Genomic DNA, 57,671 nt, shown 5'->3' on the forward strand with positions numbered 1-57,671 from the left:
CAGCGCTATATCCAACCTTTCGGCTCTCAGCCGATAGTGGTTGAGTTCCGCCAAAATGGATGGCTTTATGCCAATACTGCTAAGAAAAATAGCAGTAAATATTTAAAAAAAATTTATTATTAGTGAAGGGTATATTATATGAATAATAAGAATAAAAGTAAAGATCGTAGAGAAGAAATAGAGTTCAGAGCATTGGTAAGCAAAGGAAATGCTTTACTAGATCATGAAATAATAGAAACATTTCTGAGTGGAGCGCATGATGGGGTTGAAGCTAGCATTATTGCTGAAAGGCTAATGGATCGTTTTAAAGGAATAGGAAGGATTTCAAGTCTGGAAATAGATGACCTAAAAACTATAGAAGGGGTAACTAACTCTACAGTTATAGCAATTTTATGTCTTAAGGAAGCTTTAAAGAGGGTACCGAGAGAAGAGTTAAAGAAAGGCCCAGTAATAGGTGGTAACTTGGAAAAGCTCGTAGAATATTTAAAGGCATGTATAGGGCACTTAGAAAAGGAATGTACAATAATAATATATTTGGATCAAAAGTTCCATTTAATAGGGGAAACAGTGTATGTTGGTAGAAAGGATAGTGTACCTATTTGCATACATGAAGTGGCAAGAAAAGCAATAATAGAAAAAGCAAAATTAATGATAATGTCGCACAACCACCCATGCGGAAGTTTAAAGCCATCTGATGAGGATCTAGCTGTAACTAAAAAATTGGCTGAAGTCTGTAAGACTATAGAGATTAGGTTATATGACCACATTATCGTTACAAGTAAAAGCTATCTTAGTCTGAAGAAAGAAGGACTGTTATAGTCCGAAAAGAAGAGCTGCTCAAAGGTAATTTGAAGTAAAAATTCGTTATTGGGAAGTGCTGAGCAGTTTTTTGATGTCTCAAAAGTCGTTCTTTTGAATGCAGGAAAATATTTGCAAATATATTAATTACCCTTATAATTAATGAGAAAGCATATATCTAGTTAACAATAAAGTAATAAAGCTCGGTGTAAACTTAGAAAAATAGCGGAGGCTAATATGAGTAATATAATAATTGTACCTTTTAATGATAAAGAGGGAAATACTTACGAATTAAACATTGATCTTGATGTATTGTCGAAGGATAATAGCATATCTAAAGCTATTGTAGGCATCTTTAAGAAAAACCAGCAGTCTATCCCTGCAGGCGATGATCTGAGCAAATTACCGGAGATATTAGATGCTATTGCTGAAAAGAAAAACCTGTTGTCTGCCTTTTCAAGTAAAACGACTGATAAGAAGGCTAAGAACCTTGAAAGTAAAAAGCCTTCTCCTCAAGATGGTCGTGACAAACCAAGCAACTCGGAAAAAGGATTTAATGATCATTATAGCAGACAAGGTCGTTCAAGGAAATCAAATCCATTTATCTCACCGCTGCAAAAGATAGAGCCAAGTTGGGATGAAAATGAGAAGTTGAACCAGTTTAAAGATGCAGTAATAAAAGCAGAGAACATAAATGAAGTGGTTGAAGCCTTAAAACAAGCAATAGGTAAAGGAGTAAGGATGAATGCATATTATGATGGACAGCGTAGTTTTGCTGATATCGTGATGTGTAAAATACTTTCGAACCAATTCACAAAAGATGAGCAGAAAAAGATTGTGGGTGCATTAATGTGTGCGCCAAGAAGTGCGTAAGGAACAGTTGGTGAAAATCCAACACGGGTAAAGCTTAGCCGGCAACCTGGAACAAACCATTATGCTGCGTAAGGTAACGAGCGTAGTAAAGCTAATGGAATGGACAACATAGGGTGCAACGAAAGTGAAGGTATTGAGTCCCGTAATTCACGCGTCATGGGGGCTGACACTTTACATTTGGTGGAAGGCAACATGGGTAATAACGCTAAGGCAAGATATTACTCACCTCATCGGGATCGAAGGCCGCGTCATGTGTTGAGATGGACCTTACGTGAACTTGGGAGATCCTTTGTATTCCTGTAAGGGTACTCTGGAACAAGTCAATAAAGGCGAGGACTGGAGGAAGATGCAAAGGAAGTCGGACTAACTGATAGTACTCGGAGTGTGGGAAAGCCACATACAAGGGGAAGCGGTTAGCAATATAGTGACTGGTATAGGGATTGCTATACCAATACAACAGAGATTGGAGGAGTATGCAAGGAAAACTAAACCAGATAGCAGTAAGGGCTAAGCAAGATAAGCGAGTAAAATTTACATCATTAGTTCATTTGATTAATGAAGAGAATCTTGCAGAGTGTTATAAGGAACTAAAACGCAACAAGGCTTGTGGTATAGATCGTGTGACAGTGGAAGCTTATGGAGAAAATCTAGAAGAGAAACTTAAAACACTAGTGGATAGTATGAAGAGAAAACAATATCAACCGCTACCAGTGAAAAGGGTATACATACCCAAAGCCGGGAGCAAAGAGAAGCGCGGTCTCGGAATACCATCAACGGAAGATAAGTTGGTACAGGTAATGCTAAAGAAGATATTAGAAAATATTTATGAAGCAAACTTTATGGACAGCTCGTATGGATTTCGACCAGGAAGAAATTGTCATCAGGCGATAAACGCTCTAGATAAAGCAGTTATGCACAAACCAATTAACTATATTGTAGAAGTGGATATCAAGAAGTTCTTTGATAATGTTCAACATAAATGGCTAATGAATTGTCTAAGGGAACGAATAGCTGACCCAAATTTATTGTGGTTAATAAAACGATTTCTAAAGGCAGGAATAGTCGAAGTTGGATGTTATAAAGCAACCGATCAAGGCACACCACAAGGTGGTATAGTAAGCCCTGTATTAGCTAATATATACTTACACTATGTGCTGGACTTATGGTTTGAAAAGAAATTTAAGCCAAAAGCCAGAGGATATTTACAGCTAATAAGGTTTTGCGACGATTTTGTAGTTGGCTGCGAGAGGGAAGAAGACGCAAAAGAATTTCTAGAATTACTGAAACAAAGACTAAGTAAATTTGGGTTGGAAATAGCTGAAAATAAAACAAAAATAGTAAAGTTTGGTAAGAAAGAATGGTATCAAGCAGAAAGAGAGAAACGTAGGACGGCTAGCTTCAACTTTCTAGGATTTACACATTATTGTGGAAAAAGTCGTAATGGTAAACTTATGATGAAGCAGAAAACTTCAAAAATAAGCCTAGCCAGAAAGATTAAAGAAATCAAAGAATGGTTGAAGATGGTACGAAGTCGTATCTGTCTCAAAGATTGGTGGCAGAAACTTAAAGCCAAACTAACAGGACACTATAGCTACTTCGGAGTTAGCGGAAATTATCGGTGTTTGATTCAATTCTATCGACCGGTAACAAAGTTAGCATTTAAGTGGATAAACCGACGTAGTCAAAAGAAAAGTATGGATTGGGAACAATTTATACACTATTTAAAAGTAAATCCATTACCAAAACCAAAGGTATATGTTTCTTTATACACAGGAGCACTAGTGTGAACGCTGTATTGTGGAGCCGTGTGCGGGAAATCCGCAAGCACGGTTCTTTTGGGGAGACTATGGTTATGAGACCAAATCGCTGGTTTCAAGGTCATGAGTCTCTACCAGACGTCAAGCAAGTTTTTTCGTTTCTATAAATCTGGATTTCAGCGTTATGCGCTGGAATGACAACGTGAGGTAAATTTTTCAACATCCCAAAATTACAGAATTCAGTCTGTTTAATTAAGCATACGCGTCAAGTTAAGAGATTGTGAGCAAATTTAGAGAGGTTAAAGTGGATACTCTAGCCCTTCTACGTTTGTCTTTTAATGAAAATCGCGACCAAGTTATAGTGAGTTTTTTAAGAAATGCTTTTAAACTATTAATTTTGGTTAATACTAAAAATAACTCTCTAACCCGCCTTTTTAGCTCAATAAATGCCTTTGTTAAGCTAAGTTCTGTATTCTTTTTCACTTCTGTGCAACCAACTATGCCGTGAAATATAAGAATTGCGCACAATTTAGCATATAGTTCACATAATACTCTGCATGGCTTTCCTTTTAGCTTATCAAGCCTGATATGGCTTTTATACAATTTAAATAATAACTCAATTTGCCACCTTACTCTGTAAATCGTTAATACTTGCTCAGCACTAATTTTATTTTCTGGAACATTAGTTATAAATATTGACCAGTTCAACAATTTTTGATTTCTTTTAGAGGATGTATATCCCTGCGATCTTGCTAATCTATTAGCTTTCCTTCTTCTGGCCATAGACTGTTCTTCAGTTAGTTTCTGACATATAATTCTTACTCTAATTTTTGCTTCTTTTCCTAACAATACCTCGTTTTCTAAAAATCTCTAAACATTCTAATAACTCCATTTTTTGATTTGTTTCTACATCATATATGTTGGTATCGACGACTTATGAAATAAGCTCCTATTTCATTGATTTGTTTAAAAGAACTTGGCACAAAATAACCGAGATCAGATATTAGCAAATCATTGCTTAATATATTACTTAAATGTTTCCTATATCCCTGGTCTGATCTTACCCCCTCCGTTAAATTAAGTTGGTCTATTATCTGATTCATGTAGTCGAAAACTAATTGTAACTTTATTCCAGACTTAGTATTGCTTTCATAGCCACTGTAGCTAGTACCATAACCTTTATACATCTCTTCCATACTGTTAGGTAGAGTAATATAGCTACTGTCCAATAATTTAACACTATTAAATTGCTGTAAGATTTTGCAATCAACTTGCAAGATATTTTTAAAGAGAATCACAGATTCATTATACATCCTTTTCATAAATTCCACTGCTTCTTCAGTAAATCTAAAATCCAAACCTTGTTTTGTTATATCTATCGAGTCCTCGTTTAGTAATTGACACATTGTTTCTACGCTACAATTATCAACTCCTATATTACCCAAGACCATGGCTTTTACGAATGATGAACCTTTTAGCTTTCTCTTTCTTTTTATAAACCTTGTTGTAATTGAGATTTTCTCTGCTTTTTCATTAAAAAATTCTTTGAGCTTTTTTGATAAGCAAGTTATTTTATTCATTGGTTCTCTCACTAAAAGTATATCTGGGAGAACTTATACCTTATTATTCTATCTCTTTCATACCTTTATTTCCTTAACTTGACGCGTATGGTTTAATTAAGTGTGAACTGTTACACGAAAATTTTGTAAACAGATTAATATACCCTGTTTTTGCTATTCATCTAAAAATGGAACCATAGAGTACGTTGAGGAGCGTAAGCAAATTTTAATGCAAAAATTACTATCAAAAAATAGATTATGCAAGAGGTCTAATTATTCTGCCGCAATTTTGCTCTATCACACTTGCCACATTTAATATTCCAGCTTCATCATAATAATTTCCAATCACTTGCAAGGCAAGTGGTAAACCCTCATTGGAGAGCCCAACAGGAACAGAAATAGCAGGCAATCCTGCCAGACTTGCCGGCACAGTAAACACATCATTGATGCACATAATTAGCGGATCTGGCTTTTCATTTAAGCCAAAAGCTTCTGTTGGAGCAGATGGCACAAGTATGTAATCTATTTTTTCAAACGCTTTTATAAAATCATTTCTGATTAATGCCCTAATGCACTGCGCTTTTTCGTAATATTCATTATAATGACCTGAAGAAAGCGCATAAGCGCCAATTAAAATTCTTCTTTTCACCTCTTTACCAAAACCTTCTGCTCTTGTTAGTGAATACATTTCTTCAAGGGTATCAGCATCAACCCTTAATCCATAACGCACACCATCGTAACGAGCAAGATTGGATGAAGTTTCAGCAGAACAGATTAAATAATAGACTGGTATTGCATATTTAGTATGTGGCAGAGTAATGTCAACAACTTCAGCGCCATTTTCTTTTAAATAGGAAGCAACTCTTTCCCAATTATGAACTATTTCCTCTGAAATTCCATCCATCCTATATTCTTTTGGTATACCAATACACTTACCCTTGACATCACCATTTATAAAGCTAGAAAATTTAGGCACTGGCTTTTCGCTCGATATTGAATCTTTTGTATCATAGCCACAAATTGCTTCCAGCATTAATGCTGAATCAGAGACAGAACGAGTAATGACTCCTGCTTGATCCAGAGAACTCGCAAATGCAATCATACCAAAACGCGAGCATCTTCCATAAGTTGGCTTTATTCCAACTACTCCACAATAAGCTGCTGGTTGGCGTACAGATCCACCGGTGTCGCTCCCTAACGCTCCAGCGCATAAAAATCCAGCAACCGATGCTGCAGATCCACCAGATGATCCACCAGGAACAACTTTTTCCCCATCGCTTTTTCTAATCCACACATTTTCAACAGGGCCAAAATAGCTATTTGTGTTCGCAGAACCCATAGCAAATTCATCCATATTAAGCTTACCGAGCATGGCTGCTCCACTTTTTAAAAGCAAGTCAGACACCGTAGATTCGTAAGTCGGAACGAAATTTTCCAGCATTTTTGAGCATGCTGTTGTTTTTATTCCTTTTGTACAGAATAGATCTTTGATGCCAACTGGTACACCCATGAGCGGCGAGATTAAATCATCCTTTTGCCTAGAGAAATGTTCATCTGCAGCTTTAGCAGCTTTCATTGCTATCTCTGGGGTTTTTGTTATAAATGCATTTAATTTCTCATTTTCAACCGCACTGATGTGCGCCTCTACGAGTTCAACGGCAGAAAAACTCTTTTTTTTGAGCCCGTCATGCATTTGTGTAATACTTAACTTTCTTAGTTCATTCATCAATATTTAATTTTTAGCAAGACGTTAATTATAACATGGCACGATAAAAAATCCATACATTTATAGTTACAGCTAGAAATGTAGCTAAGGTAACTTAGATTCACCGACAATCGTCATCCCGCTACTTGTTAGCGGCTAAGAGATACCGCAGCGGTATGACGTAGAAGCTATACTTTTATACTCACCAACTCAGTATCCAATCCGGATTGTATCTTAAAAAGGTCAAAAGACTATAATAAGCAAAGGAGTGATACTGTGTCTGAGTGAAAATCGTTGAGATCCCAGTGTCTGCTGCTTGCATAGCATTTATTTACAAAAAAATAGTCATGCAAGAGACTTTGCTTGGATATTTGATATAATTTAGGTCTATTAAAGCAAAAAATACTAACATGAATGAAGTGATAACATTTGGTTGTCGTCTAAATTTTTACGAGAGCGAGTTAATCAAAGAAGCATTAAAAAAAGCAAAGAGAGAAAATGTTGTTGTGGTGCATAGCTGTGCAGTGACAAACGAAGCAGAACGTCAGGTAAAGCAAAAGATACGTAAGATTTACAAAAATGATCCAAATAAAGAAATTATCGTAGTTGGTTGTGCTGTTCAGTTGGATCCAGAAGTTTACAGTAGCATTCCTGGTGTAAGTAAAGTGCTCGGTAATCAAGATAAGCTAAAAGCTGAAAATTACTTACTAAATGACGATAAAATCTTGGTCAGTGATAACCAAGTAGAACCTGTTCTAATTAATGGATTTGAAGATAAGTCAAGGGCATTTATTGAAATTCAAAATGGTTGTAATCATAGCTGCACATTTTGTTCAATTACTGAGGCAAGAGGGAATAATCGATCTGTGCCAATAAACAGTATTATAGAGCAAATCAGGATCTTTGTAGAAAATGGATATCAAGAAGTAGTGTTTACAGGGGTTGATATTACTGACTTTGGTACAGATTTGTTGGGTAAGCCATCACTTGGTTCAATGATTAGGAGAGTTTTAAAGGATATACCAGAGTTGAAGAGGCTAAGACTTTCCTCTATCGATGTTGCTGAAGTTGACGACGAATTAATGGATTTAATAGCTAATGAGTCAAGACTTATGCCTCATTTACATTTGAGTCTACAATCTGGTAATAATTTAATACTAAAGAGAATGAAGCGTCGTCACAACAGAGAACAAGTGATAGAATTTTGTCATAAAATGAAGAGCTTGAGGCCTAATATAGCATTTGGCGCTGATATTATTGCTGGATTTCCAACAGAAACTGATGAAATGTTTCAGGATACAGTTGATTTACTGAAAAAAACAAATATAGTTTACCTACATGCTTTTCCATATTCAGAGCGGAAAAATACACCTGCTGCACGAATGCCACAAGTACCAGAGAATGTGCGTAAAGAACGAGTAAAAAATTTAAGAGAAGTAAATAAAGAAATTATGAGCAGTTTTTGTCAATCCTTGATCAACACTAAGCAAAGTGTTCTGGTTGAGCAAAATAATGTCGGTAGAGCAGAAAATTTTGCATTAATAAAGCTTGAATCAAAAGCTCAAGCCAAGAGTATTGTGAAAGTTAATGTTAAAGGAGTGGAAAATAATTATCTAATTGGAAATATTTTTTCTTAATTTTTGTACATTGAAGAAATATACGATATAGTAATTATACTGTAAATGATAATTGTGAATTCATTTATGATAACTAGAATATCTATTACTTTATTTTTGATTTTCATTTCATGTGTCTATTTTTTTATTACTTATATTAGTAATGATACACACATTGAGCAAGTACAACCCTTAAAATTAGAAACAGATAATAATGAAAGTGTAATACGTTCTGAAGAGGTTACTGAAAAAGAAATACTAATAAATGATTTAAAATATCAAGAACTTGAAAGTAGTCCTATTAAGCAACCTTCTATTCTCCAAGTAGCTAATCAGAAAAATATGTGGTCACGTATTGCAGATCAAGCTGAGCCTACAAAAGAAAAATCAAAAAAACTTGATTTTTATGTTAGCGCTAACGGTGGTAAGGTATACCATGATAATTCAGAAACATTTGTAAAGGGTATACAAGAAATAGGAAAAAGAGTCCTAACTTTAGTTGAAAGTCATTATGGTTTTATAATAAAAAATATAGTGGCAAATGAAATTAAAAGTATACAGCAATTTGATGGTAAAATTGATTTCCAGTGGCTTAACAGCATATCTTTAGGTTACTATGCTGGAGAAAATGGCCGAGTTGATTTTGAAACCATGTATTCTAGAGCCAATATTGAAAATAGTAATTCTCCTCTGGTATTTGATAAATCAGCAAGTATATTTGCGTTTTTGTTAAACTTCTATTATAATCCCAGCGTTCAGGATATACAATTTGCTCCGTACATCGGTCTTGGTATAGGGCCAACAGTTTTTAGATTAAAAAGGATTAGTGGGTCACCCCAAAATTCAATGCCACTTAATGTTCCTTGGTTTGCTTATCAAATAAAACTTGGTGTTGATTATTCAATAATCCCAGAAGTCAAAACCTTTCTCGGCTATCGTTACTTTAGCGTTCCGATACCTGTTGCAGATGACATATCTACTCACAATATTGAAATTGGTTTGATATTTAATTTTTAGTGATAATTTAATATATATATAAATTCTTATCTTTTCTATCTAACAAACCAAATGTTGGTACGATTGTTGCTTTTAAAAAAATGACAGTTTCTACTGTTCTAATATTATTCGCTAGCCTTTTTGACTTCTGGTGCAATAAGCTTTGCTTATCTTCTCTATGTTCTATAAGCCCGCCGATTACCATAATTTCACCGCTCTTAATTTTTAACATAGAGTTCATTTCTCTGATTTCAACAATTGGAATGTCGCTATTTAATTTCATTTTACTCTGCTGTGCGACGTACTCTATATCTGGATCTTTAACGTAGCCGTTAATTCTTGATAAAGTTGGATGTATATCCATGAATATTTCACTAGTATCAATGTTAATGCTTGGGTGGATTATTAGCACAATACCTATTGGAACGCTATTCATCTTGGTAATTAAGGTCTGATTAGAGTTTCTAGTATCTTTTTGTATATCGGAAGTAAAATAAATATGGTTTTTAGTAAATGAAATCATCGCTTGCTGATTATTTATAGCATGTACTCTGGGGCTTGAAATTACAGTTGAAGTGCCAAATTTGTCTAAATTTTTTACTAAATCTCCTAGATCATTCGCACCAAAGTTCATTGCTAGGTTAATAATGGAGTTATCTTGATTTATTATAGACTTAGTTCCATCGCGTAAGTCATTTAAGTTCATACCAGAAAGGTATTTGTCATCTAGCACAACTTCAACTATTTTTGCCTCTATCATTACTTGAGAAGACGCTAACTTCTTAACCTTATTAATATATTCTTCAACAGCTTTGTGGATATCTTTTCTAGCATTCAAAATAATAACACCAGCTTCTCTGTTGGATGAGAGGAATTCGCCATCATCCACCCCGTTAACATCCATTATTGCATTCAAGCCTTTTTCTAATGAATTCCATAAGTCACTACTGTATTGAGACTTCATAACATTGTTATAGTCCCTATCAACGTTACTTCCATCACTGTTAGTAATATTGTGATTAATGACGAAACTGCTTTGAGCAGAATGTTGAATATTGATGAAGTCTACGTAATAATTTTGCGCGTATGGCAAGTCCTGCTCAATTCTAATTACACCATTACTTATTGAGTAACGCAGTTTGGCGCTATTTGCTATACTCTGAATTACTTCGTTTATATCCTTATCTTTTAGCTTTAAAATAATATTACCTGATATTTTTGGGTCCATATCCAAGTTAACGTCAGAAAGTTTTCCTATCTCAATCAGCAAATCCTTTACTGATACTTCTTCACTAACATTAATAGAAATAAGCTGATTACTGATTGTGAGATCGGGAAACTCTATTGGTAAAGGCATAATTTCTGGTATTGCCGGTTCATTAATCTCCAAAGAGGTGTTATATTGTTGCAACGGATAATCGTGCTTATAATTGTCTATGTTAATAGGATATTGCTTGGTAGGTAGATGTGTGCAAGAAATAATGAAGAGGAGTATTAAGCATTTAAAAATAGCCATTAGAACAGCATACAAAATCTATACTAATAGATTTCTATAAAAATATTAAAAATGTATTTAATCTCATTTTCATCGAGCAGATAATTGTCGTGTATTAGCTTTGGCTATGTATTTTTTGTATACTCTTCTTGTACTTAAATGTAGACCAGCATAGCCCTAATTTTTTTATATATTTTACTTCTTTCTCTGTATTTAATAATAGGCTTGAAAATAAATGGTAAGCCTATAATTGTTAAGCTTAGAGCTAGGGTTGAAAGTATACAACAGGCTTTGTGTTTACTATGTAGCTCTTTCAGGTAAAGCATCAAAAATCTACAAAATTTTTTGTAATTTTCTTCGATGTTTTTTTTGCTATGAGCCTTGCTAATGAACATATCTATTGCGGTATGACCGTTATTGCACTTAATGTTAAGGTCTGCACCTTTTTCTGTTAACAACTGAGCTATATCAAAATAATCCTTTTGAACAGCAAGATGTAGAGGTGCAAAACCTTGTTGCTCACAAATGTTCATATTGGCTCTAACTTCCAATAACATTTTCACAATTTGTGTATGGCCTTTTTTAACTGCGAGTAGCAAGGGAGTTCTGTTACATTTAGTAACAGCATTAACGTTTACCTTAAGCTTCAATAAGAGCTTAACTGTTTTAGTGTTACCATTATGGCTAGCTTTATGCAGCCTAGCGTTACCATTAAAATCTTGATCGTTTGCTTCTATTCCCTTTGAAACAAGAAATGTTACCATTTTTCTATTATTATGCTCAATAGCGCAATCTAACGCATCAAAACCATGGTTGTTTTTTGTGCAAAAAAACTCTTTAAGTTTAATTTTATCGTTACTTGCTTGCTGTTTTTTTGCAATAAGTTTTACTATTTGCATTTTGTTGTTATACGCTGCTAGGAAAAGCGTAGTGTTATTTTCTGCATCTTTGGCTTCTATATTTGCACCTTTCTTTATCAGATATTCTATAATTTCTGCTCTGCTGTCATAATGTGCGGTGCATTGATAAATGGTTAAAAACAAAGGAGTACGAAAATTGTTATCTTCACATTCGAGATTTGCTCCGCTATCAATTAAAATTTGGACGCTTTTTTTAGAACCGTATAGTGAAGCTATATGAAGAGGAGTATAGCCCTCTTTGGCATCTTTTTCATTAATTTTTGCGCCTTTTGTTATCAAAAAATCTATTAATTCCGTGTCATCTTGTAGTGCAGCAAGGTGCAGTGGAGTGAATCCATTTTTATCCTTGGAATTAATTGTCAGTTGGTTAACAAAAAGTTTAGCAACTTTCTTGTGTCCATGCATAATGGCGTAATGCAGAGGGTTTCTATTTTCGTTGTCTACGACATTGAAATCAGCTTCGTGCTCTAGTAATGACTTTACTCCAACTAAATCGCCTTCTTTTGTGAACTTATGCAAGAGAGTGATTCCACTTGCATCTTTTGAGTTAATATCAAATCCATTTTCTACTAATTGGTTTATATCTTCCTCACGCGCCATATCACTTAAATCTCTAATTAAACTCTTTTCGCGTTAATAATACTCCTACTTGATTAAGTTTAAATGAATCTGTGAGAAATGGCTAGTGCATTCTTGCATAACAAACTTTTGGCAGCGCATTGGATGAAACGAAAAACTTACTTGACAAACTCCGCCAGCCCTCCTATCATGAAACTGAAGCTATTTATTTATCTTCGCAATCTCTGCAGTGGATTAATGACAAAAAACTTAATGTATTTGGCGTAAATCATGCTTAATTTTTTGCACTATATGCACCTCATGTCTTTATAAAACTTTTAGGTTTCTACCTATACAAGCCGAAACGCGCTTATAAAGTGTTTAAGACAGTAAAAGACGTCAAATAGACAAGGGAGAATTTGAATACTAGCTACCCTAGGGTTTCTTTGCCTTTTTTTTCATTTGGTAAATTTCTTAATATTTATAGCTAAACGACAACTGTCATTCCTGTAAAGGTCAAGTATCCCGCTACTTGTTAGCGGCTGAGATACCGCGAATGAATCGCGGTATGACGGTTAGCGGTGGCGTGACGATAAGCTCGTCATTCCGCTACGTGTTAGCGGCTAAGAGATATCGCGGTGGTATAGCTATAAATTGTTGATATCTTTTTTATATCACATTTTTAACTTACAATAGTTAGCCAGCGTTCCTTACATTAACCAAATCTTTCAAATTCTGCACTCACCACTACCTATAACTCACTTTCACGCAATATTGATCGTTCTTAAAAAGCAATCTAACATTTTTTATTCCTTGATTGCGAAGCTTTGATGCAGCTGATTTAGCAGCCTGAGCACTTTTAAAAAATGCAACATATCCCTTACTTTCTGCACTGTCTTGTTTCGGATGACGTTTCTGCATTTCTTTTTCATATTGCTTTCTGTAATGAGGAGTATTTTGTATCAATTGTTCTGACATCTTTCTTAGGTATTGAACTTTTACTTTTGCAAGCCCAGATTTATGAAATCCTAAGACTTGAGCTGCTTTTTCTGATAAGTCTATTATTCTGCCTTCAATAAAAGGCCCTCTATCGTTAACCCTTGTAACAAGCTTTCTTCCATTTTCTAAATTAGTGACAAGAACAAAGCAGGGTAAGGGCAAAGTCTTATGCGCTGCAGAGATCAAGTGACGGTTAAACGCTTCACCATTTGCTGTAAGTGTGCCATGATCTTCTATTCCATACCACGATGCTATCCCTATCTCTTCATAGTGTTTACAGTTTTTTGGATAATAAGTTATACCATTTATTGTGTAGCTGCTGCCAATTTTATAATGACCTGCAGTGCAGTTAAACCTGTTGCTAAAACTGCAACTACTCATCAAAACGAATATTAGACATAGGAAGGCTAGGTTTTTTATCATTGTATTCGGTAAGAGGGTTCGATACTATGAGGATTTTAAATTATACTATAATAAATTTAGTAATGAGTAAACATCTACTGCTAAATATTAACAAAACTCAAAAAGGAATAATACATATTATTGGTATAGGTGGAATTGGAATGAGCGCTATTGCTGAAATTCTCCATAATTCCAATTACAAAGTTCAAGGCAGTGATGCGCAGTCAAACAACAATGTAGATAGATTACAAAAGCTGGGTATAGAAGTTTACATTGGTCACAATGCTGATAATATAAGCCAAGCTCAAATAGTTGTATATTCTTCTGCGATAGAATCTGATAATGTGGAGTTAATTGCGGCAAAAAATAACAATAAAATCGTTTTGCATAGATCAGACATGCTTGCTGAACTTTTAAGAGATAAATATGTGATAGCGGTTTCAGGTTCAAGCGGAAAGACAACAACAACCGCTATGATTGCTTCCATTTTTGATCATTCTGGCATTGATGCGACTGTAACTGTAGGAGGGATATTAAATTCCTATAAGAGCAACTTCAAACTTGGAGGGAGTGACACTTTTCTGATCGAGGCTGATGAGTCTGATGGAACTATGCTAAAAATCCCTGCAAAGATTGCTGTCATAACAAGTATCAACAATGACCACATAGATTATTACGGCACATTTGATAATATCAAAAATGCATTTTCCCAATTCGTGAATAATGCAGGTTCTGCAGTTTTACCTGATTCTGTAGACATCGATTATGATGCGGGTAATTCTATAACGTTTGGGTTTGAGAATGGTAGCATAAGAGCCAGCAACATTAAACAGCATGCTAACAGCATAGAATTTGATGTGTTGAACAACTGGATTCCAGCATTACGTGCTGGAATGACAAAAGGAAAGTGTACAGAGATGTCATCCCAGTGTGTGACACTGGGATCCAGCCCTTTAAAAAACATAGTACTATCAAATGCAATTGGAATTCACAAAGTAAGCAACGCCCTAGCTGCAATATCAGTTGCGATAAAGCTCGGAATTAGCGATGCAGATATTAAAAAAGGCCTTTTGGAATTTCAAGGAGTAGCAAGAAGATTCTCTTTGATTGCCGATATTAAAGGTGTTAAGTTAATTGAGGATTATGCCCATCATCCAAATGAAATATATGCAACTTTAACGGCTGCACGTTCGATTACTAAAGGAAAAGTAATAGGAATTATCGAACCACTTCGTTTTGCCCGCATTCGTAATTTTTTTGATGAATTCATACGAATTTTCATGATGTTTGATTATGTCATCCTCACTCCTGTTCATCCCCCAGAAGACAAGCCTATTCCTGGTTGTGGGATTGATGATATACAAAAAGCTTTAATCAGTAATGGATTTAATAACACAAAAATTATGAATGATGCTTTGCTCATTTCACATTTTATTAGTGATTCGACAAGTCCAAGTGATATAGTATTATTTATTGGTGCTGGTAGTAATATAGCTAAATTGGCAAAGGAAACTGCAGCACTTATTGCGGAAGTTAAGGTTTAATGTAATGAATAAGATAATCAATAACGTATTTGCAAGAGAAATTTTAGATAGCAGGGGTTACCCCACTATTGAGGTAGAAATTGAGCTCTGTGATGGTGCAATAGGCAGGGCATCTGTACCTTCTGGAGCTTCAACCGGTAAATTAGAAGCCTTGGAACTCAGGGACCAAGATGAGAAAAGGTATTGTGGTAAGGGAGTGCTGAAAGCTGTTCAAGCTGTAAATGGGATAATAGCAGATGAAATCATTGGAATGAATGCAGCGGACCAAAATGCAATTGATAAAGCATTAATTGAACTGGATGGAACAAAAAACAAATCAAAACTTGGAGCAAATGCAACTTTGGGTGTGTCTCTTGCGGTTGCAAAAGCAGCAGCAAACAGTTTCAAAATACCGTTGTATAGATATTTGGGAGGAGAGCAGATGAGTGTTATGCCGGTTCCACTCATTAACATAATTAATGGTGGAGTACATGCAGACAATAAGCTCGATTTCCAAGAATTCATGATTCTTCCGGTCGGTGCTGAGACTTTCAGTGAAGCTATCAGAATATCTGCGGAGGTGTTCCACAACTTACGTAGCATTCTTAAGAAAAAAGGTTATAGCACAAACGTAGGAGATGAAGGCGGTTTTGCACCAAATATTGAAAGCACTGAAGAAGCACTTGATTTGATCATATACGCTATAGAATCAGCAGGTTATTCAGCGCAAAGTGATTTTGCACTAGGCCTTGATGTTGCTTCATCTACTTTTTATGAAGATGGAATTTACGAATTTGAAAGTAAGGGACTTACTTCAAAAGAATTGACTGAATACTATTGTGACCTTGTGGAAAAATATCCAATAATTTCTATAGAAGATGCAATGAGTGAAGACGACTATGAAGGCTGGAAATTGCTTACTGCAAAACTAGGGAATAAAATTCAATTGGTCGGGGATGATTTATTTGTTACAAATTGTGAACTAATACGTAAAGGAATAGAGGAAAAAATGGCAAATGCTGTACTGATCAAGCCAAATCAAATAGGGACGTTAACAGAAACGTTTAATGCAATTGAAATGGCAAAATCAAATGGCTATAAAGCTGTTATTTCTCATCGCTCAGGTGAAACAGAAGACACAACAATATCCCACATAGCAGTTGCATCAAATTGCGGGCAAATAAAAACCGGATCGCTATCGCGTTCTGATAGGCTTGCGAAGTATAACGAGCTAATCAGAATAGAAAGCACATTAGGAAAGGATGCTAAATATTATCGTGGGTTAGCATGGGTTTTATAGACGAAGTAAAATTGTGTTTAAAAGCCGGTGACGGTGGTGATGGCTGTGCAAGTTTTCGTCGAGAAAAGTTCGTTGAATTTGGTGGTCCAAATGGTGGTAATGGAGGAAAGGGTGGAAACATAGTTTTCATCAGCGACGCTAATCTCAACACTTTGCTTCATTTTCGTTATAGAAGACACATTAAAGCAGATAGTGGAAAAAATGGTGCAGGCAGGGATAGATCTGGCACAGCAGGGAAAGACGTTATACTTAAAGTTCCAGTCGGTGCACAAATAATTGATGAAGAAAGTGAAGAGATAATAGTAGACCTTGACAAGCCTGGTATGGAATTTCAAGTAGCACAGGGTGGAAAAGGTGGACTTGGAAATACTAATTTTAAATCTTCTACTAATAAGGCACCAAGACATTTTACTTACGGTCAGCCTGGCGAAGAAAAACATGTATTATTAAAACTAAAAGTTTTATCAGATGTTGGAATTATTGGCATGCCAAACGCAGGTAAATCAAAATTTTTGACTCGCTGCTCAAATTCCGATACAAAAGTAGGCGATTATCCATTTACCACCGTAAGACCCCACTTAGGTGTGACAAAAGTGGATGATAGCGAAGTTGTAATAGCAGATATTCCTGGAATAATTACTGATGCTCACCTTGGAGTTGGGCTCGGGCATAAATTTTTAAAGCACATAGAAAGGTGTAAAATTTTACTTCATTTAATCGATGTAACTCATGGTGACGTTGTTTCGGCTTATAGTTGTATCCATAATGAATTGGAACTTTACAATAGTGATCTTGTTGAAAAAGAAGAGATTGTAGTACTGAACAAATGCGACTTATTGAGGGAAGCAGAAATTCTGGAAAAGAAGAATCACCTAGCTAATTATCTCAATAAAGAAGTGCTGTGCTTATCAATTAATGGTGATTTACAGCCTATTTTAAGATTATTAAGTGAAAAATTGAAAAAGAGTAATTCTAAGGAAATCGATGTATATGATCCTTTTAAGATGTGAATTTCATTTATTTTATCATATAACTAGAATATATTTGTACGAACATTTGTTTTTGTTAAACACAACAAATCCCAGTGTCAGCTACTTGCATCTACCACACAACTGTACGAACATTGCAATTTGCAGGCAATTTGCGTGGCAGATGGTGTCATCCCAGTGCCCAGACACTGGGATCCAGCCTTTTCATAATCATCAAAACGTTGTATTTTAACATAAAACGGCTACTTTTATGCTTACCAACTTAATAAAATTTCTGGATCCAAGTGTCAAGCACTGTGATGACATCATAGGGGCGCTGGGATGACACCCTCCTGCTAGACAATGTTCGTACAGTTGTACATCTACCATGCAAGTTACCTGAAAATTGCAATGTTCGTACACTTGACTACTTGGATCTAGTATGATTTAATTAACCAAGAAGTAGGCATGAAAAAATTATGTAGTGAACCAGTTTGCATAACACCAGGAGGAAAATATGGATAGAAAGACGAGAATAGAATCAGACAGCTTAGGGGAAGTAAAAGTACCAAGTGAACATTACTGGGGAGCGCAGACTCAGCGTTCTTTAGAAAATTTTAAGATTGGCACAGAAAAAATGCCAGAGCCTCTGATTAAAGCATTAGCAATAGTAAAACTTGCAGCAGCACATGTTAACATGAAGCAGGGTAGCATAGATAATAAGGTAGGGGACGCAATCTGCGCAGCCGCAAAGGAAGTAATAGATGGCAAATTTAATAATGAATTTCCGCTTGTTGTTTGGCAAACCGGATCCGGAACGCAGACTAATATGAATATGAATGAAGTGATCAGCAATCGCGCAATAGAGATTTTAGGTGGTAATTTGGGTAGTAAATCTCCGATACATCCAAATGATCATGTGAATTATGGTCAGTCGTCAAATGACACCTTTCCAACAGCAATGCATATAGCAGCAGCAGACCAGATAAACCGCTTGCTTATTCCAAATCTTGAAAAATTGCATAAGGTGCTGGATAATAAGGTTCAGGAATTTAAAGATATAATAAAAGTAGGACGTACTCATCTGCAAGATGCAACGCCCCTAACACTAGGACAGGAGTTTTCTGGCTATGCAGCCCAGATTAAAAAGGGGATAGAGAGAGTAAAATCAACTTTAAGTGATATATATGAGCTTGCACAAGGTGGCACTGCGGTTGGCACGGGACTCAATACTAAAAAGGGTTTTGCTGAAGATTTTGCAAAGCAAGTTGCAGGAATTACTAACCTTCCATTTACTTCAGCAGGCAATAAATTTGAAGCGCTAGCAGCAAATGATGCTTTAGTTGAGCTCAGTGGAACACTCAATACAGTAGCAGTCAGTTTAATGAAAATTGCAAATGATATAAGGCTGCTTGGTTCTGGTCCAAGATGCGGAATTGGGGAAATAATGTTACCGGAAAATGAGCCTGGTTCTTCAATTATGCCAGGTAAAGTGAATCCAACTCAGTGTGAAGCGGTGACTATGGTATGCACTCAAGTTATGGGAAATCATGTTGCTGTAACCATTAGTGGTTCAAACGGTCATTTTGAATTGAATGTGTTTAAGCCAGTGATAATTTACAATGTTTTGCAGTCTATAAGACTTTTAGCTGACGCAAGTTTAAATTTTACAGAAAAATGTGTAGTTGGTATTAAAGCAAATGAAGAGAGGATAAAAGATTTACTGAATCAGTCGTTGATGTTGGTCACTATATTAAATACGCATATAGGGTACGACAATGCAGCAAAAATAGCGAAGCTTGCTTATAAAGAAAATATCACTCTAAAAGAAGCAGCAGCAAAACTTCAACTGCTCACTGAGGAAGAGTTTGAAAGGATAGTGAAACCAGAAGAAATGGTAAATTATTTGTAACCGCTCACACTTAATTCTTCAATCTCACTAATAGAAAGGCCAGTAAACTTGACAATAGTGTTAACATCAACATTATTATCTTGCTTTGTCTACCTTATTTTGCCGCTCCCCTGAACGGATACGGTTTAAGACATAAGATCCTTTTTCATAGCTATACTACGTTATCCAGCGTCTGGGCACTGGTTTCTTGGTACTTATTCCGCAATAATTTTTTTTTCCTTCAATAAACTTTGCAGTTCGCCTTTTTCGTACATCTCGCGAGTGATGTCGCAACCACCAATAAACTCTTCCTTTATATATAATTGTGGAATTGTTGGCCAATCAGAAAACTTTTTTATAGATTCACGTATTTCATCATTCTCCAACACGTTAATATACTTAAACTTCACGTTCAATTTTTTTAGGATTGACACGACGAGTCCAGAGAATCCGCATTGAGGAAAATCAGAAGTGCCTTTCATATACAATACCACATCATTTTCTGTTATATCTTTTTTTATTTGTTCAAAATTGCTCATAAATTCACCTTATTTTAAAGTATTAGTTTCCAGTTGCAAGGCGTGTATAGACTGACCTTCCAGAGCTTTATATACCATTTTATGCTGTTCTATTTTTGTCTTTCCAAGAAAACACTTGGAGTTTATTTTTAAATGATAATGGTCATCATCTCCAGCAAGATCATGAATCTTTATATCAGCGTCGGGGAACGATTGTTTGATGATCCTCTCTAATTCGTGAATTGCAATAGTCATTGATTTGCTTTAAATTACAATACTTTCATTATAAATCTAAAACGATTGAGCGCAATAAAAAGTTGCTATCATAAAAAATAGAAGCATACTATAATAATGGAATGACAAGTTATGCAGGGAGGCTTTGTGGTGGGCGAAAGATTTAAATTCACATATCTTTGGTTTTGCTAACTTTTTCATTTAGGTGCTTATCTTACGATGATAAAATAAATAACTTAGAGAATGTTTACATCAAAGCTAACTATTTTGGAGCATTCTTCAATGCAATAGGTTCTCTAGAAGGAAAAGAAGATGCAGGTGACAATATAACAGAGGGGTTTTTAGTTTTAATAAGAAGGAGCGAATTGAAGCTGGATACAGTCCTAAATATGTTCCAGGGTTTGCCGGTAGTGCTGCAATAGGGTATTTATTCAAAAATATGAGAGTTGAGTTTGAAGGCTTATATTCTCAGACTAACTTATATGATGAAGATTATTCAGATAAGAAAAAAGCAAGATATATTGAACTTCGTCGTCACAATGATGCGTCTACTGGAGCGGAATGCAATTCACCTTGGAGAAGTGGAAAGGTTGATATTCACATTCAAGAAAATTGTAGTGTTGAAGCAGAGTTCAGAGCTGCATTTAAGATGAAAAATGAAGGTTTTAATAACTTAGCTGGAATGGTCAATGTATATCGTGATTTTAATATAGCAAAAATGCCATTCACCCCATATGTTGGTATTGGTGCAGGTGTAACTAGGGTTAAATTTCTAGGAAAAACCAGATATGCCTTGGCTTACCAAGCAAAACTTGGTATCAATCACCAACTTACAGCACAAACTCAAGCATTTGCTGGTTTACGCTATTTTGGTATCCTTGATAACCAATTTAAAGATATTGTACCAGGAATAAAGATACTAGCTGGTGAAGGATATATTCCTGCCGGTGGAGGAAGTAAGGTTGATGAAACTGCACGTGTTGAATCAACAACTGCAACCATTACCAATAGGTTTGGTATATATGGCTTAGAGTTTGGGTTGGTTTATCACTTTTAACTTTATCCAATAAATTACATATGTGAAGATAGTAAATTCAGCGTGCTGAGAACATTAGAAAGACGAGATTTTAATTGATTTTCATATTTACTCCAATCTTGTATTGCCTTTCTTGCAATACCTGAATCAACTGCGGCTTTTGCAACAGCAGGAGCTACTATAGAAATTAATCTTGGGTCAAATGGAGTAGGTATTATATATTCACGTCCATAGCCCATTTTACGACCGCCATAGACTGCAGATATCTCACCTGGTACTGGCTCACGGGCAAGCTTTGCTATTGCATCTGCAGCTGCAATTTTCATTTCATCATTTATTGTTGTTGCATGTACATCAAGTGCCCCTCTAAATATATAAGGAAAACCCATTACGTTGTTGACTTGGTTGTTGTAATCTGACCTACCAGTTGCAATTATTGCATCTGGCCTCACAGATTTTGCAAACTCAGGCCTTACTTCTGGATCGGGATTGGCAAGAGCAAAAATAATCGGGTCTTTGCCCATACTCTTTAACATCTCTTCATTTAACACATCTTTTGCAGATAGTCCGATGAATACATCAGCGCCTTTTATTGTATCAAGTAGAGAACGTTCGGAAGTATCAATTGCATATTTTTCCTTCCACTCATTCATGTCCTCGTTTCTACCTTTGTATATTACTCCTTGCTTATCACACAGCACTATATTTTTAGCGCCCATGGACTTTAGTATTTCTAAACATGCAATACCGGCTGCTCCAGCACCATTCATAATGATCTTAACGTCCTCTAATTTCTTTCCGACAATATCAAGAGCATTTTCTATACCAGCTGCAACAACCACTGCAGTTCCATGCTGGTCATCATGGAACACTGGAATATCCATCAGTTCATTCAGACGTTTCTCTATTATAAAACAATCGGGAGATCTTATATCCTCTAAATTTATCCCCCCCCAACTTGGCCCAAGGTACCTTACTGCATTGATAAAATCTTCTATATTTTCTGTACCAACTTCTATATCAACTGCATCAATATCAGCAAAACGCTTAAATAAAACAGCTTTGCCTTCCATGACAGGTTTTGCAGCAAGAGGACCGATATTACCAAGTCCAAGCACTGCAGTGCCATTTGAAATGACAGCAACACAGTTGCTTTTTGCCGTATAATCATAAACAACCTCAGGATTTTTAGCTATTTCAAGGCACGGAGCTGCAACGCCAGGGGAATAAGCAAGTGACAAATCATACTGGGTAGATAAAGGTTTTGTTGGCATGATTGAAATTTTACCAGGTTTACCACCTCTACTGTGATAATTAAGTGCCTCTTGTTTTGTGGTACTATCTAAATCATCGTTCATCATTACATCCTTATATTTTAAGCTTGTATTTTTTAAGTATATGGAGTTTTTATAAATGTTCAATTGTAAACTATTAGCTTGTGAACTCTGGTGTACTTCTGTATAAGTTTACCTACTACGTAGAATGGTATTACATGCTTAAGAAAAACGTGCCTAATTTGCTTACAATTTCTCGTGCGCTTGCAGTACCAGCAATAATATTAAGTTTTTATATAGAAAATAAATATGCAGGCCTGATAACAATATCAATCTTTGTGTTTGCGTGCATTACGGATTTTTTTGATGGTTACTTGGCGCGTGCGTGGAAAGTCCAATCAAAATTTGGCAAGCTATTTGATCCAATTGCTGATAAATTAATAGTGGTTTCAACGATAATTATGCTAGTTTATAAGCAGAAGATAAATGATTTTACAATAGTACCATCGATTATCATCATCTGTAGGGAGATATTAGTCTCGGGTTTGCGGGAGTTTTTGATAGCTACAAATGTTAGTCTACCTGTAAGCAAAGCTGGAAAAATTAAAACATTTCTACAGATGGTTGCTGTAGTAGCGCTAATAATGAACGATTATTATATGATTCAATATACAGGTGCGATTTGTTTATGGGTTGCAGCTATTATAACTATGTGGTCAGGCTATAATTATATCCTAGCCGGCATCAAACAGATTGATTAAATCTCCTAGGAAATAGTTAATAGACAAGAGTAGTTAATATCTTAGTGATATTGACTCAGAAAGCAAAAAGGTGTATAATTGTATTAACTTACAACTAATTAGGTTAATATTATGAAAATACCTAGTTGTATGGTCCCAGAGAGTGATGGTATACTATCATCATCATTTAAGGAGTCATTATGGGACAGATATTACATGGGTGCGCCAAAACAACACAGACGATTCGTAGAGCAATACAAAATAGAAAAGAGAGCATAGCAAAACTCTCCAAGCATTATAACCTTAATCCAAAAACTATTATTAAGTGGAGAAAACGTTCATTTACGAAAGATGCTGATATGGGTCCAAAGCATCCAAGATCAACTGTTTTAACGCTAGAAGAGGAAGCTATAATAGTTACATTTCGCAAGTATACACTACTGCCACTAGATGATTGCCTTTACGCTCTGCAGTCTACAATTCCGCATTTGACTCGCTCTAGCTTGCATCGTTGTTTACAAAGACACAACATTAGCAGATTACCAGCTGTTGATGGAGAAGTTAAGTCAAAAAAGAAATTCAAACAATATCCTATCGGTTACTTTCATATTGATATTGCTGAAGTTAGAACTGAGGAGGGCAAATTACATTTGTTTGTTGCTATTGATAGGACATCCAAATTTACCTATGTTGAGTTGTGTAACAGTGCTACAAAACCCATAGCTGCTGAGTTCTTACGTAATTTGATTAGAATTTTACCGTATAAAATCCATACTATTTTGACAGATAACGGTATACAATTTACAAACCAGAAGCGTCATAAGTATGCTTTCCAACATATATTTGATAGAGTTTGCGAAGAGAATGTTATTGAACATCGTTTGACAAAAGTTAGCCATCCTTGGACGAATGGGCAAGTCGAGCGTATGAATAAAACTTTAAAGGATGCTACAGTTAAGAAGTATTACTATCAATCGCACCAGCAACTTAAAGAACACCTTTATAACTTTGTTATGGCTTATAATTATGCAAAGAGACTCAAAACTCTTAAGGGTCTTACTCCTTATGAATTTATATGTTATCAGTGGACACAGTCTCCAGAATTATTTATACTAAATCCACACCATCACACTCTGGGACCATACACCTAGTGGCAAATTTTCTTCTACTAAAAAGGTTCCAGGAAAGAATAAGAAAAAAAGAGATTTTGAACCATTAGAAGAGTTTTTTTGGGATTTTTGGCCAACAGTTGATAAAGAAGTCAAAAGAGAAAGGCTAGAACAAGAACTATTAGCACTAAAAAAAAGAGAGCTATATAGAAAATGTGCATCATTGGCAACAATGGTCCCATTTACATTGCTGATGGCGATTGAACTGGAAAAAACATATAGCGATCAGGTATTACTTGGCGTGATAAGTGGCGCGCTAAGCCACACTATATTACCTTTTACAGTCTTATCTCTTATTTGTACGCTATATTTAATTTACAATAATAGGAAGATAGCACAAAAAGAACGAGAGTTGGAGATTATTGAAAATGGAGAGGAAGTAAAGGAAAAAGAGCACAATATTTCTGATATAGGTCAGTGTTTGATCTATATTGAGGCTATAACAACTGCACTGGTTATTGTAGGTGTGATAATGGGTGAAACATCTTCACTTGAAGCAGCAGAGGATGCAATTTTATTTCTTGCCAATGCAATTGCTTTTCTTGCAACTCTTGTTTCTTATATTGATAAGCATGAAAAAAATAAGAAAAAGGAAACAGAAAAGTCTGATCTTGATGAGAAATCTAGCAAGAAAACTAGCAATATGTCTGTAGCCGGATTGGCGCTTGCTGGTTCTTCTGTATTTTTAATAAGAAGGATAATGTTAATAGCATTAGCATCGTCCTTAAATCCTGCTGTTGGACCTACTTTAGGCTTGATAGGTATTGCAATTTTTATGGCTGTACAGGTCTTAACTATACATTCCTACAGTAAGACGCTGAAAGATCCAAAAGTGGAAGGACGAGGTGAATCAAGAAATGCAGGTAGTTCTGACCGTAGTTATAAAGAAGAAGGACCGGCTATTGCCTAAGAAATTTATTTATTTAAGTAATATTTAGGTCTATACTTTATTTTGATCGAAAAAAATCTTATGTATAAGACTTTAATCACGTGCTTTATTTTCCTAATTTGCTCCTTTACACAATCGTATGCGGATGATCTTGAAAAAACTGAAACTGAACTATATGAAGAAGCAGTTGAACTTTTTGACCAGAAAAAATATAAACAAGCTATTAGGGCATTTCATAAGATAGAGGATTTGTATCCTTTTTCTTATTGGGCAATGAAAGCAAAATTATTATCTGGGGTCTCTCACTATAATATGGGTAACTATAGCAGTGCTGCAAGTGATATGGATGATTATATATATGTTTATTCAAATGGTGAAGATTTACCATATGTATACTACTTAAGAGTATTATCTTATTACATGCAAATTAATAAAGTGCAACTTGGACAGCAAACTGCATATAAAACTTTAGAGCTAGCCACTGAGTACATTAATCTCTTTCCAGGCAGCGAATATGTAGACGAGATAAAGGAAAGAGCAAAATTAATCACAGAACATATATCAACAAAAGAGTATTCTATCGGTAAATTTTACCTGAGGCGTGGTGAATATTTAGCAGCAATTAAGCGTTTCCAGAATATGGCAAGCTATAAGGATTCTAAATATTTTTCTAAGTCTATTAACTATTTAGTAGCAGCCCATTCAGCTCTTGGCCTTGACTTAGAAGCTGAGCAGTATGAAAGTATGTTATTAGCAGAAAACCTGCAAGATGCCAAGCCAGAGGCTTGAAAATTTGCTTTAGCTTTTTCTATGCTTTGATATATAATTAGGTTTTTAACTATTTGAATATGGCTGGTCATTCACAATTTTCAAATATAAAACATCGGAAAGGCGCTCAGGATGCAAAGCGCTCTCAAAAATTTACGAAGATGATTAGAGAAATAACAGTTGCTGCAAAGCAAGGGCTGCCCGATCCCGAACTCAACCCGCGCCTTCGCTCTGCTATATTTGCTGCACGCAAGGAAAATCTACCAAAAGATAAAATAGAAACAGCAATAAAAAATGCAACTGGTAACGTTGCTGGAGAAAATTACGAAGAAATACAATATGAAGGTCATAGTCCTTCTGGCACTGCACTCATTGTCCATGCCTTGACTAATAACCGCAACCGTACTGCTTCTGAGGTACGTTATATCTTTTCTCGTAAAGGTGGAAATTTAGGAGAAACAGGAAGTGTTAGTTACCTTTTCGATCATGTAGGCTTAATCGTCTATAAAGCAGAGGGTGTGAATTTTGATGATTTATTCAGTCATGGAATCGAATTAGAAGTATTGAATGTTGAGGAAAATGACAAAGAAGGATTACACGTTATAACTTGTGAAATAAAAGATTTTGGTAAAGTACGCGATGCCTTTTATGCAAAATTCGGAGAACCAGAACTTGCTCGTCTTTCATGGCAGCCAAAAGATCTGATTGAAATTAGCGATAAAGAGTTGATTGATAAATTATCTGCATTGGTTGAAGAGCTAGAAGATAACGACGATGTACAGTATGTGGAAGGTAATTTTACTTTTGTTGATGCTGTTTAAATGATGAAGCTGATTGTATTTATGCTGCTCTTTATCTTACCGTTATATACCGCTGAAACATCAACAGATCTTGCACAGCCATTCCAGCATGGAATCAGAAAAAAAAAAGCTACTTTGACGACAGAAAGTGATAGAAAGTTGTTATTCATATCCAGTACCATAAAATCTTCCTTTTTTGCCACGGAAGGGTTGGCGCCAAATACAGTGGTGAAATTGATCAACATATATAAAGATTTTGGTGTTGATTTTAAAAAAGACATTGTGCCAGAGAGTAAATTGGAGGTTCTTTTTGAGAGATTGCCTAATAATCAGAAGACTGAAGAAAAAATTTTATATGCTTCACTGACAATAAACAAGAAAGCTATTAGTTTATATCATTATAAATCGCAAGACGGCAAAGAAAGATATTTTAATAAAGAAGGAATAAGCTTAAAAAATGGCGAAATTTTTGCAAATCCTTTAAATGGAGATTATCGCGTATCCTCGAAATTTGGTAATAGAAAGCACCCTATTCGCGGTAAAATTGTTTTTCACAAAGGAGTGGATTATGCAGCTAAACTTGGCACTCCCATATACGCTGCTGCAGAGGGTGTGATAGAATATATAGGAAAGAATGGTGGCTATGGAAATTACATCAAAATAAAACACAAAAATGAATATTCAACCTGTTACGCGCATGTAAGTAGATTTAGTGGCGATATAAAGTTAGGCTCTAAAGTAAAGCAGGGGCAGGTCATCGCCTATGTTGGTAGCACTGGTGTTGCAACAGGACCCCATTTACATTACGAAGTTATATATAACGGCAAACACATCGATCCGCTTACGATAGCGCATAAAACTGAAGTAAAATTGCCTGATCATGAATTAAGAGAGTTTAAACTATTTGTAAATAAGATAAATAAAACGATTAACAGAGAGGGTTCAAGTGAAAAAGAAGTTTAAAGACAGTATGGATAAGAATACGATAAACGATAGAAATTTGAGTCAAATTCGGGCTTTTCCTGTACTAATAGTGCTAGGATTAATTTTATCGCTGCTTTTTTTGGCATATGACAGCACAATTGCACTTGGAGTTGCTGCCGTTTCAATTTTGACTTTTCTTCAAGGATTTTTTATTAATGACCCTAATGAAGCAAGAGTGATAGAATTTTTTGGTCATTATATTGGAACTTATTTTAAGTCTGGAATATGTGTAACGCTTCCCTTTTCAAGCAAATATATAGTTTCCCTAAAATTTCAGAATATTAACACAGAAAAAATAAAAGTTAATGATGCAAATGGAAGTCCAATAGAGATTTCAGCAGTGATTGTTTGGAGAGTAAATAGCCCTGCAAAGGCGTATTATAATGTTAACAACTATCACGAATTTGTTTTTGTACAAAGTGACTCAGTAATAAGAGAATTAGCTAGTAACTATCCGTATGACAGCGAGAGCAATGAGGAATCTTTACGTAAAAATTCTGATAAAATTTCAGATGAATTGCGGTCAATGTTACAACAAAGATTAGATATTGCAGGAATTGAGATTACAGAAGCAAGAATATCGCATTTGGCGTATTCGTCCGAGATTGCACAAGCAATGTTAAGGCGTCAACAAGCACATGCTATCACTTCGGCAAGAAGGCATATAGTGCAAAATGCAATAGGAATTGTCGAGGAAGTAATAGCTCATTTTGAAAAAAACAAAAGCTTACAATTAGATGGCAAGCAAAAGGTTCAATTGATAAATAATTTGTTGGTTGCCCTAATCTCTGAGCAAGATGCACAACCGACGATTAGTTTAGATAATAATTAGCATAGAAGCCGATTGGGTTTCATAAATGCAAGTCACTATTAATTTCTTGATTAATAGACTAAATGATGTTATAAATTACACGCATTAGGGGTGCTCTAGAAAAGCTGAGAGTACATAAAGTACAACCCTTTGAACCTGATATTGTTAAAGCAAGCGTAGGAAAATGTATGTATATAAATATTGAAGAATGCTTCGGCTTCATTGCGTTAATTGCATCTCTAATTGGATTATCACCTCAAGTATATAAAGCATATATCACTAAAGTTACTCGTGATGTATCGATGTTAATGTTAGTAAACTATCTTATTTGTTCATTGTCTTGGATTGGCTATGGTCTTTACCAGAGCTCAATTTTTGTGGTGCTTAGCAATATTGCTGGATTAGTGATTAGCATAATATCAATTATTCAAAAATGTTACTACGATGCAAAACCTGCACCATGATCATGTGCTGCACTGCAGTACACAACAACAATATCGTTCTATTGTAGTGCTAAATGGAAAAATACCGAGCTCATCGTTTTTTAAACGAGATATACCTATTATTGCTGTAGATGGAGGAGCAAACAAGCTTCTATCAATTGGCGTAAAACCTGATCTTGTAGTAGGAGATTTGGATAGCGTAAATCTGGATTTACGTGCTAATTTGAATACGATATATCTACCTGATCAAGATTATTGCGACTTTTCTAAAGCAATGGCTCACTTAAAAACAGTAAAGTTATTGCCATCAATAGTAACGGGTATTACTGGAGGAGCAATTGATCACATACTACAGAATATTAACATTTTTCTAAGTACGGGCAGTATCTTTTACACACCTTCACCTCCCATGGTAGGTTACACTTTACAAAAAGGTATTACCCATTTTTTTTCTTTGCCAAAAAATACTAAAATATCTTTACTTGGTATACCGAGAGCTCAAATATCAACTAAAGGATTAAAATGGGAACTGCACCTTAGTAATCTTGCTTTTCCGGGAAAAAATTCTTGCTTTAATCGAAGTTTAGGCAATAAGGTATCCGTAGAAGTACACAGTGGTATATGTCTAGCAATGATTTATTTAGAGACAGTAGATGATGCTGCAAGACATCATGTGCGTCAAGTTAAGAAGTAAATAGACTTCTTGCATAACCCAAACTAAGTAGAAAAAAGGTATCATCCAAGTAGCTGACACTGGTTCCTTTATGACGTGTCATTCCAGTTTCAGCTACTTGAATGACAGCAGTCCTACGTCATACCGCCGCGGTATCTCTTAGCCGCTAACAAGCAGCGGGATGACGAATTACTTAACCATCATTACACCGTCATACCGCGATTCATTCGCGGTATCTCTTAACATAGATCCCTTACTTAACCGTCATACCTTAACATAGATCCCGCTAACAAGCAGCGGGATGACGAATTACTTAACCATCATTACACCGTCATACCGCCGCGGTATCTCTAGATCCCGCTAACAAATAGCGGGATGACGATTGTCGTTTAGCCATAAATATTTAAGAAATTTACCAAATGAAAAAAAAGGCAAAAGAAGCCCTGAGGTTATTATCCGCTTTAAAATATTGGCGTTTTTTATGTTTTAAACGCTTGACAAGCGAGATTCAGCCGCTTTTAATTGCAACTAACCTACGCTGCAAATGTTTAAGAAATTTACTAAGCAGAAAAAAAGACAAAGAATCCCCGAGTTAGCTAGTCTTTTACTATCTCTGTCGAGTATTGGCATTTTTTGATGTCTTGTAACGCTTTATAAGCGCGTTCAGCTTATTTAGATAAAAATCTAGATGTAGATGAAGTTTTGTAAAGACATACAGTATCTATATACTGCAAAAAATTGAACATAAGACGCCGATACATTAAGTAATCCTTACCTTTTAATCTGCAGATTGGCGAAAGCAAATACAATAGCTTCAGTTTCATGATAAGTGGGCTGGCGGAGTTTGTCAAGCAAGTTTTTTCGTTTCTACTGAATGACAGTTGTGGCTTGGGAGGTAGTGCAAGAAGTCTATTGTATTACTGAATTATTAATAATTCAGTAATAGTGCCTGCTATGTAGCTAAAATTTTCCTTTAACTTAAGCTATATGTAGCTAAAATAACTTGGGTTTACCGACAACCGTCATCCCGCTGCTTGTTAGCGGGATCTAGAGATATCGCGGCGGTATGACCCTGACTTGCATTAGCTATGTATAATAAAGGGAATCTATGACAAAAGAATCATTGGTAAAAACTGATATAGTGAAAGTTGAAGACAAAAAGGCGGTAAGAAGCTTTTTTAAAATACTAGGTGGAGTGGCAGATGCTGTAAGATCGTGGATTGGTAACATCAGTCCTGATTTAAGCAACAGTCGCGATATCGATAGTTTAGTCTTGAAGATGAACGAGTGCTTAAATCCAAAGGGAGGGGAGGTTTCAGCACGTAAAAACGCTGTATCTCTTGGTAACTTGTACTTAAGCTTATCAGAGAAAGGTAAAATAAAATTTCTACAAACCCTGGCAGAAAAATTTAATCCGAATAAAGCGGAAATAGATGAGAAAATTAGAGAGTATAAGAAAAACCAAGATCCCGAGTTAAACTATAAATTTGAGCAGGATTTAATAAAAATTCTTGAATCACCACGTTCTAAAATATTGAAGCAATTTATTTCTTTACCAGAAGGCCTTAAGTTTATTGTTGATATGCGTTCTGATGTGCTTAAGCTAAAAAACCAACATAGAAGCTTGAATCCACTAGAGAGCGAATTAAAAAATATACTCTATACTTGGGTTGATGTTGATCTACTCGATCTTCGTCAAATCACTTGGGATTCACCTGCATCATTGCTAGAAAAACTTATAAAATATGAAGCTGTGCATAAAATTTCCTCTTGGGGCGACCTAAAAAACAGACTAGATTCTGATCGTCTCTGTTTTGCTTTTTTTCATTACAAGATACCAAACGAACCTCTAATTTTTGTAGAGGTTGCATTGGTGGATAAGATTGCAGATAGCATTCAACACCTTTTAGATGAGTCAGTACCTTCAAATGATCCGAGTAATGCAAGCACTGCTATATTCTATTCAATATCAAACACTCAAGCAGGGTTATCTGGAATCAGCCTTGGTAATTTTTTGATCAAAAGGGTTGTAGAAAAGCTATCACAGGAGTTTAAAAGTATAAAAACATATGCAACTCTTTCTCCAATACCTGGCTTTACGAAATGGCTAAAAAACAATCTAAACCAAGATGTCACTTTATTGGGCAAACTAAACATAAAACAATCTAGTGCAGAAATTTTAGAAAGTGCAGAGCAATTAAAAACTAATGTTGAATGTACAAATGAAACTAAACAATACATGCTTAAACTATGTGCATATTATTTACTAAAAGTGAATAATAGCAATGGAAATGCTTATGACCCGGTGGCGCATTTTCATTTAAGCAATGGTGCATCGATAAAACAACTAAACTGGATGGCGGATACTTCTGAAAAGGGTATTAGTCAGTCAGCCGGGATGATGGTAAATTATCTATATGAGTTGCCTAAAATAGATAATAATCATGAAAACTATATGGTTAATAAAGTGATTTCCTGCTCGAAAAAAGTGTCGTCTATGTTGAAGGAGTAAATAGTCTCTTAATAAAGGATTGCCCTCACAACACTTAAAATGTAAAATAGTTTCACTAATTAAGTATAGTGGGCCATAAATGAACAACATAAGGAATTTCGCAATAATAGCGCATATAGACCATGGTAAGTCAACGCTTGCTGACCGTTTAATAGAGGAATGTAACGGCCTTGAAGCAAGAGAAATGACCAATCAAATACTCGATTCAATGGATATAGAACGCGAACGTGGGATTACAATTAAGGCACAGACGGTAAAACTCAATTATACGGCAAACGACGGTAATCAATATTGCCTAAATCTCATGGACACTCCAGGTCATGTTGATTTTTCATATGAAGTGAGTCGAAGCTTAGCAGCGTGCGAAGGTTCACTTTTAATAGTAGATAGCAGTCAAGGCGTTGAAGCACAAACCCTTGCAAATGTATATAAAGCTATTGACAACAACCATGAAATAATAGTTGTGCTCAATAAAGTTGATCTTCCTGCTGCAGATCCAGAAGGGGTAAAACTCCAGGTTGAGGAAATAATTGGTATTGACGCAAGTGAGTCAGTTTTAATATCAGCAAAAACTGGACTTGGAATAAAAGATGTACTTGAAGCAATAGTGGCAAAACTTCCAGCTCCTCAAGGTGATGTAAATGCTCCATTGCAAGCAATTTTGGTTGATAGTTGGTATGACACTTACTTAGGAGTAGTAATTTTAGTGCGAGTTAAAAATGGAGTGCTAAAAAAAGGCATGAGAATTGTTATGATGTCTAATAATGCTACATATCAGATAGATAATATCGGTATTTTCACCCCTAAAAAAGTGATGACGGGTGAACTTTCAGCGGGTGAAGTTGGTTTTATAACTGCTTCAATGAAGGAAGTAGCAGACTGCAAGGTAGGAGACACTATCACTGAGGAAAAGAGACCTTGTAGTGAAGCACTTCCTGGATTTAAAGAAGTGCATCCTGTGGTATTTTGTAGCATTTTTCCTCATAAAACGGATGATTTTAAATATCTAAGAGAAGCTCTAGAAAAGTTACATTTAAATGATGCAAGTTTTACCTTCGAGGCTGAAACTTCAAATGCACTAGGCTATGGATTTCGTTGTGGTTTTTTGGGAATGTTGCATCTTGAAGTTATTCAAGAAAGGCTCGAGAGAGAATTTGATTTAGACCTAACAGCAACTGCACCGAGTGTTATATATAGGGTTACAACACGAAGTGGTGAAATTTTGAATATTCATAACCCAAGTGATATGCCAGATCCAACGAAAATTGAAATTGTGGAAGAACCATGGATTACCGCAACCATAATGGTCCCTGACCAATACTTGGGAGAGATTCTATCTCTATGTGAAGAAAGGAGGGGAGAACAGGAGGATTTATCTTACATTGGTAACACAACAACAGCATTGTTAAGATATAAATTACCACTGTCTGAAGTTGTTTTTGACTTTTATGATCGATTAAAATCAATTTCCAAAGGATATGCAAGTTTGGATTGGGAAATTTCCAGCTATCTGGTAAGCCAAATAGATAAATTAAGCTTTTTAATTAATGGAGAGCCCGTAGATGCACTGGCTTGTATCGCTCACAAAAGCAGAGCAGAAAAAAGGGGGCGTGAAATATGTGCACGCTTGAAGGATTTAATACCACGTCAGCAATATAAAATCGCGATTCAAGCGGCAGTGGGCGGAAAAATTATTGCCAGAGAAACGATTAACCCATACAGAAAAGATGTAACAGCTAAACTCTATGGTGGAGATGTAACGCGAAGAATGAAACTACTTGAAAAGCAAAAGAAGGGTAAAAAAAGGTTACATTCTATAGGGAACGTAAATATTCCACAGAATGCTTTTATTCAAGCCTTGAAGATAAGTGATTGATCTTAAAAGACTTCTTGTATAGTTTTTGGCAACAACCGTTAGAAACGAAAAAACTTACTTGACAAACTCCGCCAGCCCCCTTATCATGAAAGTGAAGCTATTTATTTATCTTCTCTGTACAGATTAAATGACAAAAAAACTCACGTATCTGGCGTCTCATGTTTAATTTTTTGCACTATGTGCACCTTATGTCTTTATCAAACTTCTACCTACATAAGCTGAAACGCGCTTATAAAGCGTTTAAAACATAAAAAAACGCCAACTTAAAAAATGGATAGTGAATAACTAGCTACCCTAGGGTTTCTTTTGCCTTTTTTTCTGTTTAGTAAATTTCTTAATGTTTCTAATTTAGATTAGTTGCGGTTTAAAAGCAACTGAATCGCGGTTATTAAGCATTTAGAATAAAAAAACGCCATACTTGAAAGTATAATGTAAGTAATTAGCCAACCACGGGGCTTCTTTTGCCTTTTTTTTCATTTGGTAAATTTCTTAATGTTTATGGCTAAACGACAACCGTCATCCCGCTACTTGTTAGCTGATGAGATACCGCGGCGGTATGACGTAGGACTGCTGTCATCCCAGTGCTTGACACTGGGATCCAGTTGAGCTATTTCAACAAAAATACTGCATTTGAGATGAACGTTCCAGACTTATTTACAAATATAACAATTAAAGTCTGGATTCCAGCGTCAAGCACTGGAATAATATCGTTTACTATGTCTATATTACAATATTTGTGCAGTTGTGTATCAACTACTTTTGTGGCACCGTTTGTTATTCAATCTTTATGCTAGTTTTACTAAAAATTATAGTATTTTAGGTATAATTGCAATATCTAAATTTAAGGTATAGAGATGAACCCTAGGAAAGTTTTTAATATTCTTTTTATAGTATTATTTATTTCTTTTTCTCATGTTGGGAGTGCTGCCGCTGACACTAATACTGATACAACTGCTCAAGTAATATGTAACATTATTGGCTACGTTTGGGGAATAGGCGGACCGCTTATGACCGTAGTGATAATAGGTGCAGCTTTGCTTGCGATATTTGGTAGAATGCCATGGCCAGCTCTTTTTGCACTCGGTATATTTTGTGCTGTATTTTTCGGTGCTAAAACTATCGTCATAAAAGTAATGGGTGGTATAGGCGGCACTGGAAATACTTCTTTGATGGACCAATGCGGAACAGGAGACACAAAAAAGAACTATTTTTTTCTAAAACAGACCTGATGCACGGCTTCAACTATATCTTCCACTTGCGGTAATGCTTTTTTTTCTAGATTTGCAGCGTAAGGTAAGGGGATGTCCTTGCCAGTTACACGTACAACTGGAGCATCAAGGTAGTCAAATCCTTGTTCCATAACAACGGCTGACAGCTCTGCTCCTATTCCTGCAAATGGCCATCCTTCTTCTACACTAACTAACCTATTAGTCTTCTGAATAGAGTTAATAACAGTTTGAGTGTCAAGTGGTCTTAAGGTTCTGAGGTCAATAACTTCAGCTTCTATACCTTTACTCGAAAGTAAATCTGCTGCATTTAAGGCATCCATTAATTTTAATGAAAAAGCAGTGATAGTTACATCCTTTCCTTCCCGTATAACAGCAGCTTTGCCTATCTCAAGTAGATAATCTTTGTTTGATAGCTCAGAGTCAGAAACTTCATGCTCATGTCCATAAGCTATTTCGTTTTCTAGAAATATTACCGGATTAGGGTCACGAATTGCAGCTTTAAGCAGACCTCTGCAATCGGAGGCAAAATAGGGTGCTATTACTTTTAACCCCGGTATATGCGAATACCAAGCTGCAAAGCATTGAGAATGTTGTGCAGCAACTCTTGCTGCAGCGCCATTTGGTCCACGAAATACTATAGGGCATCCAAGTTGCCCACCTGACATATAATTCGTTTTTGCTGCGGAATTCACAATTTGGTCAATAGCTTGCATAGAAAAATTAAAAGTCATAAACTCAATTATTGGCTTTAATCCAGCAAATGCCGCTCCAACAGCAAGGCCAGCAAATCCATGTTCGGTAATAGGCGTATCAACTACTCTGTTTTCTCCAAACTCTTTCAGTAATCCTTTCGTTACTTTATAAGCACCATCATACTCTGCAACTTCTTCACCCATGATAAGCACATCAGAGTCGTTTTGCATTTCTTCTCTAATTGCTGTGCATAAAGCTTCTCTTACACTTAAGGTTGCCATTTATAAACTTTTATAGACTTTAACTAAAGTAACTATATCAGAATTACTGGGGGTAAGTAAAGTGTACAAATTAAGTTTTACAAACATCATGACCAACTCATTCCAAAAAAAAATCTTCTCACGCTTGCTGGTTTTGGTTGCTAAAAATGATTGTATTGCTTGTGTTTTTAATAATATATACTGCTAAGTTAATAATAATTCACTTGGGAATAACAGAAAAATACATGATAATTTTATATTTCAAATAGAATAAAATCCTTTTTATTGATACTGTCTTTTTTTGTAAAAAACATTCCTAACTTTTCCACCACTTTTTCTGGCTAAGGTCAGTATAACTTTTGCTTGAAATAACTGTTTATATGGTGCAATTTACAGCTTTTAGTTGCTAAAATTATAACTCTTAATTTAATAATTTTAATCCAATAAGCTTTCAGGTTAATAAAATTAAATTATTTGAGTAAATGCAATACCATGTCTTTATTTGTGGGTAATAATAAGAATAACGAAGGTTGGCTCAGCTACACTTCTATAATTTCAATTTTTATGTTTACCGTATAAAAGAAGTTTCTTCTGTCTGTGTCTCCCTGTTTGAAACCAACCTTATTCTCTCTCTTTCTTGTTCTGAACTTAACCCGCGAAGCGCGTGATCGAAATCTTTCTCACTCACTATAAGCCGTCTTTGCGCACCAGCGCTAATTTTTGCTTCATTCACTAATTGCTCTAACTCAGCCCCAGAATAGCCTTTAGTCCTTTCCGCAATGTTTTTAAGGTTTAACTCATTATCGGCTTCTGTACCTCGCATATAAAGTTCTAATATTTTTTGTCTCGCTTCCACGCTTGGATTAGGGATATAAACCCTCTGACCTAAACGTCCAGGTCTAATAAGTGCTGGATCTATACCACCGATAAGGTTAGTTGCACCAATTACTATTATATCTTTTCTGCTCTTAAATCCATCTATTTCAGTTAACAACTGTGTTAAACTCTCTCGACAATGGTAAGCTGAGTTATTAGCGGTACTTCTTTTTTGAGCAACTGCATCTATTTCATCTATAAAGACTATACAAGGAGAATATTTTTTTGCTATTTTAAAAAGCTCGCGTACAGCATGTGCACCATGACCAATATATACTCCAATAAGTTCAGGACCTGAGATGCTTATGAAATTCATATTTGATTCACCTGCAATTGCACGAGCGATAAGTGTTTTACCATTTCCAGGAGGGCCATATAATATGTCACTGCCATTAAGTTAAGGAAGGAATGGTAAAAAACGAACCAGAAGATTTGAAATAATCGAGAAGTTATGATAAATGCTGAAACAAAATAGAATAAACTTAAAAGTAGATAAACTCTAAAATGTAAATTACTTAAGAAGTAGTTGATTTAGGAGTCATTTTACAGAAGATATGACAATAAATTGCCCAGTTATTATCAGAAGATATGAGTACTGTCTTTGGTCAAAATACATGCTTCCTAGCTCTTTTTTGGTAGTTCAGTGAACGAGTATTCGTTACTTTATTACGGTCAACTTTTCTTCCTTTTCTCACCACTAGAGTGTTCATCAAAAATAACTTTGATAATCGATCCATAATGCAGTCTGTGTCTGACTCTGTAGAAAAAATATCGAAAGCCAAGTTTTTTATTGCATTAAATGAGACAGATTTATTAATGCTTTTCTCAGACTTGCCATTGGCTAGGCCTGCGTTCAATGTCTCTTCTACATCTTCTGTTGTAATACTTTCTAAGTTGCTAATAAAAATAGTTGACCAAAAATCCTGCTTAATAGTTTCAACACTTTTACCTGTAAAATTTTCTAAGCCTAATCTTCCTTTGAGTTTGGAAAAAAATGTTTCTACTCCCCAACGTAAGTAGTATAATTCCCCAAATTCTTCAGCTTTAAACTGCTGTTCGTCTAATAACGATGTAGCTAACACTTCAATCTCACCAGAATGAAGAACTATTTTGACTAATCGAAACTTTATTTTATCAGGTAATCCTAGCTTTCTTAGCTGTCTCGCTATTTTGACAGATGCAGTTGACACTACTATCATGTCAGAAGGACTTCCTGGCTTAAACATAGCATTTATTTCATTAAATGATGAGTATGGACAGCGAATTATGTAATTAATACCTCTTTGTATAAGCTCAGCAAAAAACCTATAAGAAACATACCCTCTATCACAAATCAGCAAATCGTTGGATTTTACACTATCAAGCATATCAATAGCTAAAGCAACTTCATAGCTACCGCCTCTGCCAAGTACTGATTTTATTGCGATATTGTTTAATACATCGTAACATACTTCAAAGGTTGTACTTGTGTAATCTCCAAGCTCTTTTTCGGTATAATTTCTTATTGGTCTTGAGCCAAATTCATTTATTAACTCATCATTTTTTGGTAGAATCAGTGTAGAAGCATCAAATGCAAGTACTCTGAAACCATGGTGGGTTTTAAATCCTTGATCTTGGTAGTATAGGGAAATTATGCTATCATTTAGCTCTGAAAATGCAGTGTGCTTTAGCTTTTTTCTTGCTTGAGTAAATGCACTTGCTGTGATTGTGTGATCCTTTTTTGTATGCAGGACAAACTCATTAAGCATTACTTGTAATGATTTTACACTCTTTCTGAAAATTAGAATAAATACATCAATGAAAGGCAGCTTTCTTTTTCGTGAGAAATCTTTTGGAGATGCTTTGTGGGCGTTAATAAAGTTTAAACTCATCAATTTATCTTTTATAAATTTAATTATTCTTTTTTTTACTCATATCATTATTTCTTTTAATTCAGCGATCTTACCCGATTTTATAATACATTCTAACACTTTTTCCTTAACTTAATGGCAGTGTATAATATGTAACCTCTTAGTGAATTAATACTTTTATTTCCAAACAGCTTGCGCATTTCTTCTGTCATTTGGTCACAGCAAATCATCTGCAACCGTTGTTTTAAGGAGTCATCAATTATAGCATCAGCAAATGTTATTCTTTTATCATCTGAATTAGCTAATTCTATCGATATAGGCAGCTCTACTTCCTTTAGTTTGCTGAATACTTGATCATATACAAACCAAACAATAAAAAGGAGAACGACAAGTAACACACAAGGCATAGCTTCACTAACATAATGTGCAGCTAACTCATACCCTTTACTAAGCAACATTGTATGCATATAGGCAAACAAAAAAGCGATAGAGACAATAGTTGCCACGCATAGTAAACAGATTGAAATTCTTTTTAGTAATTCTGAAATTTCAATTTTTTTCATCTTAATACCTTATACCAATTTTAAACTAAGAATAATTTTATCTAGCTTACCTATTTTAGCTTGATTAGAGCGTTCAGAAAAATTATCAAGTACGTACTTTAATTTATTAAATACTAAAAACAATATATCACCATATTGTCACATACATCTTTAAAGTTTACCAAATTCATTTTCAAAAAACAAGATTTTATTATTAACCAGAATTCTGGATTAGATTTTAGGTAAATTATTGAAAGTCTTGAATTTTACTAAATTAGTAACTAGTCTTAAAATGCTTACTGCTTTATCGTAAATGCTAAAACAATAAGCTATTGATATTCTTGTTTTTTTTAATCTCCAATCCAGAATTCGGGTTAAAAACGCTAACTTGTATCTTCAAGAAGTAAGACATAATAGCTCTAAAATGTCTTGCAAGGAAAGGTAAAGCTGAACGCTAACTTATGCCAGAAAAATACCGTCTTGTTTGCCTTTTTGAGTAGTATCATCTTATTTTTCCTGTAAATTTTGTTTATAACGCCTAAGATTTACGATATTTTAATCCCGGTAGAATATCTTATAAAATCAGATTATATGTTATACCTATGGAAATAGATAACTTTCAGCAATATTACAACCAAGAAGAAATGAAGACAGTAACATTAGCTCAAATTTATAAAGACTTGGTAATAAAGATATCCGATATAGCCACAAGCAAAATGTAAGCTACTATTAATGGTATTATGGAAATAGCACCAACGATACCACCTACTATACCTACTACCAGAGGTAACGGAGTAGTAAGGCTTAATATAATAAGTGGGAGAGATATAATTGATAGTATTATAGAAATTACACCTACTGTTTTCAGAAGAGATAGAAATCCTTTTGAATCTAAATGTTCTTTAATTCCCTTAAATAATATAAAGAAAATGCTTATACACATTATAGCACAAAGTATTACTGCTGCTATTTTTATTATAGCTGCTGCTATAAGTGCTGCTAAATAAGCTATATTCATTATAACTTTACCACTAAACTTAATAACACTGCAATTATCACACACCATAATAAAAAAGTCAACTCCATATGTTTAGGTTGTAAAATCCCAAAAAGCAGCCAGAATAGAATAAGCAAACATTTACGAATTGAATTTAGTGCAAACAAGGGTGTTGATATCAACCATACTCTGCAGAATCGCAATATGGTATGACTACATGCTTTTTATTGATTTGATTAACATAATCAGCAGAGAGTTTTGTTTTGCAAAAGATGTCTACAGTAACATACTGCAATTATTTGGAATTGTAGGGCTAGGTGCAATTGTAAGGCCACTTGGTGCATTCATATTTGGTCACGTTGGTGACAGGTATGGAAGGAGGATAGCATTAATAATTACTATCTTGCTAATATCGATACCATCAAGTCTCATTGCATTTATTCCAAGTCACAATCAAGTAGGTATAATTTCTACTATATTGCTTCTTGCAATCCATATAACACAAGGAATTGCACTTGGTGGTGAACAAGGAAGTTCTGTTTATCTTATAGAGCATTTATCCAGTAGGAAAGAGAACTTAGGGATGTATTTTGGAATGATGGGTTTTGGTCGCTCCATTGGCGTCTTGCTTTCTGCGGTGATAGTGATTATCTGCAAAAAAACTACTGATTTTTGTACCTTGGGTTGGAGATTGCCATTTATTTTCTCAGCTATTTTAGGATTAATTAGCGCGTATAGCATATACACATTGGGAGAAACTCCAGCATATGAAAAAAATCGAAAACAAAGAAATTTACCTGATTTGCCAATAATAGAGCTTATAAAACGCCACAAGAGAGCTCTTATACTTGCTATTTTAATATCTGTACCTGTTAATGTTGCTGTTGGATTTACCATATTTCTTCGAACTCTCGCAAAGGAAATAGCATCAGTGGATGTTTATGTAACAACATATATCAACGAAATTGTATTGATTATAACCAGTGTATTAATGCCGATATCTTCAATAGCGTTTGGAATGTTGGCTGATAAAGTTGGAAAAGAGCGCACTGCAATCTTATTTATAGCAATTACAATGGCACTGTGTTGTCCTGCGTTATCTATTGCATATTACTATAAAAATTATCTTGTGATTGCGTTGAGCGTAATGGTTCTCTCTATAATAGAAAGGGGTATAGTTCCCATAGGAATAGTTGCATCTGAACTCTTTCCTACCAATGTTAGATTTAGTGGTGTGAGCTTATCACGCAATATCTCTTATGCGTTACATGGAGGATTTACTCCTATGGTTTGTATTTGGTTGACTGTAACATTTCCTCAAACAAACCTTGCTGCTGGGCTTTATATAGTCTTCTGCTTGTTGATCAGTGTGGTAGCAATATTGCAAATAAAACCGCAAGATAAGAAATTTGATTGGTCTTAGTTTTCTCCTATGTGATTTGATAGACCGGGAAAGGGTTTCATCTAAGTAGCTGACACCCTGACAACCGTCATCCCGCTGCTTGTTAGCGGGATCTAGAGATACCGTGACGGTATGACGTAGGACTGCTGTCATTCCAGTCTGGAATCCAGAGAAAAGGATGATGTCATCCCAGTGTCCCTGTAATGTCATTCCAGTGCTTGACACTGGAATCCAGCCTTTATTATGCAGCCACTTGGTTAAAATTAAGTCTTCTGGATCCCAGTGTCTGGGCACTGGGATGACAAAGGAGGGCAGTGTCAGCTACTCGGATGACACCCTGCTGGTGGACAATGTTTGTATAGTTGTGCGTCACGCGCTGGAATGACGAATTACTTAACCGCCATACCGTCACGGTATCTCCTAGCATAGATCCCGCTAACACGTAGCGGGATGACGATTTTGTATCGGAAAACAAGTAGCATGACGATTTATCAAATGTTCCTTAGTTTCTCAAAAAAATCCTTTAACAAAAAAGAGCATTCTGTTTCTAATATCCCACCATAAACTTCAGGTATATGGCTGCAAAATTGAAATATCTTAGCACCATTTTCAATTCCTCCACCTTTTGGATTATAAGCTCCAAAGTACAATCGTTTAATTCTGGCAAAGGAAATGGCTTGAGCACACATCGGACATGGTTCTAATGTTACGTACATATCAGCATCACAAAGCGTGGGAGTTGAAAATGCTTGTCTGATCGCTAACATCTCTGCATGTGCAGTTGGATCGCTGGATATATTGTGTGCAGAAGAAATGATATTGTCTCCACTCACTATTACAGCACCTATGGGCACCTCATCATTTTTTTGAGCGAGTTTGGCTTGCTCTATGGCAAGCTCCATATATTGATACTTAAACACTAGGCACTTATTTCTTATCAATTGCTGCTTCAATAAATGATACAAAAAGAGGATGAGGAGAAAACGGCTTTGATTGAAACTCTGGATGAAACTGCACACCAATAAACCACGGATGACTCTCTAACTCCACTGCCTCTATGCACGTTCCATCTTCTGATATGCCACTGCATAGCAGCCCATTTTTTTCCAAATCATCTTTATAATCTGAATTGATTATGTATCTATGCCTGTGTCTTTCTGAAATAGTAGTGTTACTATATGCATCCATCATTTTAGAGTTTGCATTTATATTACATTTGTATGCCCCAAGTCTCATGGTTCCACCAAGATCGTCATCTTGATCGCCAGCTAACTTAACGATTGGATGTTTACAGTTACGAAATTCTTCAGAGTGTGCATCTTCAAGCTTAACAACATTACGAGCAAATTCAATAATTGCAAGCTGCATACCAAGGCAAATTCCGAAAAATGGGATATTATTTGTACGGGCATAATTTATTGCTAATATTTTACCCTCTACTCCGTCATCACCAAACCCCCCTGGAACAAGGATTGCATGAGAATTCTGTAACTTCTCCCCTATAAGCTTTTCATTTATAGGTTTTTCTTCCTTCTCTCTTGAGTTAACCCAATTTATCTTTACTTTGACTTTATTACTAATCGCACCATGATTTAATGCTTCAACCAGTGATTTGTATGCATCAGGGAATTCGGTGTATTTTCCCACTATAGATACAGTAACTTCCTGTGTTGGGTGCCTTATGGAATGCACTATTTGATCCCATTCAGTCAAGCTTGGTTTTGGCTTACTTAAATGAAAGTGCTCCAAAATTTGCGTATCAAGCCCACATTGGCTATACAACACCGGTAACTCATATATATGACTCACATCAGGGGCAGGTATCACATTGGATAAAGAAACATTGCAAAGCTTAGCTATTTTCTCTCTTTGATTATCGAAAATTTCTTTCTCACTGCGGCATAATATAATATCTGGTTGTAACCCCGCGGAATTTAACTCTCGAACTGAATGCTGCGTTGGTTTTGTCTTTAATTCTTGCGCTGCGGTAAGATATGGTATTAAAGTTAAGTGAATCAGGATAACTCTTTGTTTTCCTAATGTGTAGTTAACTTGGCGTATAGCCTCCAAAAATGGTTGGCTTTCAATGTCACCTACAGTTCCGCCTATTTCACATATTACAAAATCTAAACCTTCCGTACCATTAAAAATGAACGATTTGATCAAATCTGTTACATGAGGAATGACTTGCACAGTTTTGCCCAGATAATCACCACGCCTCTCTTTCTTCAATAACTCATGATATATCTTACCAGTTGTTATATTGTCATCTTTTGTTGCTTTAATTCCAGTAAAACGCTCATAATGCCCAAGATCCAAATCAGTTTCAGCACCATCTTCGGTAACAAATACCTCTCCGTGCTGAGTTGGGTTCATTGTCCCAGGATCAATGTTGAGATACGGGTCAAGTTTTCTGATACGGATCTTAAAACCGTGAGCTTGAAGAAGCGCACCAACACTCGAAGCAACTAAGCCTTTACCAAGCGATGACACAACTCCACCTGTGACAAAGATAAATTTAGCTTCCTTCATTAATTTTCAAATGGAACAGAAGTAGATTCACTTTCTTGCTTTTTTTCTAATATAATTTTTTCTGCGATCGATTTTTTATGTACGTCTTTTGAACATAATCCTGACAATAGCAATGTGTTTATAATAAACAATCCAGCAACAATAGCCGTTATTCTGCTGAGCGGGTTTTCAGAAGATTTCACCGGAATCATCGAATTGACCCCCTGTTGTACATTACTAAAACCACTTAACGAACTACTCCCAGGCGGCTGCAAGAGCACTAAAATTACTAACACAACAACCAATATTATTTGAAATATACTTAATACCGCTACTGACATTATAGATAGGGCTGAAAATAAAAATCTTAGCAGTACAAAGCACGTAAGTCAAGAACATCTGTCACCCAAGTAGTTTGAAATCTAAGTATGTATTTACTGCTTACCTTATTTTGATTAACATATGCATAAGACTTTGGGCTTAATATGTATCACATTTTAAAATACAAAGATTATGAACCAAAAATAGACGAAAGTGCTTTCATCGCAGGTGGTTCGCATATCATAGGCAAGGTTGAAATAGGAAGAGATGCAAGCATCTGGTTTAATTGTGTAATCAGAGGGGACGTTGGATCAATAAAAATAGGTAATGGAACAAATATTCAAGATGGAACGGTAATTCATGTGGATAGAAACCCAGGTGGTGACACAATTATTGGCAGCATGGTAACAGTGGGACATTTTTGTGTGTTGCACGCATGCACGGTGCATGATAAGGCGTTTATTGGTATGGGCTCTACCGTGATGGACCATGCAGTTGTGGAGCCTGAAGCTATGGTAGCTGCTGGCTCACTGGTAACACACGGAAAAGTGATAAAAAGTGGTGAAATATGGGCTGGTAGGCCAGCAAAATTCTTCAAAAAAATGTCGAATGAAGAAATTAAACATATTGCACAATCAGCACAAAATTATATTATGCTAATAAAAGAATACAAAAACTGAAGTTCGCGTCAAGTGTTTTACTTGACACGTACATTTCGGCTTAACCCTTGTTACTTCTTTTTCCCATTCTCATTTACTTCTTGTGCTTTTGCCCCATCTACTTGAGTACTAGGTAATACTGCATATGTAATACCACCGGCTACGAGTGCAGATGCTACTGCTATACCAATCATTACTAACATCTCTAACTTAACTGTACGTTCAAGTGCAGTAAATGCTATCAGTCCAGCAGCAAGACCCATACCAACAGTAGCAGTGTACCGTGCTCCATTGCCTTGTTTTGGTTGCTCAGTTGTTTTGCTTTTATCTTCTAGTTTTCTATTTTTCTCCTCAGCTTCAGTCAATCGATTTTGTAAGTCTTTTGTTTCATCCTTTTTGGCTTTTAACTGAGCAGCAGTATCATTTGGTGCTGCCTTTAACTGCGCAACTTCATCATTTAGTTTATTTATTTCATCCTCTTTGGCTTTTAACTGAGCAGCATTTGGTTGGTTGTTTAACTGTGCTTCTAAATCTTTTATTTTATTTGTTAGTGTTGTTTTTTCACCCTCTAACTTCGTAACAGCAGCATCTGGTTGAGCTTTTAATGCTGTCATTTCATTCTCTTTCTCTGTTAACTTTTGCTGTAACGCCACAGCATCTAATGCTTCCAATTCTGTTATTTTAGCATTTTTCTCTTCTAACTGCTGCTGCAACGCTGTAGAATCTATTGCCTTTAGTTTTTCCACTTCAGCTTCTAAGTCTTGTTTTTCCTGCTGGGCTGTGTCCAATTGATCTTGTAATTCTTGTGTTTTAATTCTCAATTCCTCCTCAGCTTTCTTCTTTGCAGCTTCTAATTCTTCATTTTTCCCCTTTAACTGCTCTTCTGCAGCTTCCAATTCTGTTGTTTTAACATTTTTCTCTTCTAACAATTGTACTGTGGGATGGCAAGATAGGGCTTTTACCATAATCTCCTCTTTCCCATCGTTAAGGCCTAGCAGATTTTTCATTTCTTCTAGGCAACTAAAATATTTGCCACCCTTTTTCCCAACGGATTTTACATTCATGATTGTATTATCTCCTAGTTCTTCTTGAGGATAAGAACCAGTAATATATAGTTGTTGATCATTTAGCGTACAGCCCACATAAAACTTGTCATCAATTATAGCACCACTCTTATCTACGTTTTTATACTTTTTAAATTCTTCATAATCATCTTTTTTTATAACAAGCACTATTTTATCATCGGCAACCTGTATTGTACCATTCTTTAAGCTTAGCATAACGAACCTCAATTATAATTTAACATTACATAATACCCTTAGAACCTAAGGTCAAATAATATTTTTATCATAACATAGAAAATTTATGTTCGTAAACAAAAAATTTTGGCGTAAAATTGCCGTATTTACTTAATTGTGCTATAGCTAAAGTAATTTAGGTTTACCGACCATCGTCATTCCGCTGCTTGTTAGCGGGATCTAGAGATACCGCGGCGGTATAACGTTGCTAGCTTAAAGTTTAAAATTGAGAAATATTTATGTTAAAAGAAAAATACGGCTTTAAAGAAGTTGAAGACAAATGCAACATATTATGGGAAGGCAGTAAAGTTTATAAATGGAATGGTGAAAAGGATAACACTTTCACTATAGACACACCTCCACCGACAATATCGGGTAAATTGCATATTGGCCATATATTTAGCTATTGCCACACGGACTTTATTGCAAGGTTTCAGCGCATGCTGGGAAAAGATGTGTTTTACCCAATTGGGTTTGATGATAATGGGCTTCCCACTGAAAGATTGGTTGAGCAAACCTATAAAACCCGCGCAAAAGAAGTTGGCAGGGAAAAATTTATAGAGATGTGCCATGAGGTTATTGAAAAATCAAAGCAAGAATTCAAGGAACTATTTAAATCGGTCGGCATTAGTTATGACTGGGATTTGGAATACCACACGATCAGCAAGGAAACTGTGACGCTTTCACAGATGTCGTTTATTGATCTATATAATAAGGGATATGCATATAGAAAAATGCAGCCCATCCTTTGGGACCCGGTTGATAAAACAGCAATTGCGCAAGCAGAAATAGAAGATAAAGTTTTTGAGTCATCCTTAAACACGATAGTTTTCTCTACTCAAGAAAATGAGCAGATCAATATTGCAACTACGCGGCCTGAGTTACTTCCCGCATGTGTTGCAGTTTTTTGTCATCCAGAGGATGCGCGCTACACTCATCTGATCGGAAAAACAGCCATAGTGCCAATAACAAAGGAAAAAGTTCCAATCATAGCAGATGATAAGGTTAAAATAGATAAAGGCACCGGGCTTGTTATGTGTTGTACATTCGGTGATGAACTCGACATATATTGGCAGCAAAAGCATAATCTACCGATGAAAATTATCATCGATCAGGATGGGAGAATAAGCCTTTATGATGTCATTCCAGTGCTTGACACTGGAATCTATAGTGAAATAAATGGATTGAAAGTTACAGCAGCAAGAAAGAGGATGATTGAAATCTCGAGTGGAAAAGGACTTTTGATAGAAAGCACTAACATTTCTCATTCTGTTAAGTGCGCAGAAAGATCTGGTGCACCACTTGAGATATTACCTACTTATCAATGGTTTATCAAGACTTTAGAGCAAAAAGCTCAAGTATTAGATAAAGTAAAAGAATGCAATTGGCACCCAAGCAATATGCGTAAACGTATGGAAGTGTGGATAGAAGGGCTAAATTGGGACTGGTGCATTTCAAGGCAGCGCTATTTTGGTGTGCCATTTCCAGCATGGTATTCCAAACGTAAGGGAGAAGAAGGTAAAATTATTCTAGCTGAGATAAAGGACCTACCTATAGATCCACTCAAAGATTTGCCAAAAGGGTATAGCAAAGAAGAGGTTATCCCAGATCAAGATGTAATGGATACCTGGGCCACAAGTTCAATTACTCCTCAACTGAGTGCACTGGCAGTAAACAGTGAGTTTAGTTTACCAAATCATCGCTATGATACGATATTTCCTGCAGATCTGCGCAGCCAGAGCCATGAGATAATAAGAACTTGGGCTTTTTATACTATTTTAAAGGCACATTATCATGCAAATTCTTTACCTTGGAAAAACATTATGATCAGCGGTTGGTGTTTAGCAGATGATAAGAAAAAGATGAGTAAATCAAAAGGTAATATCATCACTCCTCATGTAATACTTGAAACTTATGGAGCTGATGTAGTGCGCTATTGGGCAGCGAACTCAAGGCTTGGAGTTGATACAGTCTACTCTGAAAATATATTCAAAATTGGCCAGCGCCTCGTTACAAAACTTTGGAACGCTAGCAAGTTTGTTTTCATGTTCATGGAAAAGCATCAAACAGTAAGCATAAATTCCATCAGTGAGACGATGGATAAATGGATACTGTCTAAGCTGTACAAAGTAATAGGTAGAGCAACAAATAACCTATTACAGTTTGAATACTGCGAAGCTTTGGGCGCAATAGAGGAATTTTTTTGGAAAGACTTTTGTGATAACTACTTGGAACTAGCAAAAAAGCGCGCATATGGAGATAAAGTAAACAGCGAAGCAAACTTAAGTGCAAAGCAAAGTTCGGCATATGTACTGAATATTATTTTGCGGTTATTTGCACCTTTTCTGCCGTACATTACGGAAGAGATATACCACCTGTTATATAGTTATAATTCTGTACACAATCAAAGTAATTGGCCGAGCAAAGAAGAACTTATCTACGATAAATGTTCAGAGGAAATGGGAGATAATGTTATTCAGATATTAAACATTATCAGAAAGATAAAAGCAGATAATAATGTGTCAGTTAAGCATTTGATAAAGAAATTAGTGATAAAAGCAGATCTACGAGAGGACAAATTGAATCAATCCGCGCAGAATGATTTGCAGGCAGTGTGCAATGCGGAAATGATAGAGTGGATGCAGTCTGAGCTTGAAACTGAGAACGGAAAATACATAGTGAATATAGATTTATATTGATTTTTATGTGAAATTTGTTTGACTTCCTTTAATGTGAGCGTTACCATAACGATAACTTTAACTTATGAGGGAACGATAGTAGGAAATCTATATAATAAAACTAATGCGCCATATCTTATAGCTGGTACTCTTGCTACTTTGGCATTGCTTGCATCTGGGACACTCGCTGTTGCTCCTTATGTTGCATTCTTATCTTCAATTGCAGCCTTTAATGTAGCTCTTCCTGTTGCCTTGATATCTACTTTGATACTCGTACTTTCATGCAAGATGATTAGTCGAAATAAAAAATTAGCTGCTCAAGGAGCGGAGCTTAATGAAAAAACTGAATTAGCTGCAGAGCAAGAAAATACAATACAAAGCTTAGAACCTCAAATCAAAGGGCTAAATAAGAAAGTTAGTGATCTCGAAACAAAATTGGATGAAATTTCAAAGCAGACTAATGGTGCTGCAACAAAAGATGAAGTTAAACAGCTAAGAGGAGAGCTTGGTAGTCTCACAGAAAAATACAATCAAATTGCAAATCTAGGGGAAAAGCTTGATAGTGCTGCAACAAAAGGTGCAGTGGAAAAGCTAAGAGGAGAGTTTGCTGAAGAGCTAAAGAAGCTTAACGATGAAGTTGTAAAGCTAATTGATAGTGCTGCAACAAAAGATGAAGTGGAAGAGCTAAGTAAGAAGTTTAGTAGTTTCACGACAAAATTAGATGAAATTTCAAAGCAAGCTAATGGTGCTGCAACAAAAGATGAAGTGGAAGAGCTAAAGGCAAAGATTGCTAGTGCTGCAACAAAAGATGAAGTGGAAGAGCTAAGTAAGAAGTTTAGTAGTTTCACGACAAAATTAGATGAAATTGTAAAGCAAATTGGTAGTGCTGCAACAAAAGATGAAGTGGAGGAGCTAGTGACAAAGATTGCTAGTGCTGCAACAAAAGAAGAACTAAAGGCAGGGCTTAATGGTGCTGCAACAAAAGAAGAGCTAAAGGCAGGGCTTAATGGTACTGCAACAAAAGAGGAATTAGAAGAAAGGTTTGGTAATTTCATAAAGGAAGATGAAGTAAAAGAAGAGCTGCAGATGAACTTTTATGGAAAAGATGAAGAAAGAGAAAAGATGACATTAGATAATGTTATGCTTCCAAACAATATAAAACAAAAGTTGGTAAGGATTTATCAACCAAATGCTCTAGAAAAAAGAGAAGGATACATTTTGCATGGTCCACCAGGAACTGGTAAAACTATGATTGCTAGGGCAATTGCGAGTGAAACTAAAGGTATATCTGCATTTATAAGTGTTTCTGCTTCTAGTTTGTTTAATATACAAAATATAGATGATCTTTTTAAAAAAGCAAAAGAAAACGCTCCTTGTATAGTTTTTATAGATGAAATTGAAGGCTTTGGCAAAATGCGTAATCTTCATGGTAATAATGTAGAATATTTAGATCATTTCTTAACTAAAATTGGTGGCTTTGACTCTATAAAAGATGTGACGGTGGTTGCTGCAACTAATCGTATCTCTGATTTAGATGGAGCACTTACTAGGTGTATGGTCCCAGAGTGTGATGGTGTGGATTTAGTATAAATAATTCTGGAGACTGTGTCCACTGATAACATATAAATTCATAAGGAGTAAGACCCTTAAGAGTTTTGAGTCTCTTTGCATAATTATAAGCCATAACAAAGTTATAAAGGTGTTCTTTAAGTTGCTGGTGCGATTGATAGTAATACTTCTTAACTGTAGCATCCTTTAAAGTTTTATTCATACGCTCGACTTGCCCATTCGTCCAAGGATGGCTAACTTTTGTCAAACGATGTTCAATAACATTCTCTTCGCAAACTCTATCAAATATATGTTGGAAAGCATACTTATGACGCTTCTGGTTTGTAAATTGTATACCGTTATCTGTCAAAATAGTATGGATTTTATACGGTAAAATTCTAATCAAATTACGTAAGAACTCAGCAGCTATGGGTTTTGTAGCACTGTTACACAACTCAACATAGGTAAATTTGGATGTCCTATCAATAGCAACAAACAAATGTAATTTGCCCTCCTCAGTTCTAACTTCAGCAATATCAATATGAAAGTAACCGATAGGATATTGTTTGAATTTCTTTTTTGACTTAACTTCTCCATCAACAGCTGGTAATCTGCTAATGTTGTGTCTTTGTAAACAACGATGCAAGCTAGAGCGAGTCAAATGCGGAATTGTAGACTGCAGAGCGTAAAGGCAATCATCTAGTGGCAGTAGTGTATACTTGCGAAATGTAACTATTATAGCTTCCTCTTCTAGCGTTAAAACAGTTGATCTTGGATGCTTTGGACCCATATCAGCATCTTTCGTAAATGAACGTTTTCTCCACTTAATAATAGTTTTTGGATTAAGGTTATAATGCTTGGAGAGTTTTGCTATGCTCTCTTTTCTATTTTGTATTGCTCTACGAATCGTCTGTGTTGTTTTGGCGCACCCATGTAATATCTGTCCCATAATGACTCCTTAAATGATGATGATAGTATACCATCACTCTCTGGGACCATACAACTAGGGGTGGTCGTTTGAGCAATCACATTAATATTCCTCCATTAGACACAAACACACGTAAAAAAATAATAAATGAGCATCTGAAAGAAACAAAACCTGACTTGCTTAAAAGAGTTTTAGACGAGACTAAAGGTTTTTCACCCGCAAATCTAATTATTTTATTACGTGAATTGGAAGAAAAAAAATTCACTAGCGCGTCTAAGGTTGGGGAATTCTGTCAACATTTTAAGAAGACTCATGGTATAGATAATGTGTCGAATAAGCAGCGTACTAACGAGGAAACGCTAAACACGCTGGAAAAAACTCCATTACAAGAAACAGCTAGTTCACTGAAAATGATAAAGGATCTAAGCAGTGAACATTCATCAGAATTGGGAAAAATAGATAAAGATAAGTTCGTTAATGAGCTACCTTCCTTAAGTCATATGTCCACACCAAAAACAAAAAATTCTACTCAATATAGAACAAAGCCTCCAAGAAAATCTCCTAAAAAGAAAGATGAGGATGAGAATAAAGAAAATTCAGAGCAACTAAATCACGAAAATCTTGATACAAATATCAACAGCCCTCATTTATCGCCTTTTAAAGACACAACAAATAATTCCTATTACACCTTAACGATGTAAGTGCAGGAACCTCCACAGATAAGAGAATTTTAATAAATATATACAAGACTGCTGAACGTGGGGGGGAGGGGAGTAATGAGCAATTTGCTTAGTGAGGCTAATGCATTTTATTTTGTAGCTAGTTCCTTAGCTACTCTTACGTTACTTACATCTTTAGCGCTTATTGTAACTTCTAATGTGCCTCTTCCTCTAATTCTTGCTTTAGCTACATTATCTGTTTTGGTGCTTGCACTTTCGTATAAAATAATTAGTAATAATAAAAAAATAGAGGTTGAGAGAAATAAATTCGCTCAGAAAGAGCAAGAGTTGGAAAATAAAATAACTCTAGGAAAGGAAGCTGAAAAAGCTGCAAACAAAGAAGTGGAAAAATTAAAACATGAATTAACTCGAGAAAAGCAAAATTTAGACAAGAGAGCAAAAAAATTGAATCAGAAAGTAAATGAGTCAGAAGTTGAGAGAGAATCTCTTCTTGAAGAAAAAAAATCTTTAGAGAAAAAATTAGAAACAGCAAAGAATCGTACGTTTGAAATAGACAATGAATTGGACAAAACAAGAAAGGAAATAGGTAAGCTTAATGAGCAGGAAGAGAAATTAAAACTTGAAATCTCATGTTTAAAGAAACAGTTGGAAGAAAGAAGTAGATTTATTGCAAAGCTGAAGATGGAAGTGGATGATAATAAACATTTAGAGCTAGAGAATAAGGGGTTAAATGATAGAATAGAAACATCACGTGAAGTACAAAAGGCACTACGTGAGAAAAAACATGAACTTAGTGAAAAAGTAGAGGCATTGAATAAGGAAAAAAATAGATTTTCTAAAGAAGTAGAGGAATTACGTGAAGAACAAGAAAGACTGCATGCAAACTTAGATAAGCTACAATGTAAAATTAAAGAGGTCAACAAAGAAAAGAAAAATTTATCTAAAGAATTAAAAGAGAAATTTGAAGAGTTAGATGAAGCAAATGGTTTAATTAAAAATCAATCTTTTGAGTTAGATGGGATAAGAAAAGATTGTAATAATGAAGTAAAAAGTTTAAGAAATTCACTTTTAGAACGAGACAGTCAAATAGAAGATTTTTTGAAAGAGAAAGAAAAACAAGTGAATTTTGCGCAACTGTTGATAAGATGCGTAACAGACAATATAGAAGAACCAATAAGAAATAATGATGGAAAAGCAATATTAGATACGATTCAAATATTAAAGTCTGCGTTACAAGGAGAAATTGCACGGCTTTTGCCAGACGAAACGCCTTCTTCTTCGCTGGAAGATCTTGGATATGAATCATTATTTGTCAGTCGCTCATCCACCCCGACCAAGTTGCCAAATTCACTATTGACAGAATCTTATGAACGCAGTCAGTTCAATCAGAGTGAAAGTATTTGCAAAACACAACAATGAGTCTTATTATAAGATAAATCATGCAAGATAATGAACCCAATAATATGCGCACTGGATACACAAGACTTAAATAAGGCTATTTCTCTAGCTAATGCTCTGCGTGGTAAAGTTGGCATGGTAAAGCTGGGATTAGAATTTTTTGCTGCTCAAGGTCTTTCTGGAGTGCAAGAAGTTGCAAAATGCAATGTACCAATTTTTTTAGATCTGAAATTGCATGACATTCCAAACACTGTAGCCAAAACAGTTGAAGTAATAAAAGTTCTGAACATTGAAATGTTAACTCTGCACATCAGCGGTGGAACAAAAATGCTTGAAGAAGCGCTAAGTGTAGTGCAAGGCACAAAAATAAAGCTGATTGGGGTGACAGTGCTAACTAGTATGAGCAATGAGGATTTAAACGAGCTTGGAGTAGCAAGAGAGGCAAAATCACAGGTAATTTTGCTTGCAAAGCTTGCAAAAAAGATTGGACTCCATGGAGTAGTCTGTTCTGCACTAGAAGCTCAAGAAGTGCGCCGAGAATGCGGTGAAGACTTTAAAATTATTACTCCAGGAATTCGTATAGATCCAGGTCATGACGACCAAAAAAGAACAGCAACACCAAAAGAAGCAATAAATTCAGGAGCTGATTATATCGTCATTGGCAGACCCATTACAAAAACTACAAGTAGTGCGGAGCTAATATTGAAATCCATGAAAGAATTTTAATATAATAACTTAATTTATAAAAATACTAACATATTAATTAGGAATAAGCATGAGTAATATCAATAGAATAATACGCGAAGTAATCAAGGAATTCCGCTCAAAATTACCAGATAAGGAAATAGAGGAATATTCTGACAAATTGAATAAGCTACATATCTACCAGTGCAATAAGCATATAATAGAAAATAAGAAGCTATATCATTATACAATAAATGGGAAAACCCATGCTATGGGTCAGCATGGGCATAATTTTGTCAAGAGTTTAGAAGTTATCTTGAGGAATAAGCCACAAATTTCCTTAGAAGAGGTAATTGATTTTATGGAAAAAATAATTAATTTTGGTATTGATAGTTGTTATGGAGCATTTGAGATGATATTTGAATCTCGCTCTGGTGTTACAATAGATGATGCAGTTAATTTTGTAAAAGATAGCTTATCTAGTAAATTTTATGGATTCCATGGCAGTGGGATTTTCAAAGTAATATTAGAACTTAATCCAGAGAGCTCTCTTGAAGAGATAGAGAAACAATTTAGCAAAGTAGTAGATCCTTACTTTCTTAATGCTTGGAGTCGAGAAAGTGAAAGGGCTTTTGCTAAGATATGTAGGTTATGTAGAGAAGGACATGTGGAGAGTATGCAGAAATTTGATTTTAGCAATTTTAATTTAGATCAAGATAGTGCTGGAGCATTAAGAGCACTGTTACAGTATTGTGTTGACGTTTCTAATCAAAAAGCTTTAGGTGATTCACATGAATTGCATAGAGAAGAGATGGAGGGGATATATAAATTTGATGATAATTACGATTTAAATTTAGATAGTGATCATAATGATAGTATCTGGCATTGAAATTATACTACAATAATAAAATAACTGGATAAAAATTATCACCAAAAAAATTCAAAAAAGTGCTTGACATAAAAGAACGAACATTATATAGTGTCATTATCTTTTATTTTACCTCGCTTAATTTAATTACTGGATTAAGCTTACAGTACTAAGCGTGGCACAAAGTGCCACGCTATTTTTCGGTTTACATTTTCAACAGATAAAAAATGATGCCATTTCAGTGCCAAGCACATAACTGTACGGATATTCATTTTTAAAGGTAAATTGCACAACAGATGATGTCATTCCAGTGCTTGACACTGGAATCCAGAAATTTTGCTTATAACTGAGCTGATGAGCTAAAGGTAGTTGTCTTACGCTAAAACAAACGTTTTTAATTAAGTTGCATAGAAGCTGGATCCCAGTGTCAAGCACTGGAATGACATCGTTTACTATGTACCATATTGCAATATTCGTACAACTGTGGGAAACATCTATGGATGCCATTCCTATTACCTTATTTCCATTTTTATTTCATTTTCAAAGGAGGCTATTATGTCACTTACCGATATCGCTCACCGTATCAATGAACTCGCTTCATCATGGGAGCAATTTAAATTAATAAATGATCGCAAACTAAAAGAAATTGAAAGCAAAGGGCGTGCTGATTCTGCAACAATTGAGCAGCTATGCAAGGTAAATAATGCCATTGATAGTTGCAAAGAGCGTTTAGACTTGATCGAAACTGCAGCTCAACGCCCAGAAGTAAATACAGATTTTAGCACAAGCGATAAATATTTTTCTGATTATATCCGCAAGGGAATGGAAAGCGGTTTATCACACAAAACCCTCAGTGGAGATGACAGTGATATCGGAGGGTATCTAGTTACTCCGCATATTGTAAAACGCATAAACAAGCGCGTAACTGATTCGTCCCCAATGCGACAAATATGCTCCAGTCAAAGAATCTCTACTGAAACATTGGATTACATTATAGAAGATTTTGACCGCGCCGGTGCAGGTTGGAGCAGTGAAACAGTAGATGATGAGGACGGTGGCAATAAGTCTAAGTATGATTTTGCAAAAGATACGGACACGCCCAAAATCCAAAAGATTTCCGTCACAACTTACGAGTTATATGCTCAACCACAAATATCACAAAAGTTACTCGATGATGCGTTTGTCGATGTTGAGAGTTGGCTGGTGGAAAAGATTGCCGAGACTTTTAGTAAGGAAGAAAGCGAAGCCTTCATTAAGGGTGAGGGCACTTTTCAACCAAAAGGAATTTTAGCTTATGAAAATGGAAACAGTTATAATAAAATAGAGCAAGTTAAAACTGAAAAATTAGATAGTGATTCAATAATGATGTTGTATTACTCTCTGGACGAATATTATTCCAAAAATGCGTCATTTTTGATAAACAGGAGTACGTTGAAGGATATCAGGCTGCTAAAATCTCAAACAGGTCAGTATCTCTGGCAGCCAAGTCTGTCGCTTGAAGCTCCAGATACTTTAATGGGAATACCAGTATATCAATCTGCCGATATGCCACCAGCGCCAAACAATCAGCTACCAGTAATTGCGATGGCAGATTTCAAACAAGCTTATAAGATTGTAGATAACAGAGGAATGAGAATATTAAGAGACCCTTATACGAATAAACCTTATGTGAGGTTTTTTGTCACTAAGCGTGTCGGCGGAGAGGTTGTAAACACCAGTGCTATTAAATTGTTGAAAGTTGCGAGCAAGTACTAAAAACTTCCGCAGCATCATCTTTATAGCTGATCAAAGCAACACGTCATACCGCGATTCATTCCATAACTGTACGAACATTGTGATTTTGGCCCATCAGGAGGGTGTCATCCCAGTGCTTGACACATATAGCTAAACTGACTTAGATTTACCGACAGTTTGAAAAACAAAAATTCGTCATTCCGCTCTTGGGTTAGCTATAGTTTGCTATATTATGTGATTTTATTTTTAGCGTTGCTTCTTATATTATGTAATTTATTTTCCATAATGTATATTATGTAATTTTCGATGCTAAGATCTGTTATAGCTCTCAGTATGATATGAGTGATTCTCTTTTAATAATTATTTTTTAAATAGTTTGTTGGTTCATCAATTTCTTTAGGATTGATATCTACAATTATTTTTCCGTT

54 protein-coding genes, 2 pseudogenes and 1 riboswitch (1 of these 57 running past the window's edge) are annotated in these 57,671 nt (G+C 35.5%); of the genes and pseudogenes, 34 read left to right on the forward strand and 22 right to left on the reverse strand.

Annotation, left to right across the window (positions count from 1 at the left end):
- Positions 1 to 138 precede the first annotated feature (138 nt).
- From DEF52_RS03355 to ltrA, 4 genes are all read left to right on the forward strand, one after another.
- The gene (locus DEF52_RS03355; protein ID WP_151807854.1) at positions 139 to 819 is read left to right on the forward strand and encodes a JAB domain-containing protein; all 681 of its coding nucleotides are present in this window, start codon (positions 139 to 141) and stop codon (positions 817 to 819) included.
- Between the two features lie 216 nt (positions 820 to 1,035).
- Positions 1,036 to 1,671, forward strand: a complete 636-nt coding sequence (locus tag DEF52_RS03360; protein WP_151807855.1) for a hypothetical protein — start codon at positions 1,036 to 1,038, stop codon at positions 1,669 to 1,671.
- 382 nt (positions 1,672 to 2,053) lie between these two features.
- A complete protein-coding gene (locus tag DEF52_RS06765; RefSeq protein ID WP_255324786.1) occupies positions 2,054 to 2,182 on the forward strand; it encodes a hypothetical protein in 129 nt (42 codons plus the stop codon).
- Positions 2,145 to 3,458 (forward strand): group II intron reverse transcriptase/maturase, encoded by a 1,314-nt coding sequence (gene ltrA, locus DEF52_RS03370; protein ID WP_006280268.1) that lies wholly within the window; start codon positions 2,145 to 2,147, stop codon positions 3,456 to 3,458. The genes DEF52_RS06765 and ltrA overlap by 38 nt, the downstream gene beginning before the upstream one ends.
- Before the next feature lie 240 nt (positions 3,459 to 3,698).
- On the opposite strand, the pseudogene DEF52_RS03375 reads toward ltrA, so the two are convergent.
- Together DEF52_RS03375 and gatA are read right to left on the reverse strand one after the other, a co-directional pair.
- Positions 3,699 to 5,008 (reverse strand): annotated as a pseudogene (locus DEF52_RS03375) (IS4 family transposase).
- Between the two features lie 235 nt (positions 5,009 to 5,243).
- Positions 5,244 to 6,713, reverse strand: a complete 1,470-nt coding sequence (gene gatA / locus DEF52_RS03380; protein ID WP_044471200.1) for an Asp-tRNA(Asn)/Glu-tRNA(Gln) amidotransferase subunit GatA — start codon at positions 6,711 to 6,713, stop codon at positions 5,244 to 5,246.
- Between the two features lie 389 nt (positions 6,714 to 7,102).
- On the opposite strand from gatA, the gene mtaB reads away from it, so the two are divergent.
- Both mtaB and DEF52_RS03390 read left to right on the forward strand, forming a co-directional pair.
- Positions 7,103 to 8,329 carry a tRNA (N(6)-L-threonylcarbamoyladenosine(37)-C(2))-methylthiotransferase MtaB gene (gene mtaB / locus DEF52_RS03385; protein ID WP_010082135.1) on the forward strand — a complete coding sequence of 409 codons (1,227 nt, stop codon included), beginning with the start codon at positions 7,103 to 7,105 and terminating at the stop codon, positions 8,327 to 8,329.
- Between the two features lie 66 nt (positions 8,330 to 8,395).
- Positions 8,396 to 9,325, forward strand: a complete 930-nt coding sequence (locus tag DEF52_RS03390) for a P44/Msp2 family outer membrane protein (protein WP_006280172.1) — start codon at positions 8,396 to 8,398, stop codon at positions 9,323 to 9,325.
- 7 nt (positions 9,326 to 9,332) lie between these two features.
- Here DEF52_RS03390 and DEF52_RS03395 read toward each other — a convergent pair whose 3' ends face one another.
- From DEF52_RS03395 to DEF52_RS03410, 3 genes are all read right to left on the reverse strand, one after another.
- Positions 9,333 to 10,820 (reverse strand): type II secretion system protein GspD, encoded by a 1,488-nt coding sequence (locus tag DEF52_RS03395; RefSeq protein ID WP_151807856.1) that lies wholly within the window; start codon positions 10,818 to 10,820, stop codon positions 9,333 to 9,335.
- A 134-nt stretch (positions 10,821 to 10,954) separates the two neighbouring features.
- Positions 10,955 to 12,319: an ankyrin repeat domain-containing protein gene (locus DEF52_RS03400; RefSeq protein ID WP_065095203.1), complete on the reverse strand. Its 1,365-nt coding sequence runs from the start codon at positions 12,317 to 12,319 to the stop codon at positions 10,955 to 10,957.
- A gap of 705 nt (positions 12,320 to 13,024) precedes the next feature.
- Positions 13,025 to 13,699 carry a septal ring lytic transglycosylase RlpA family protein gene (locus tag DEF52_RS03410; protein ID WP_006280330.1) on the reverse strand — a complete coding sequence of 225 codons (675 nt, stop codon included), beginning with the start codon at positions 13,697 to 13,699 and terminating at the stop codon, positions 13,025 to 13,027.
- Positions 13,700 to 13,725: 26 nt separating this feature from the next.
- On the opposite strand from DEF52_RS03410, the gene murC reads away from it, so the two are divergent.
- The 4 genes from murC to DEF52_RS06555 are packed head-to-tail and all read left to right on the forward strand — an operon-like array spanning position 13,726 to position 17,722.
- Complete coding sequence (gene murC, locus DEF52_RS03415) at positions 13,726 to 15,222, forward strand: UDP-N-acetylmuramate--L-alanine ligase (protein ID WP_151807857.1); 1,497 nt, start codon at positions 13,726 to 13,728, stop codon at positions 15,220 to 15,222.
- Between the two features lie 4 nt (positions 15,223 to 15,226).
- A complete protein-coding gene (eno, locus tag DEF52_RS03420) occupies positions 15,227 to 16,501 on the forward strand; it encodes a phosphopyruvate hydratase (protein ID WP_151807858.1) in 1,275 nt (424 codons plus the stop codon).
- Positions 16,489 to 17,511 carry an Obg family GTPase CgtA gene (gene cgtA / locus DEF52_RS03425; protein WP_151807859.1) on the forward strand — a complete coding sequence of 341 codons (1,023 nt, stop codon included), beginning with the start codon at positions 16,489 to 16,491 and terminating at the stop codon, positions 17,509 to 17,511. Before eno ends, cgtA begins: the two co-directional genes overlap by 13 nt.
- A 52-nt stretch (positions 17,512 to 17,563) precedes the next feature.
- Positions 17,564 to 17,722, forward strand: a complete 159-nt coding sequence (locus tag DEF52_RS06555) for a hypothetical protein (protein ID WP_237357337.1) — start codon at positions 17,564 to 17,566, stop codon at positions 17,720 to 17,722.
- Here DEF52_RS06555 and DEF52_RS06560 read toward each other — a convergent pair.
- Positions 17,719 to 17,859: a hypothetical protein gene (locus DEF52_RS06560; RefSeq protein WP_153296801.1), complete on the reverse strand. Its 141-nt coding sequence runs from the start codon at positions 17,857 to 17,859 to the stop codon at positions 17,719 to 17,721. The genes DEF52_RS06555 and DEF52_RS06560 overlap by 4 nt on opposite strands.
- A gap of 127 nt (positions 17,860 to 17,986) precedes the next feature.
- On the opposite strand from DEF52_RS06560, the gene fumC reads away from it, so the two are divergent.
- The gene (gene fumC, locus DEF52_RS03435; RefSeq protein WP_015588948.1) at positions 17,987 to 19,381 is read left to right on the forward strand and encodes a class II fumarate hydratase; all 1,395 of its coding nucleotides are present in this window, start codon (positions 17,987 to 17,989) and stop codon (positions 19,379 to 19,381) included.
- A 194-nt stretch (positions 19,382 to 19,575) separates the two neighbouring features.
- Here the strand turns inward: fumC and grxD are convergent, their stop codons facing one another.
- Complete coding sequence (gene grxD / locus DEF52_RS03440) at positions 19,576 to 19,899, reverse strand: Grx4 family monothiol glutaredoxin (RefSeq protein ID WP_006280013.1); 324 nt, start codon at positions 19,897 to 19,899, stop codon at positions 19,576 to 19,578.
- A gap of 9 nt (positions 19,900 to 19,908) precedes the next feature.
- The gene (locus DEF52_RS03445) at positions 19,909 to 20,133 is read right to left on the reverse strand and encodes a BolA/IbaG family iron-sulfur metabolism protein (RefSeq protein ID WP_015588949.1); all 225 of its coding nucleotides are present in this window, start codon (positions 20,131 to 20,133) and stop codon (positions 19,909 to 19,911) included.
- 164 nt (positions 20,134 to 20,297) lie between these two features.
- Between DEF52_RS03445 and DEF52_RS06565 the strand changes: the two genes are divergently transcribed.
- On the forward strand, positions 20,298 to 20,534 hold the full coding sequence (locus tag DEF52_RS06565; RefSeq protein WP_151807860.1) for a hypothetical protein: 237 nt from the start codon (positions 20,298 to 20,300) through the stop codon (positions 20,532 to 20,534).
- Positions 20,531 to 21,169 carry a P44/Msp2 family outer membrane protein gene (locus DEF52_RS03455; RefSeq protein ID WP_237357341.1) on the forward strand — a complete coding sequence of 213 codons (639 nt, stop codon included), beginning with the start codon at positions 20,531 to 20,533 and terminating at the stop codon, positions 21,167 to 21,169. The genes DEF52_RS06565 and DEF52_RS03455 overlap by 4 nt, the downstream gene beginning before the upstream one ends.
- A 14-nt stretch (positions 21,170 to 21,183) precedes the next feature.
- On the opposite strand, the gene DEF52_RS03460 is transcribed toward DEF52_RS03455, so the two are convergent.
- On the reverse strand, positions 21,184 to 22,506 hold the full coding sequence (locus tag DEF52_RS03460) for a malic enzyme-like NAD(P)-binding protein (protein ID WP_151807862.1): 1,323 nt from the start codon (positions 22,504 to 22,506) through the stop codon (positions 21,184 to 21,186).
- Between the two features lie 134 nt (positions 22,507 to 22,640).
- On the opposite strand from DEF52_RS03460, the gene pgsA reads away from it, so the two are divergent.
- The 12 genes from pgsA (at position 22,641) to DEF52_RS03525 (ending at position 35,316) form a co-directional block, all read left to right on the forward strand.
- Entirely contained in the window at positions 22,641 to 23,183 is a 543-nt protein-coding gene (gene pgsA / locus DEF52_RS03465) for a CDP-diacylglycerol--glycerol-3-phosphate 3-phosphatidyltransferase (RefSeq protein ID WP_012673109.1), read from the forward strand.
- A gap of 179 nt (positions 23,184 to 23,362) precedes the next feature.
- A complete protein-coding gene (locus DEF52_RS03470; protein ID WP_151807863.1) occupies positions 23,363 to 24,313 on the forward strand; it encodes an IS481 family transposase in 951 nt (316 codons plus the stop codon).
- Between the two features lie 211 nt (positions 24,314 to 24,524).
- Positions 24,525 to 25,241, forward strand: coding sequence for a hypothetical protein (locus DEF52_RS03475; protein ID WP_237357338.1), 717 nt, complete (start codon positions 24,525 to 24,527; stop codon positions 25,239 to 25,241).
- Between the two features lie 60 nt (positions 25,242 to 25,301).
- Positions 25,302 to 26,009 carry an outer membrane protein assembly factor BamD gene (locus tag DEF52_RS03480; protein ID WP_044471201.1) on the forward strand — a complete coding sequence of 236 codons (708 nt, stop codon included), beginning with the start codon at positions 25,302 to 25,304 and terminating at the stop codon, positions 26,007 to 26,009.
- Between the two features lie 59 nt (positions 26,010 to 26,068).
- Positions 26,069 to 26,809 (forward strand): YebC/PmpR family DNA-binding transcriptional regulator, encoded by a 741-nt coding sequence (locus tag DEF52_RS03485; protein WP_151807897.1) that lies wholly within the window; start codon positions 26,069 to 26,071, stop codon positions 26,807 to 26,809.
- Positions 26,810 to 26,812: 3 nt separating this feature from the next.
- Positions 26,813 to 27,751 (forward strand): M23 family metallopeptidase, encoded by a 939-nt coding sequence (locus DEF52_RS03490; RefSeq protein ID WP_151807899.1) that lies wholly within the window; start codon positions 26,813 to 26,815, stop codon positions 27,749 to 27,751.
- Positions 27,752 to 27,758: 7 nt separating this feature from the next.
- On the forward strand, positions 27,759 to 28,604 hold the full coding sequence (locus DEF52_RS03495; protein WP_151807898.1) for an SPFH domain-containing protein: 846 nt from the start codon (positions 27,759 to 27,761) through the stop codon (positions 28,602 to 28,604).
- A gap of 76 nt (positions 28,605 to 28,680) precedes the next feature.
- Positions 28,681 to 28,783: riboswitch (TPP riboswitch) on the forward strand.
- Complete coding sequence (locus DEF52_RS03500) at positions 28,772 to 29,047, forward strand: SemiSWEET family sugar transporter (protein ID WP_006280002.1); 276 nt, start codon at positions 28,772 to 28,774, stop codon at positions 29,045 to 29,047. It overlaps the preceding riboswitch by 12 nt.
- Positions 29,028 to 29,720, forward strand: coding sequence for a thiamine diphosphokinase (locus tag DEF52_RS03505; protein ID WP_010962623.1), 693 nt, complete (start codon positions 29,028 to 29,030; stop codon positions 29,718 to 29,720). The genes DEF52_RS03500 and DEF52_RS03505 overlap by 20 nt, the downstream gene beginning before the upstream one ends.
- Before the next feature lie 1,087 nt (positions 29,721 to 30,807).
- Complete coding sequence (locus tag DEF52_RS03515) at positions 30,808 to 32,211, forward strand: malonyl-CoA decarboxylase (RefSeq protein WP_151807865.1); 1,404 nt, start codon at positions 30,808 to 30,810, stop codon at positions 32,209 to 32,211.
- A 79-nt stretch (positions 32,212 to 32,290) separates the two neighbouring features.
- Complete coding sequence (gene lepA / locus DEF52_RS03520) at positions 32,291 to 34,087, forward strand: translation elongation factor 4 (protein WP_151807866.1); 1,797 nt, start codon at positions 32,291 to 32,293, stop codon at positions 34,085 to 34,087.
- Positions 34,088 to 34,941: 854 nt separating this feature from the next.
- Positions 34,942 to 35,316, forward strand: a complete 375-nt coding sequence (locus DEF52_RS03525) for a TrbC/VirB2 family protein (protein ID WP_006279664.1) — start codon at positions 34,942 to 34,944, stop codon at positions 35,314 to 35,316.
- Here DEF52_RS03525 and DEF52_RS03530 read toward each other — a convergent pair.
- The 5 genes from DEF52_RS03530 to DEF52_RS03550 all read right to left on the reverse strand — a co-directional run bounded on the left by DEF52_RS03530 (position 35,292) and on the right by DEF52_RS03550 (position 40,555).
- Positions 35,292 to 36,290, reverse strand: coding sequence for a pyruvate dehydrogenase complex E1 component subunit beta (locus DEF52_RS03530; RefSeq protein ID WP_151807867.1), 999 nt, complete (start codon positions 36,288 to 36,290; stop codon positions 35,292 to 35,294). The two genes, DEF52_RS03525 and DEF52_RS03530, sit on opposite strands and share 25 nt — an antisense overlap.
- A gap of 547 nt (positions 36,291 to 36,837) precedes the next feature.
- Positions 36,838 to 37,527: an ATP-binding protein gene (locus DEF52_RS03535; RefSeq protein ID WP_272897547.1), complete on the reverse strand. Its 690-nt coding sequence runs from the start codon at positions 37,525 to 37,527 to the stop codon at positions 36,838 to 36,840.
- A 223-nt stretch (positions 37,528 to 37,750) separates the two neighbouring features.
- Positions 37,751 to 39,016 (reverse strand): IS4 family transposase, encoded by a 1,266-nt coding sequence (locus DEF52_RS03540; RefSeq protein WP_151807607.1) that lies wholly within the window; start codon positions 39,014 to 39,016, stop codon positions 37,751 to 37,753.
- Between the two features lie 92 nt (positions 39,017 to 39,108).
- Entirely contained in the window at positions 39,109 to 39,558 is a 450-nt protein-coding gene (locus tag DEF52_RS03545) for a hypothetical protein (protein WP_237357339.1), read from the reverse strand.
- A 649-nt stretch (positions 39,559 to 40,207) separates the two neighbouring features.
- Positions 40,208 to 40,555, reverse strand: a complete 348-nt coding sequence (locus DEF52_RS03550; protein WP_151807868.1) for a hypothetical protein — start codon at positions 40,553 to 40,555, stop codon at positions 40,208 to 40,210.
- Positions 40,556 to 40,691: 136 nt separating this feature from the next.
- Here DEF52_RS03550 and DEF52_RS03555 point away from each other — a divergent pair, with 136 nt between their 5' ends.
- Positions 40,692 to 41,957, forward strand: a complete 1,266-nt coding sequence (locus DEF52_RS03555; protein ID WP_256359313.1) for an MFS transporter — start codon at positions 40,692 to 40,694, stop codon at positions 41,955 to 41,957.
- 183 nt (positions 41,958 to 42,140) lie between these two features.
- Here the strand turns inward: DEF52_RS03555 and DEF52_RS07030 are convergent.
- From DEF52_RS07030 to secG, 4 genes and pseudogenes are all read right to left on the reverse strand, one after another.
- Positions 42,141 to 42,251: pseudogene (locus DEF52_RS07030) on the reverse strand (WPE palindromic element domain-containing protein); the annotation flags it as partial.
- Positions 42,252 to 42,427: 176 nt separating this feature from the next.
- Positions 42,428 to 42,838: a nucleoside deaminase gene (locus DEF52_RS03565; RefSeq protein WP_015588966.1), complete on the reverse strand. Its 411-nt coding sequence runs from the start codon at positions 42,836 to 42,838 to the stop codon at positions 42,428 to 42,430.
- A 25-nt stretch (positions 42,839 to 42,863) separates the two neighbouring features.
- Positions 42,864 to 44,468 carry a CTP synthase gene (locus DEF52_RS03570; protein ID WP_007548879.1) on the reverse strand — a complete coding sequence of 535 codons (1,605 nt, stop codon included), beginning with the start codon at positions 44,466 to 44,468 and terminating at the stop codon, positions 42,864 to 42,866.
- Positions 44,468 to 44,788, reverse strand: coding sequence for a preprotein translocase subunit SecG (secG, locus tag DEF52_RS03575; protein WP_151807869.1), 321 nt, complete (start codon positions 44,786 to 44,788; stop codon positions 44,468 to 44,470). Before secG ends, DEF52_RS03570 begins: the two co-directional genes overlap by 1 nt.
- Positions 44,789 to 44,932: 144 nt before the next feature.
- On the opposite strand from secG, the gene DEF52_RS03580 reads away from it, so the two are divergent.
- Positions 44,933 to 45,448: a gamma carbonic anhydrase family protein gene (locus DEF52_RS03580; RefSeq protein ID WP_151807870.1), complete on the forward strand. Its 516-nt coding sequence runs from the start codon at positions 44,933 to 44,935 to the stop codon at positions 45,446 to 45,448.
- 50 nt (positions 45,449 to 45,498) lie between these two features.
- On the opposite strand, the gene DEF52_RS03585 is transcribed toward DEF52_RS03580, so the two are convergent.
- Complete coding sequence (locus DEF52_RS03585) at positions 45,499 to 46,707, reverse strand: hypothetical protein (RefSeq protein WP_151807871.1); 1,209 nt, start codon at positions 46,705 to 46,707, stop codon at positions 45,499 to 45,501.
- 257 nt (positions 46,708 to 46,964) lie between these two features.
- Between DEF52_RS03585 and DEF52_RS03590 the strand changes: the two genes are divergently transcribed.
- On the forward strand, positions 46,965 to 49,424 hold the full coding sequence (locus DEF52_RS03590) for a valine--tRNA ligase (protein ID WP_151807872.1): 2,460 nt from the start codon (positions 46,965 to 46,967) through the stop codon (positions 49,422 to 49,424).
- 18 nt (positions 49,425 to 49,442) lie between these two features.
- The gene (locus tag DEF52_RS03595) at positions 49,443 to 50,993 is read left to right on the forward strand and encodes an AAA family ATPase (RefSeq protein ID WP_151807873.1); all 1,551 of its coding nucleotides are present in this window, start codon (positions 49,443 to 49,445) and stop codon (positions 50,991 to 50,993) included.
- Here DEF52_RS03595 and DEF52_RS03600 read toward each other — a convergent pair.
- On the reverse strand, positions 50,950 to 51,900 hold the full coding sequence (locus DEF52_RS03600) for an IS481 family transposase (RefSeq protein ID WP_151807863.1): 951 nt from the start codon (positions 51,898 to 51,900) through the stop codon (positions 50,950 to 50,952). The two genes, DEF52_RS03595 and DEF52_RS03600, sit on opposite strands and share 44 nt — an antisense overlap.
- A 68-nt stretch (positions 51,901 to 51,968) precedes the next feature.
- Here DEF52_RS03600 and DEF52_RS03605 point away from each other — a divergent pair, with 68 nt between their 5' ends.
- From DEF52_RS03605 to DEF52_RS03620, 4 genes are all read left to right on the forward strand, one after another.
- A complete protein-coding gene (locus DEF52_RS03605; RefSeq protein ID WP_151807874.1) occupies positions 51,969 to 52,580 on the forward strand; it encodes a hypothetical protein in 612 nt (203 codons plus the stop codon).
- 75 nt (positions 52,581 to 52,655) lie between these two features.
- Positions 52,656 to 53,978: a coiled-coil domain-containing protein gene (locus DEF52_RS03610; protein ID WP_015588973.1), complete on the forward strand. Its 1,323-nt coding sequence runs from the start codon at positions 52,656 to 52,658 to the stop codon at positions 53,976 to 53,978.
- Between the two features lie 30 nt (positions 53,979 to 54,008).
- The gene (gene pyrF, locus DEF52_RS03615) at positions 54,009 to 54,683 is read left to right on the forward strand and encodes an orotidine-5'-phosphate decarboxylase (RefSeq protein WP_006280567.1); all 675 of its coding nucleotides are present in this window, start codon (positions 54,009 to 54,011) and stop codon (positions 54,681 to 54,683) included.
- A 49-nt stretch (positions 54,684 to 54,732) separates the two neighbouring features.
- Entirely contained in the window at positions 54,733 to 55,530 is a 798-nt protein-coding gene (locus tag DEF52_RS03620) for a hypothetical protein (RefSeq protein ID WP_151807875.1), read from the forward strand.
- 192 nt (positions 55,531 to 55,722) lie between these two features.
- On the opposite strand, the gene DEF52_RS06270 is transcribed toward DEF52_RS03620, so the two are convergent.
- Complete coding sequence (locus DEF52_RS06270) at positions 55,723 to 56,016, reverse strand: hypothetical protein (RefSeq protein ID WP_010962608.1); 294 nt, start codon at positions 56,014 to 56,016, stop codon at positions 55,723 to 55,725.
- Between the two features lie 48 nt (positions 56,017 to 56,064).
- On the opposite strand from DEF52_RS06270, the gene DEF52_RS03630 reads away from it, so the two are divergent.
- Complete coding sequence (locus tag DEF52_RS03630) at positions 56,065 to 57,264, forward strand: phage major capsid protein (protein ID WP_151807876.1); 1,200 nt, start codon at positions 56,065 to 56,067, stop codon at positions 57,262 to 57,264.
- A gap of 332 nt (positions 57,265 to 57,596) precedes the next feature.
- Here the strand turns inward: DEF52_RS03630 and DEF52_RS03635 are convergent, their stop codons facing one another.
- Positions 57,597 to 57,671 carry the 3' end of an amino acid ABC transporter ATP-binding protein gene (locus DEF52_RS03635; RefSeq protein WP_151807877.1) on the reverse strand. The gene runs 567 nt beyond the window's last position, so only the last 75 of its 642 coding nucleotides appear in the window; its start codon lies off the right edge, out of view; it ends in the stop codon at positions 57,597 to 57,599.

It is taken from the genome of Wolbachia endosymbiont of Nasonia oneida (assembly GCF_009012935.1).
In the GTDB taxonomy this organism is placed as follows: Bacteria; Pseudomonadota; Alphaproteobacteria; order Rickettsiales; family Anaplasmataceae; genus Wolbachia; species Wolbachia pipientis.

Bases quoted from the DNA above. Each gene is read 5' to 3' on its own strand.
- DEF52_RS03355 (WP_151807854.1), top strand. From the start codon at position 139: ATGAATAATAAGAATAAAAGTAAAGATCGTAGAGAAGAAATAGAGTTC.
- DEF52_RS03360 (WP_151807855.1), top strand. From the start codon at position 1,036: ATGAGTAATATAATAATTGTACCTTTTAATGATAAAGAGGGAAATACT.
- ltrA (WP_006280268.1), top strand. From the start codon at position 2,145: ATGCAAGGAAAACTAAACCAGATAGCAGTAAGGGCTAAGCAAGATAAG.
- gatA (WP_044471200.1), bottom strand. From the start codon at position 6,713: ATGAATGAACTAAGAAAGTTAAGTATTACACAAATGCATGACGGGCTC.
- mtaB (WP_010082135.1), top strand. From the start codon at position 7,103: ATGAATGAAGTGATAACATTTGGTTGTCGTCTAAATTTTTACGAGAGC.
- DEF52_RS03390 (WP_006280172.1), top strand. From the start codon at position 8,396: ATGATAACTAGAATATCTATTACTTTATTTTTGATTTTCATTTCATGT.
- DEF52_RS03395 (WP_151807856.1), bottom strand. From the start codon at position 10,820: ATGGCTATTTTTAAATGCTTAATACTCCTCTTCATTATTTCTTGCACA.
- DEF52_RS03400 (WP_065095203.1), bottom strand. From the start codon at position 12,319: ATGGCGCGTGAGGAAGATATAAACCAATTAGTAGAAAATGGATTTGAT.
- DEF52_RS03410 (WP_006280330.1), bottom strand. From the start codon at position 13,699: ATGATAAAAAACCTAGCCTTCCTATGTCTAATATTCGTTTTGATGAGT.
- murC (WP_151807857.1), top strand. From the start codon at position 13,726: ATGAGGATTTTAAATTATACTATAATAAATTTAGTAATGAGTAAACAT.
- eno (WP_151807858.1), top strand. From the start codon at position 15,227: ATGAATAAGATAATCAATAACGTATTTGCAAGAGAAATTTTAGATAGC.
- cgtA (WP_151807859.1), top strand. From the start codon at position 16,489: ATGGGTTTTATAGACGAAGTAAAATTGTGTTTAAAAGCCGGTGACGGT.
- DEF52_RS06560 (WP_153296801.1), bottom strand. From the start codon at position 17,859: ATGGTAGATGTACAACTGTACGAACATTGTCTAGCAGGAGGGTGTCAT.
- fumC (WP_015588948.1), top strand. From the start codon at position 17,987: ATGGATAGAAAGACGAGAATAGAATCAGACAGCTTAGGGGAAGTAAAA.
- grxD (WP_006280013.1), bottom strand. From the start codon at position 19,899: ATGAGCAATTTTGAACAAATAAAAAAAGATATAACAGAAAATGATGTG.
- DEF52_RS03445 (WP_015588949.1), bottom strand. From the start codon at position 20,133: ATGACTATTGCAATTCACGAATTAGAGAGGATCATCAAACAATCGTTC.
- DEF52_RS03460 (WP_151807862.1), bottom strand. From the start codon at position 22,506: ATGAACGATGATTTAGATAGTACCACAAAACAAGAGGCACTTAATTAT.
- pgsA (WP_012673109.1), top strand. From the start codon at position 22,641: ATGCTTAAGAAAAACGTGCCTAATTTGCTTACAATTTCTCGTGCGCTT.
- DEF52_RS03470 (WP_151807863.1), top strand. From the start codon at position 23,363: ATGGGACAGATATTACATGGGTGCGCCAAAACAACACAGACGATTCGT.
- DEF52_RS03475 (WP_237357338.1), top strand. From the start codon at position 24,525: ATGGCGATTGAACTGGAAAAAACATATAGCGATCAGGTATTACTTGGC.
- DEF52_RS03480 (WP_044471201.1), top strand. From the start codon at position 25,302: ATGTATAAGACTTTAATCACGTGCTTTATTTTCCTAATTTGCTCCTTT.
- DEF52_RS03485 (WP_151807897.1), top strand. From the start codon at position 26,069: ATGGCTGGTCATTCACAATTTTCAAATATAAAACATCGGAAAGGCGCT.
- DEF52_RS03490 (WP_151807899.1), top strand. From the start codon at position 26,813: ATGAAGCTGATTGTATTTATGCTGCTCTTTATCTTACCGTTATATACC.
- DEF52_RS03495 (WP_151807898.1), top strand. From the start codon at position 27,759: ATGGATAAGAATACGATAAACGATAGAAATTTGAGTCAAATTCGGGCT.
- DEF52_RS03500 (WP_006280002.1), top strand. From the start codon at position 28,772: ATGTATATAAATATTGAAGAATGCTTCGGCTTCATTGCGTTAATTGCA.
- DEF52_RS03505 (WP_010962623.1), top strand. From the start codon at position 29,028: ATGCAAAACCTGCACCATGATCATGTGCTGCACTGCAGTACACAACAA.
- DEF52_RS03515 (WP_151807865.1), top strand. From the start codon at position 30,808: ATGACAAAAGAATCATTGGTAAAAACTGATATAGTGAAAGTTGAAGAC.
- lepA (WP_151807866.1), top strand. From the start codon at position 32,291: ATGAACAACATAAGGAATTTCGCAATAATAGCGCATATAGACCATGGT.
- DEF52_RS03525 (WP_006279664.1), top strand. From the start codon at position 34,942: ATGAACCCTAGGAAAGTTTTTAATATTCTTTTTATAGTATTATTTATT.
- DEF52_RS03530 (WP_151807867.1), bottom strand. From the start codon at position 36,290: ATGGCAACCTTAAGTGTAAGAGAAGCTTTATGCACAGCAATTAGAGAA.
- DEF52_RS03540 (WP_151807607.1), bottom strand. From the start codon at position 39,016: ATGAGTTTAAACTTTATTAACGCCCACAAAGCATCTCCAAAAGATTTC.
- DEF52_RS03545 (WP_237357339.1), bottom strand. From the start codon at position 39,558: ATGAAAAAAATTGAAATTTCAGAATTACTAAAAAGAATTTCAATCTGT.
- DEF52_RS03550 (WP_151807868.1), bottom strand. From the start codon at position 40,555: ATGAATATAGCTTATTTAGCAGCACTTATAGCAGCAGCTATAATAAAA.
- DEF52_RS03565 (WP_015588966.1), bottom strand. From the start codon at position 42,838: ATGGAGCTTGCCATAGAGCAAGCCAAACTCGCTCAAAAAAATGATGAG.
- DEF52_RS03570 (WP_007548879.1), bottom strand. From the start codon at position 44,468: ATGAAGGAAGCTAAATTTATCTTTGTCACAGGTGGAGTTGTGTCATCG.
- secG (WP_151807869.1), bottom strand. From the start codon at position 44,788: ATGTCAGTAGCGGTATTAAGTATATTTCAAATAATATTGGTTGTTGTG.
- DEF52_RS03580 (WP_151807870.1), top strand. From the start codon at position 44,933: ATGTATCACATTTTAAAATACAAAGATTATGAACCAAAAATAGACGAA.
- DEF52_RS03585 (WP_151807871.1), bottom strand. From the start codon at position 46,707: ATGCTAAGCTTAAAGAATGGTACAATACAGGTTGCCGATGATAAAATA.
- DEF52_RS03590 (WP_151807872.1), top strand. From the start codon at position 46,965: ATGTTAAAAGAAAAATACGGCTTTAAAGAAGTTGAAGACAAATGCAAC.
- DEF52_RS03600 (WP_151807863.1), bottom strand. From the start codon at position 51,900: ATGGGACAGATATTACATGGGTGCGCCAAAACAACACAGACGATTCGT.
- DEF52_RS03610 (WP_015588973.1), top strand. From the start codon at position 52,656: ATGAGCAATTTGCTTAGTGAGGCTAATGCATTTTATTTTGTAGCTAGT.
- pyrF (WP_006280567.1), top strand. From the start codon at position 54,009: ATGAACCCAATAATATGCGCACTGGATACACAAGACTTAAATAAGGCT.
- DEF52_RS03620 (WP_151807875.1), top strand. From the start codon at position 54,733: ATGAGTAATATCAATAGAATAATACGCGAAGTAATCAAGGAATTCCGC.
- DEF52_RS06270 (WP_010962608.1), bottom strand. From the start codon at position 56,016: ATGGCATCCATAGATGTTTCCCACAGTTGTACGAATATTGCAATATGG.
- DEF52_RS03630 (WP_151807876.1), top strand. From the start codon at position 56,065: ATGTCACTTACCGATATCGCTCACCGTATCAATGAACTCGCTTCATCA.